General features: G+C 44.4%; 45 protein-coding genes and 1 pseudogene (1 of these 46 running past the window's edge). 28 read left to right on the forward strand and 18 right to left on the reverse strand.

Annotation, left to right across the window (positions count from 1 at the left end):
- Both ACYVRA_RS10785 and ACYVRA_RS10790 read left to right on the forward strand, forming a co-directional pair.
- On the forward strand, positions 1-811 hold an 811-nt coding region (locus tag ACYVRA_RS10785), incomplete at its 5' end, for an alpha-amylase family glycosyl hydrolase (protein ID WP_461252710.1).
- Positions 812-878: 67 nt separating this feature from the next.
- Positions 879-2,438: a hypothetical protein gene (locus ACYVRA_RS10790; RefSeq protein ID WP_461252711.1), complete on the forward strand. Its 1,560-nt coding sequence runs from the start codon at positions 879-881 to the stop codon at positions 2,436-2,438.
- Between the two features lie 30 nt (positions 2,439-2,468).
- On the opposite strand, the pseudogene ACYVRA_RS10795 reads toward ACYVRA_RS10790, so the two are convergent.
- The 5 genes and pseudogenes from ACYVRA_RS10795 to ACYVRA_RS10815 form a co-directional block, all read right to left on the reverse strand.
- Positions 2,469-3,035 (reverse strand): annotated as a pseudogene (locus ACYVRA_RS10795) (FumA C-terminus/TtdB family hydratase beta subunit); the annotation flags it as partial.
- A 13-nt stretch (positions 3,036-3,048) separates the two neighbouring features.
- Positions 3,049-3,939, reverse strand: coding sequence for a L(+)-tartrate dehydratase subunit alpha (gene ttdA / locus ACYVRA_RS10800; RefSeq protein ID WP_461252712.1), 891 nt, complete (start codon positions 3,937-3,939; stop codon positions 3,049-3,051).
- 17 nt (positions 3,940-3,956) lie between these two features.
- A complete protein-coding gene (gene argH, locus ACYVRA_RS10805; protein ID WP_461252713.1) occupies positions 3,957-5,390 on the reverse strand; it encodes an argininosuccinate lyase in 1,434 nt (477 codons plus the stop codon).
- Between the two features lie 44 nt (positions 5,391-5,434).
- Positions 5,435-5,674 carry a hypothetical protein gene (locus ACYVRA_RS10810; RefSeq protein ID WP_461252714.1) on the reverse strand — a complete coding sequence of 80 codons (240 nt, stop codon included), beginning with the start codon at positions 5,672-5,674 and terminating at the stop codon, positions 5,435-5,437.
- A 321-nt stretch (positions 5,675-5,995) separates the two neighbouring features.
- Positions 5,996-7,294 (reverse strand): argininosuccinate synthase, encoded by a 1,299-nt coding sequence (locus ACYVRA_RS10815; RefSeq protein WP_461252715.1) that lies wholly within the window; start codon positions 7,292-7,294, stop codon positions 5,996-5,998.
- 81 nt (positions 7,295-7,375) lie between these two features.
- Between ACYVRA_RS10815 and ACYVRA_RS10820 the strand changes: the two genes are divergently transcribed.
- From ACYVRA_RS10820 to ACYVRA_RS10840, 5 genes are all read left to right on the forward strand, one after another.
- Entirely contained in the window at positions 7,376-8,536 is a 1,161-nt protein-coding gene (locus tag ACYVRA_RS10820) for a divergent polysaccharide deacetylase family protein (protein WP_461252716.1), read from the forward strand.
- The gene (gene tsaD / locus ACYVRA_RS10825) at positions 8,533-9,552 is read left to right on the forward strand and encodes a tRNA (adenosine(37)-N6)-threonylcarbamoyltransferase complex transferase subunit TsaD (protein WP_461252717.1); all 1,020 of its coding nucleotides are present in this window, start codon (positions 8,533-8,535) and stop codon (positions 9,550-9,552) included. Before ACYVRA_RS10820 ends, tsaD begins: the two co-directional genes overlap by 4 nt.
- Positions 9,553-9,700: 148 nt before the next feature.
- Positions 9,701-9,967: a DUF3791 domain-containing protein gene (locus tag ACYVRA_RS10830; RefSeq protein WP_461252718.1), complete on the forward strand. Its 267-nt coding sequence runs from the start codon at positions 9,701-9,703 to the stop codon at positions 9,965-9,967.
- Between the two features lie 133 nt (positions 9,968-10,100).
- A complete protein-coding gene (locus ACYVRA_RS10835; protein ID WP_461252719.1) occupies positions 10,101-10,337 on the forward strand; it encodes a hypothetical protein in 237 nt (78 codons plus the stop codon).
- Positions 10,338-10,488: 151 nt separating this feature from the next.
- Positions 10,489-10,830: a type II toxin-antitoxin system HicB family antitoxin gene (locus ACYVRA_RS10840; RefSeq protein WP_461252720.1), complete on the forward strand. Its 342-nt coding sequence runs from the start codon at positions 10,489-10,491 to the stop codon at positions 10,828-10,830.
- A 323-nt stretch (positions 10,831-11,153) separates the two neighbouring features.
- Here ACYVRA_RS10840 and ACYVRA_RS10845 read toward each other — a convergent pair whose 3' ends face one another.
- Both ACYVRA_RS10845 and ACYVRA_RS10850 read right to left on the reverse strand, forming a co-directional pair.
- Positions 11,154-11,447 (reverse strand): HigA family addiction module antitoxin, encoded by a 294-nt coding sequence (locus tag ACYVRA_RS10845; RefSeq protein ID WP_461252721.1) that lies wholly within the window; start codon positions 11,445-11,447, stop codon positions 11,154-11,156.
- Between the two features lie 10 nt (positions 11,448-11,457).
- Positions 11,458-11,736, reverse strand: a complete 279-nt coding sequence (locus ACYVRA_RS10850; RefSeq protein ID WP_461252722.1) for a type II toxin-antitoxin system RelE/ParE family toxin — start codon at positions 11,734-11,736, stop codon at positions 11,458-11,460.
- 448 nt (positions 11,737-12,184) lie between these two features.
- On the opposite strand from ACYVRA_RS10850, the gene ACYVRA_RS10855 reads away from it, so the two are divergent.
- The 11 genes from ACYVRA_RS10855 (at position 12,185) to deoC (ending at position 25,728) form a co-directional block, all read left to right on the forward strand.
- Entirely contained in the window at positions 12,185-15,484 is a 3,300-nt protein-coding gene (locus tag ACYVRA_RS10855) for a beta-propeller domain-containing protein (RefSeq protein ID WP_461252723.1), read from the forward strand.
- Between the two features lie 18 nt (positions 15,485-15,502).
- Entirely contained in the window at positions 15,503-18,049 is a 2,547-nt protein-coding gene (locus tag ACYVRA_RS10860; RefSeq protein WP_461252724.1) for a CHAT domain-containing protein, read from the forward strand.
- 32 nt (positions 18,050-18,081) lie between these two features.
- Entirely contained in the window at positions 18,082-18,651 is a 570-nt protein-coding gene (locus ACYVRA_RS10865; RefSeq protein WP_461252725.1) for a hypothetical protein, read from the forward strand.
- A gap of 117 nt (positions 18,652-18,768) precedes the next feature.
- Positions 18,769-18,975 (forward strand): hypothetical protein, encoded by a 207-nt coding sequence (locus tag ACYVRA_RS10870; RefSeq protein WP_461252726.1) that lies wholly within the window; start codon positions 18,769-18,771, stop codon positions 18,973-18,975.
- A 311-nt stretch (positions 18,976-19,286) separates the two neighbouring features.
- On the forward strand, positions 19,287-19,769 hold the full coding sequence (locus tag ACYVRA_RS10875) for an NADH-quinone oxidoreductase subunit NuoE family protein (RefSeq protein WP_461252727.1): 483 nt from the start codon (positions 19,287-19,289) through the stop codon (positions 19,767-19,769).
- Positions 19,770-19,827: 58 nt separating this feature from the next.
- On the forward strand, positions 19,828-20,232 hold the full coding sequence (locus tag ACYVRA_RS10880) for a (2Fe-2S) ferredoxin domain-containing protein (RefSeq protein ID WP_461252728.1): 405 nt from the start codon (positions 19,828-19,830) through the stop codon (positions 20,230-20,232).
- Positions 20,233-20,237: 5 nt separating this feature from the next.
- A complete protein-coding gene (locus ACYVRA_RS10885) occupies positions 20,238-21,761 on the forward strand; it encodes an NADH-ubiquinone oxidoreductase-F iron-sulfur binding region domain-containing protein (protein WP_461252729.1) in 1,524 nt (507 codons plus the stop codon).
- Positions 21,762-21,771: 10 nt separating this feature from the next.
- The gene (locus ACYVRA_RS10890) at positions 21,772-23,523 is read left to right on the forward strand and encodes an NADH-dependent [FeFe] hydrogenase, group A6 (RefSeq protein ID WP_461252730.1); all 1,752 of its coding nucleotides are present in this window, start codon (positions 21,772-21,774) and stop codon (positions 23,521-23,523) included.
- Positions 23,520-23,654, forward strand: a complete 135-nt coding sequence (locus tag ACYVRA_RS10895) for a hypothetical protein (RefSeq protein WP_461252731.1) — start codon at positions 23,520-23,522, stop codon at positions 23,652-23,654. Before ACYVRA_RS10890 ends, ACYVRA_RS10895 begins: the two co-directional genes overlap by 4 nt.
- Positions 23,655-23,676: 22 nt before the next feature.
- Entirely contained in the window at positions 23,677-24,999 is a 1,323-nt protein-coding gene (locus ACYVRA_RS10900) for an NCS2 family permease (protein WP_461252732.1), read from the forward strand.
- A 66-nt stretch (positions 25,000-25,065) separates the two neighbouring features.
- Positions 25,066-25,728 (forward strand): deoxyribose-phosphate aldolase, encoded by a 663-nt coding sequence (deoC, locus tag ACYVRA_RS10905; protein WP_461252733.1) that lies wholly within the window; start codon positions 25,066-25,068, stop codon positions 25,726-25,728.
- Positions 25,729-25,975: 247 nt separating this feature from the next.
- On the opposite strand, the gene ACYVRA_RS10910 is transcribed toward deoC, so the two are convergent.
- A complete protein-coding gene (locus ACYVRA_RS10910) occupies positions 25,976-26,389 on the reverse strand; it encodes a hypothetical protein (protein WP_461252734.1) in 414 nt (137 codons plus the stop codon).
- 336 nt (positions 26,390-26,725) lie between these two features.
- Here ACYVRA_RS10910 and tenpIN point away from each other — a divergent pair, with 336 nt between their 5' ends.
- Positions 26,726-27,163 (forward strand): type III toxin-antitoxin system TenpIN family toxin, encoded by a 438-nt coding sequence (tenpIN, locus tag ACYVRA_RS10915; protein ID WP_461252735.1) that lies wholly within the window; start codon positions 26,726-26,728, stop codon positions 27,161-27,163.
- Positions 27,164-27,247: 84 nt separating this feature from the next.
- Here tenpIN and ACYVRA_RS10920 read toward each other — a convergent pair whose 3' ends face one another.
- Complete coding sequence (locus ACYVRA_RS10920; protein ID WP_461252736.1) at positions 27,248-27,955, reverse strand: hypothetical protein; 708 nt, start codon at positions 27,953-27,955, stop codon at positions 27,248-27,250.
- Between the two features lie 98 nt (positions 27,956-28,053).
- A complete protein-coding gene (locus tag ACYVRA_RS10925) occupies positions 28,054-30,126 on the reverse strand; it encodes a leucine-rich repeat domain-containing protein (RefSeq protein ID WP_461252737.1) in 2,073 nt (690 codons plus the stop codon).
- A 514-nt stretch (positions 30,127-30,640) separates the two neighbouring features.
- Between ACYVRA_RS10925 and ACYVRA_RS10930 the strand changes: the two genes are divergently transcribed.
- The 5 genes from ACYVRA_RS10930 to ACYVRA_RS10950 all read left to right on the forward strand — a co-directional run bounded on the left by ACYVRA_RS10930 (position 30,641) and on the right by ACYVRA_RS10950 (position 37,823).
- Positions 30,641-31,213, forward strand: coding sequence for an Hsp20/alpha crystallin family protein (locus tag ACYVRA_RS10930; RefSeq protein ID WP_461252738.1), 573 nt, complete (start codon positions 30,641-30,643; stop codon positions 31,211-31,213).
- A gap of 77 nt (positions 31,214-31,290) precedes the next feature.
- On the forward strand, positions 31,291-34,155 hold the full coding sequence (locus ACYVRA_RS10935; protein WP_461252739.1) for a M16 family metallopeptidase: 2,865 nt from the start codon (positions 31,291-31,293) through the stop codon (positions 34,153-34,155).
- 292 nt (positions 34,156-34,447) lie between these two features.
- Positions 34,448-35,752 (forward strand): 3-isopropylmalate dehydratase large subunit, encoded by a 1,305-nt coding sequence (locus tag ACYVRA_RS10940; protein ID WP_461252740.1) that lies wholly within the window; start codon positions 34,448-34,450, stop codon positions 35,750-35,752.
- Positions 35,749-36,273 carry a 3-isopropylmalate dehydratase small subunit gene (locus ACYVRA_RS10945; RefSeq protein ID WP_461252741.1) on the forward strand — a complete coding sequence of 175 codons (525 nt, stop codon included), beginning with the start codon at positions 35,749-35,751 and terminating at the stop codon, positions 36,271-36,273. The genes ACYVRA_RS10940 and ACYVRA_RS10945 overlap by 4 nt, the downstream gene beginning before the upstream one ends.
- Before the next feature lie 14 nt (positions 36,274-36,287).
- Positions 36,288-37,823 (forward strand): 2-isopropylmalate synthase, encoded by a 1,536-nt coding sequence (locus tag ACYVRA_RS10950; RefSeq protein ID WP_461252742.1) that lies wholly within the window; start codon positions 36,288-36,290, stop codon positions 37,821-37,823.
- A gap of 186 nt (positions 37,824-38,009) precedes the next feature.
- Here the strand turns inward: ACYVRA_RS10950 and ilvB are convergent, their stop codons facing one another.
- From ilvB to ACYVRA_RS10990, 8 genes are all read right to left on the reverse strand, one after another.
- Positions 38,010-39,737 carry a biosynthetic-type acetolactate synthase large subunit gene (ilvB, locus tag ACYVRA_RS10955; RefSeq protein WP_461252781.1) on the reverse strand — a complete coding sequence of 576 codons (1,728 nt, stop codon included), beginning with the start codon at positions 39,735-39,737 and terminating at the stop codon, positions 38,010-38,012.
- Between the two features lies 1 nt (position 39,738).
- Positions 39,739-41,412, reverse strand: a complete 1,674-nt coding sequence (gene ilvD / locus ACYVRA_RS10960) for a dihydroxy-acid dehydratase (RefSeq protein WP_461252743.1) — start codon at positions 41,410-41,412, stop codon at positions 39,739-39,741.
- The gene (gene leuB, locus ACYVRA_RS10965) at positions 41,409-42,569 is read right to left on the reverse strand and encodes a 3-isopropylmalate dehydrogenase (protein WP_461252744.1); all 1,161 of its coding nucleotides are present in this window, start codon (positions 42,567-42,569) and stop codon (positions 41,409-41,411) included. The genes ilvD and leuB overlap by 4 nt, the downstream gene beginning before the upstream one ends.
- A gap of 172 nt (positions 42,570-42,741) precedes the next feature.
- Entirely contained in the window at positions 42,742-44,373 is a 1,632-nt protein-coding gene (gene cimA / locus ACYVRA_RS10970) for a citramalate synthase (protein WP_461252745.1), read from the reverse strand.
- Between the two features lie 4 nt (positions 44,374-44,377).
- Positions 44,378-45,382 carry a ketol-acid reductoisomerase gene (gene ilvC / locus ACYVRA_RS10975; protein ID WP_461252746.1) on the reverse strand — a complete coding sequence of 335 codons (1,005 nt, stop codon included), beginning with the start codon at positions 45,380-45,382 and terminating at the stop codon, positions 44,378-44,380.
- A gap of 479 nt (positions 45,383-45,861) precedes the next feature.
- A complete protein-coding gene (locus ACYVRA_RS10980) occupies positions 45,862-46,734 on the reverse strand; it encodes a YitT family protein (protein ID WP_461252747.1) in 873 nt (290 codons plus the stop codon).
- 7 nt (positions 46,735-46,741) lie between these two features.
- Entirely contained in the window at positions 46,742-47,473 is a 732-nt protein-coding gene (locus tag ACYVRA_RS10985; protein WP_461252748.1) for a hypothetical protein, read from the reverse strand.
- A 41-nt stretch (positions 47,474-47,514) separates the two neighbouring features.
- Complete coding sequence (locus ACYVRA_RS10990) at positions 47,515-50,322, reverse strand: hypothetical protein (RefSeq protein WP_461252749.1); 2,808 nt, start codon at positions 50,320-50,322, stop codon at positions 47,515-47,517.
- 154 nt (positions 50,323-50,476) lie between these two features.
- Here ACYVRA_RS10990 and ACYVRA_RS10995 point away from each other — a divergent pair, with 154 nt between their 5' ends.
- The 4 genes from ACYVRA_RS10995 to recG all read left to right on the forward strand — a co-directional run.
- Positions 50,477-51,634, forward strand: coding sequence for a hypothetical protein (locus ACYVRA_RS10995; RefSeq protein ID WP_461252750.1), 1,158 nt, complete (start codon positions 50,477-50,479; stop codon positions 51,632-51,634).
- Positions 51,635-51,730: 96 nt separating this feature from the next.
- Positions 51,731-55,687 (forward strand): DNA polymerase III subunit alpha, encoded by a 3,957-nt coding sequence (dnaE, locus tag ACYVRA_RS11000; RefSeq protein WP_461252751.1) that lies wholly within the window; start codon positions 51,731-51,733, stop codon positions 55,685-55,687.
- Entirely contained in the window at positions 55,687-56,274 is a 588-nt protein-coding gene (locus tag ACYVRA_RS11005; RefSeq protein ID WP_461252752.1) for a YggT family protein, read from the forward strand. The genes dnaE and ACYVRA_RS11005 overlap by 1 nt, the downstream gene beginning before the upstream one ends.
- On the forward strand, positions 56,274-57,671 hold the 5' portion of the coding sequence (gene recG, locus ACYVRA_RS11010) for an ATP-dependent DNA helicase RecG (protein ID WP_461252753.1). Its footprint extends 675 nt past the window's final position; only the first 1,398 of its 2,073 coding nucleotides appear in the window; it begins with the start codon at positions 56,274-56,276; its stop codon lies beyond the right edge, outside the window. Before ACYVRA_RS11005 ends, recG begins: the two co-directional genes overlap by 1 nt.

A 57,671-nucleotide genomic window follows, 5' to 3' on the forward strand; every position in this document is an offset into this window, starting at 1 on the left:
AAAAGACGACGTTTATATAGTAGCTGAAAATTGGTCGGGGACAACCGCGATACAGAATTATTATGAGGCGGTTAATTGTTTTGATTTTTCTTTTGCCGGCACGTCGGGATATATTTATTACGCGGCGACTGGCGTTGACAGCGTTTCAGAATACGCCGCTAATCTTGAATCGTATCAAAAACAAGTATTGAAAAAATCTTCACTGGCAATCCTTGCCCCGTTTGTTTCCAATCACGATATGGACAGGGCCGCCGGCTTTCTTGCTCCTGAAAATTACGCGATGCAGACGGCGGCTAACATTTACCTGTTATCAAGCGGCTGCCCTTTTATTTACTACGGAGAAGAAATTGGCATGAAGGGAAGCAAAGGCAACGAACCGACCGACGCGAACAGAAGACTCGCGATGTTATGGGGAGATAACGACAAAGTTAAAGACCCTGTGGGCAGTACCTACGATAAGGCGAATCAGAAAAACGGAACGGTAAAAAGCCAACTGCCTAAAAAAACCAGCCTGTTGAATCACTATAAAAAACTTATTATGCTCCGCAGGGCAAATCCCGAAATCGCCAGAGGCGCGGTTACAGCTTTGGATTTTTCCGACTATGCCGTTTTCGGCGGCTTTGTCTATGATTACGGCGGCAGTAAAGCCGCGGTATTTCACAATACCGGCGAAGATGAAGTTACGGTTGATTTGAGCGAATATACAAGTGAGAATTTTACCGTTGTCAGAGGTTACGCTGGTAAGGGTAGTGCGGCGTTGAAGGGGAGTGTTCTTACGTTGGGTGGGTTTACAAGCGTTGTTTTAAAGTAAGAATATAATAGTGTTTTTTTTTAATAAAAATGATATAATAGCGTATATAATATTAAGGAGTTTTTATATGAAAAACGCGTTTAAATTTTTTATAATTATTGCCATTACGGTTATAATAGGGTTTTCTTTTGTTGGTTGTTTTTTTAATAGCGGAACAAACAATGATAATGATGATAACGGCGAAGACGGCAGCGGCAGCGGCGGCAGTGGCGGCAGCGGTGTAAATCCGACTATTACCATTAAGAATAACACAGGCTATTCAGTAAACGGCATTAACATTAAAAAATCAACATCAACAAGTTGGGGAGATAATTTATGCGGTTGGTATTCTTTGGATGACGGTACAACGCGGCAATTTACTCTTTCGCAGTCTTTATCCGCTAACAAAGAATATGATTTCATATTACAATCGTCATCAGGCGGATATTCTTTTAGAAAATATAAAGTCACCGTTTCAAACGGAATGACAATAGCCTTTACTGTCAGTGATATAAACGACGGAAGCGACTTGCCAAGAATCACCATTCAAAATAGGACAGGCGTAGCCTTTAATGGATGTTACATAAAACCGTCATCTTCATCAGATTGGGGAGGAAGCTTTGGAGAAATTTCAAATAATAGCGATAGGTCTGTAACAATACCTATTCCGCCGTCAAGTTATAAAAAGTTTGATATTCAAACGAGGTCATCAAACCCAACCAATACATACACCATGAGCGATATAACTGTTTCAGACGGTATGGTTTTAACATATACTAATGTAAATTCAGACACTTCGCTTATTGGTTCGCCGGTAATTGTTATTGAAAATAAAACAAGCTATTCTGTAAGCGGCATTTATATAAAAAAAACAACATCAACAAACTGGGGAGATAATTTATGCGGTTGGTATAATTTAGATGATGGTACATCACGAACATTCACTCTTTCGCAGGCTTTATCCGCTAACAGTGAATATGATTTCGTGTTACAATCGTCATCAGGCGGATATTCTTTTAGAAAATATAAAGTCACCGTTTCAAACGGAATGATTATCCCGTTTACCACTAATGATTTAAACGACGGAAGCGATCTGCCAGGTATTACTATTCAAAATAGAACCGGCGTAGCTTTTAATGGATGTTATATAAAACCGTCATCTTCATCAGATTGGGGAGAGAGCTTTGGAACAATTTCAAACAATGACGGAAGGTCTGTAACCATACCTATTCCGCCGTCCAGTTATACGGTGTTTGATCTTCAAATGAGATCATCAAATCCGACCAATACGTTCACAATGAGTAATATAACTGTTTCAGCCGGCATGGTCTTAACATACACAAGAGCTAATTCAGATACCCCGCTTATTGGTTCGCCTGTAATTGTTATTGAAAATAAAACAACTTATTCCATAAGCGGCATTTATATAAAACTGTCATCATCAGAAAGCTGGGGAGATAATTTATGCGGTTGGTATAATTTAGATGATGGTACATCACGGACATTCACTCTTTCGCAGTCTTTATCCGCAAATAGCATATATGATTTTAAATTGCAATCGTCATCAGGCGGATATGTATTTACGAAAATCAATGTCTCGGTATCAGATGGTATGATTGTGAGTTTTAGCGGCAGTGATTTGCAATAAGTTCGTGTGGTTCGCGGTAAAAATTATTTTTTACCGCTTCTTCCCAGCATAAAACAAAGAATTCTCCGCAAAGAGATTCCCCCCATGCGCGTCAATGCTGACAATCAGCGGACCAAACGCTTTAGTCTTCATTACCCAAAGACATTCCGCCATGCCAAATTCTTCCCAGTAGGGATTTTCAATGCTATCTATTTGAGTTGCACCTAACACAGCGCAGCCGCCTGGGTAAACGCAATGAATTGCGCGTAACTCTCGGCAGGCGGACGCTGTTTTCTCTCCCATGCCGCCCTTGCCGATCATCACTTTTATGCCTGTTTTTTTTATAAAATCAGCCGCCCATTTTTCCATACGCATGGAAGTAGTCGGCCCTATCGAAACAAGCTCATGATTTTGTTCGGTTTTTTTTACAATTGGTCCGGCGTGATAAATTGCCATTCCGTTTAAGTCCACAGGCGGCATAATATTTTCTTCTACAACTCTATGGTAAACCTCATCCCTTCCCGTTACGATTGTTCCGGCAAGATAAATTACATCTCCGATATGAAATTTGAGAATATCATCGTTATTCAAAGGCAAATTAATCGTATTCAAAAAAACCTCTTTTCTCTCATTAAAGTTTCGCTCCCTTAAAACCTGTCAGCTCATAAGAGAGATCGCTGTTAAGGCGGATTATTCCGCACCTTAATGTGTAACACGAAACATTTACAGCGCATGCCCTTGTCGCCGTGTGCCTTGCAGACGATTCAATATGCACTCCCATTACCGCCTGATTGCCTCTTAATCCTTGAGCGCCCATGCCAAGACTGTTAAGGCCGTCCGTTAGCTGTTTTTCAAGCTCCGCTCCTTTTGGGTGGGGGTGTTTTGTCCCTAACGGCCTTAAAATTGCCTTTTTTGAAAGTACCGATGCGTTTTCTATGTTATGCCCAAGTCCGACTCCCACAAGCAGGGGAGGGCAGGCGTTAATTCCCGGTCCTGAGACAATGTCGTACACAAAGGGAATAATCGCCTCTAGTCCGTCCGATGGCTTAAAAACTTTCGCTTGCGCGGGAAGACTGCATCCCGCTCCTGAAAAGTACAGCGTCATTTCCATTTCTTTAGATGCGGGAATAATTTCCCAGTCAATCCACGGAGTTCGCTCTCCCGTGTTGTCGCCTGTATTGTTTTCGTCAAAGTAGTTGACTGCGTTTGGTCTTAATGGGACGCTTATGGTCGCTCTGCGTACCGCCTCGATTATCGCTTCCGCCGTAATGTCCAAATGAGGAAAAGCAGTTCCGGCTTTTATAAAAAATTGAAGCATACCAGTATCCTGACAACATGGGCGGTTAAGTTTTTCAGCTAACGCCAAATTTTCAAAATAACTGTCGTAGATTGATTTTTGAAGGGGAGAGTCCTCGGCTTTACGCATTTCTTCCAGACGTGCCATAACATCATCGCTTAACCTGACCGCCGCAAGAGCAATAAATTTTTCTATAAGCGTTATAAATTTTTCTTTTTCGCTCATATAAAAAACCCACGCTCTTAATTTATTTTTTTGCGTAACAGCTTTATCTGCCTACGAACTTCTTTGGGTGATGGTCCCCCCGGTATCTCGCGCGCTTTTACGCAGGCTGACGGCGTTATCAGTTTGTAAATATCTTCCTCAAAAAGTTTGGAGCGTTTTTTTAATTGCGCGAGCGTTAAAGCGGAAATATGTTTATGTCCCGCCTCGATACAATCGCGCACCAAAGAAGCGGCGACTTCATGAGCGGCTCGGAAAGGAAGCCCCTTGCGGACAAGATATTCCGCCGCGTCTGTCGCTTCCAAAAAGCCGCCGGTACACGCCGCCTTCATTCGTTTAATGTTAAATTGAGTGGTTTTAATCATTCCCGTGAACATTCTAAGGCAGGCAATCAACGTGTCGATGCTGTCAAAAAGGGTTTCCTTATCTTCCTGTAAATCTTTGTTATACGCATAGGGCAGTCCCTTTAGCAGAGTAAAAAGAGCGACAAGGTTGCCGGTTGTTCTTCCTGTTTTTCCACGGATAAGTTCCGCAAAGTCGGGATTTTTTTTCTGAGGCATGATCGAAGAACCCGTGCTCCATGACTCGGCAAGCTCGATAAATTTAAATTCTTCGCTTGCCCACAAAACCACGTCTTCACAAAAACGTGATAAATGAACCATAGTGATGGCGCATGCGCTTGAAAGCTCCAAAGCAAAGTCCCTGTCCGCAACAGCGTCCATAGAATTGATACATGGCCTGCTAAAACCCAACTCCTGCGCGACAGCCTTGCGATCCAAGGGCAGGGTAGTGGCGGCTAACGCTCCGCTTCCCAAAGGACACTCGTCAAATCTTTTAAGGGCGTCGCTAAAGCGTGAATAATCCCTCTCCAGAGCGGCGCAACATGCCGTTAGATGATGTCCAAGCGTTACGGGCTGCGCTCTTTGAAGGTGCGTGTAACCGGGCATTATGCTGTTTACATGAGACTGCGCCGTATCCAGAAGCGTGTTAAGAAGCGTAGCCAATTCATTTTGTAATAGCGGCACCTCGCGTTTTAAATAAAGGCGGAAAGCGACCGCCACCTGATCGTTTCTGCTGCGTCCTGCGTGAACCATTTTGCCGGTATCACCAAGACGCTCCGTTAAAATCGCTTCTAAAAAAGAATGAATATCCTCATACGCCGTATCTATCTTCAATTTGCCCGCTTTAATTTCGCCTGCGATAGCGTTAAGTTCTTTTACAATTTTACTCGCGCTGTCCTTTGAGATAATTCCCTGTCTGCCGAGCATTTCTGCGTGGGCCTTGCTTGCGGCAATGTCGTCAAAGACAAGGCGGCTGTCAACATTGATTGACGACTGAAAAGCAAAAGCCTCCGCCTGCGGAACTTCCGCAAGCCGCCCCGCCCAAAGAGGTTTAGCCTTCGGCTTAGCCTTAGGCTTGGCTGTTTTTTTTACCGGATTGCGCTTAGTTTTCAAAATTTCTCCTAACATAGGTTACATGAAATAACCTGATATTTTTATTAGGTCGCCGCAGATGCAATAATCTTTTCTCGAACCATATCGCCAATAATTTGAGCAGGTAATTTTTGCATTTGAATAGCGCGGTTTACAATATAATCGGCGGCCTCTCTATCCAATACGTCCAGTAATTTTCGTTGATTGGTAAAATAGCCGCCTTTTCTGTTGGGATCGGCTTTTGGTGGATTTTTAGTAAAAAGATCATCCCAATAATCGGCTTCTTCGTCAGTCATTTCAGACATAAGTTCCTCCTACCCCTTAAGCAAGGGTAAATAAATAGCGCGGCACGGCTGGGCATGAAACACATTTAAAACGCCGTCTTCCATTTAATTATACATGATTTCAAGTAAATTTCCAACACGGTCTGTTCCAAGAACAATGTACTTGTTTTCATAACCTTCAAGCACCCCTTCATACCACGGCTAATCAAGGGCATGGCGGATATTATCCAATGTAATTTTATGCTTGAAAGCAGACGACTTGCAGATAATATTCCGCTTCATAAATAGATCATAGCGCATACTCCGTTAAGAAGCAACGCTTTTAAACTCCTCATGCACAATCTACTTTTTCCTAGCCGCCGCGCTTTTACTCGAGATTGATTTTGCCTTTCCCGAAGCCGCTCCCGCCGCCTTCGTCCCCGCCGCTTTAGTTCCCTCTTTTTTACCCTGCTCCATGAGCGAGCGTACAAGCACGGGAAGGCCGTAGAGTTTTATAAAGCCCTTTGCGTCGGCGTGATTGAAAAGCTCGCCCGTTGTAAAACTTGCGAGGCTTGTGTTGTATAGCGAGTAGGCTGACGTTACGCCGGCGGCGTTTATCGAGCCTTTGTAAAGTTTAAGCCTTACTTTGCCGGTTACGGTTTGCTGGGTGCTGTCAACAAAAGCGCATAACGCTTCGCGTAACGGAGTGAACCAGAGGCCGCCGTAGATAATCTCGCTTAGTTTTAGCGATACTTGCTGTTTAAACGAATAAGTCTGCCTGTCAAGACAGAGGTGCTCAAGTTCTTGATGGGCGTAGTAGAGGATAGTTCCGCCTGGGGTTTCGTATACGCCTCGGCTTTTCATTCCGACGACGCGGTTTTCTACAAGGTCTACAACGCCGATGCCGTTTGCGCCGCCTATTTTGTTGAGCGCGTTAATTAACGGTACGCCTTCCATTTTTTTTCCGTTAAGGGAGATGGGGACGCCTTTTTCAAATTCGATTTCCACATATTCAGGCTTATTAGGCGCTTTTTCAGGCGGTACGATCATGGCAAGCATTTTCTTTAACTGCGGTTCAGTCGCCGGGTCTTCAAGCTCAAGCCCCTCGTGGGAAATATGCCACAGGTTATCGTCCATGCTGTAGGATTTTTTCTTTGCCACAGGAACAGGAATTTTTCTCCTTGACAGATACCTCATCTCATCCTGCCTGCTTTTCAGCTTCCACGTTCTCCACGGGGCAATTATTTCGATATCGGGTGCAAGCGCCATGATTCCAAGATCGAACCTTACTTGATCGTTTCCCTTGCCTGTCGCGCCGTGGGCGATAGCGTCGGCTTTTTCTTTTCGCGCGTACTCAACAAGAACTTTCGCGATTAGCGGCCTTGCGGTTGACGTGCCCAGAAGATACTTATCTTCATAAACAGCGCCGGCTTTAAGCGCGGGCCAAATGTATTCCTCAACATATTCTTTTTTAACGTCGGCGATGTAACACGCGTTCGCGCCGGTAGCCATCGCGCGTTTTGTTATCGCCTTCCAGTCGGCTGCCTGCCCCACATCAACGCAGACGGCGATTACGTCGCAATCATGATTTTCTTTTAACCACGGAATGATAACTGTAGTGTCCAAACCGCCTGAATAAGCAAGAATAATTTTCTTTTTCATTAGAGCTCCTTTAAAAATATATAGTAGTATTTTTAATATTATCTATAAATAAAGACTTTTACACAAGATATTTTAACAATTATGCCGAAAATTATATGTATCAGTATGAAGAAATTGGCTAAAACGAAGAAAATAGTGAAAAAAACGTATAAAAGACGCAAAAAGAATGGATTTTCCGAACATATTCAGGCATTTTTGCTGGTTGGGGCTCTTGTCGCTGTTTCGGCTTTAATTTCCTGCGCCGTTATCGCCATTCATTCCAGTCTTAATAAAGAAAATGTTACTTTGCAGGAAAATGAATCTCGACAGCCGGAAGCTGTTGAAATGACCGAACAAACAATTCCCGAAAAACCGGAATCGCAGAGCGTTGAAGTTTCTCCTCCCGATACGGAAAAGAAAGAGATTGTTCTAACTTCAACTCCAACTAAAAAACAAGTTACGCCCAAGACACGCGCCGTAAAAAAAACGCCGGATGTGAAACATACGCCGGATGTGAGACAGACGCAGCCTGTTCAAAATAACGTTCCTGTCGCGACTACCGTTTCCGCCGTTATTAATCCAAAGGTTCCGGTTGAAAACAAGGGGACTTTGGTTTTTATTATTGACGACGCGGGAAATAATTTAAAGGAGCTTGAGCCTTTTTTGCGTATTCAATTTCCTTTTACAATCGCCGTATTGCCCGGCCTTCCGCATTCGGCTGAAGCGGCTAGGCGGATAAGGGAGAGCGGAAAAGAAGTGATTTTACACCAGCCAATGGAAGCGATAGGAGGGCAGAACCCCGGCCCAGGAGCGATTTATTCCGGCATGAGCGCGGAAGAAATAAGGTCGGTATTGTCACATAACATCGATGAAATCGGGCCGGTTGCCGGAATGAACAATCATCAGGGGTCAAAGATAACGATGGACAAAGAGGCGATGCGCGTGATATTGGCTTTTTGCGATGAAAGGGGAATTTGTTTTATTGATTCCAGAACGACCGCCGATACTGTTGTTCCCATAGTTGCGAACCAGATGGGGATAAGAATAGCTGAGAGAAATGTTTTTATTGATAATGAGCAAAATAGGGGCGCTATGCTCCGCTATATTTCAACCGGGCTTGCAAGGGCGCAAAAAAGCGGCAGCGCGGTGATGATCGGACACACATGGTCACCTGATTTGGCTCCCTTGCTCGCCGATCAATTTCCTGATTTTATTGAACAAGGTTACACTCTAAAGACTGCTTCTGATATAATAAAAAGATGAAAGTTCTTGGCATTGAAACTTCATGCGATGAGTGTTCCGCCGCGGTTGTGGAAGACGGCGAGAAAATTATTTCCAATGTTATCGCAACTCAGATACCTTTTCACGCGCCGTGGAACGGGGTTGTTCCCGAAATAGCGAGCAGAAAACACACCGAATGGATTTACGCCGTAACAAAAGAAGCTCTTGATAAAGCGCTCTTGAAAGTTGAGGACATCGATGCCGTCGCTGTGACAAACCGCCCCGGTCTTTTAGGCTCATTGTTAGTAGGGCTTTCATTCGCGAAGGCGTTCGCCTGGGCGCGTAAAATACCTTTTATAGCCGTTGATCACATGCTGGCGCACCTGTACGCGCCGCGTTTAGTTAGCGAAGCAAAATGCGATTACCCTTTTTTAGGGCTTCTTGTTTCAGGCGGCCACACGATCATCTGCCGAGCCGATGACTTTGACAATATTACAGTCCTCGGCACAACGATAGACGATGCCGTAGGAGAGGCTTTTGACAAAGTGGCTAAATATTACAACTTTGGCTATCCTGGGGGAGCCGTCATTGATAAAATGGCGCATAACGGTGACAGCTCTGCTTTTAATTTTCCGATGCCGTCTTTGCACAAGGGCGATCATCGCTATGACGTGTCATATTCCGGTTTAAAAAACGCCGCAATAAACCAGCTTGACATTTTTAAAAAGAAATCCGGCGCCCACACAAACGAAGACATAGCAGCCTCTTTTCAAAAAACCGCCGTTCAAATCCTGTTACGCGCCATGTTAAACGCCGCCGAAGACACCGGCATTACCACAATAGTTGCGGGCGGCGGCGTCGCGGCTAACAGTTGCCTTCGCTCCTGCCTTGCGCGACAATCTCATCTTAACTGCATTTTCCCCCCTGGGGACTTATGCGGCGATAACGCCGCTATGGTGGCTGGAATTGGGTATCAGTACCTTGCAAGAGGTGAACGCTCCCCGCTGAATATTACCGCAAGCGCTAGAGTTTCCGGTTTTAAGAAGAAATATCCTTAAGAATTTCACACAAAGGGCACAAAGGAAGAGAAGATCACAAAGAAGAGGAAGAAAGTGATTTTTGTCCGTCATCTTATCGTGAAATTAGAAAGCAAAGATGGATTACAAGGTGCTGGACAATTGGGTTGTTTTGTATTATAGTGAAAAAATGGTTGATGTTAGAGGAATATATCAGGGTGAAGATACGGTTAAGACGGACATTTTGTCAGACGAACACGATCAAAATCTTATGCTTGTATATGCTGTTGAAGGGTATTCCCAACGGCACAATCTGCCCGAAGAAGATGTCATTGCCCTATTCCAAAAATACGGAATTAATCATTTAATCCGTAAAAACTATAATACCCTCCATACACAGGATTTTGATGAAAGTATATCATTTGCCGAGGATGTTTTGTCATGGAAACAAAACTGATTCTGTATCATGGATCAAATTGCGATTTTGACGAGGTAGACATCTCAAAATCAAAAGACAAACGAAATAATCAGGTATCGCTGCATACGTCCGCTGCTCTTTCTCACCTTAAAATTATTAGGAAATATACTAAATGAAAGACAAATACATCTTTAAAGATCAGGATATTACTACAGACGTGTTATTTAAAATTGAACAGATCGTAAGCATTCTGGCGGAAAAAGAACATATTCATTTTGATGACGCTTATGCGATATTCATATCATCACAGACATACAAAACACTCAAGAGAACCAAAAATCTTTATTGGGCAGAAAGCGCCGAATTTATCGCGGATGAATACTACCGGGAAAAGAGCAATATTTTATGAAAAGACTTCAAATAAAGAATACGAAGATCACAAAGAGGAGAAAGTAATTTTTGCCTCTTTACAATAGTATCAGTTTATAGTACTATAAAAACCACGGATAAAGGAGCGGTAAATTCGGTTCGAAGATTTCTTGAAAATGCGGGGGTAAATTATGATGAATTATAAAGGTTATTTGGGTACTGTAGAATATGACGATCAGGCAAAAATTTTTCATGGGGATATTATCAACACAAGAGACGTTATTACTTTTCAGGGTACGACGGTAAAAGAAATAGAACGTGCTTTTAGGGAGTCTATTGACGATTATATCGCATGGTGCGAGAAAGACGGCGTTGAACCTGAAAAACCTTATTCCGGCAGATTCAACGTCCGGCTGTCTCCTGATCTTCACCGTCAAATAGCCGTTCTTGCTAAAAAAAAGCGGGTGTCGCTTAACAGTTTTGTGGAAAAAGCCATCACCGATGAAATTGTGCTTCTAAGTAATGGGGGCTAATACATATCTTGTCGTTTTTAGTGCGCTTTATGGTAGAAATTTTTCTAAAAATTTTCACACGAAGATCACAAAGATCACAAAGGAAGATCAGATGTTTTTGTCCGAGAGCTTAGCGTAAGGCTTCATGATAAGATAACGAACAACAACTTTTCCCAAATTTTCTCTCGCAAAGACGCAAAGGACGCAAAGTTGTTGTTCGTAGGATCATCGTTTTCCTTCAATATTTGTAGTCAAAATTATATATCTTGATCAACAATGAGCTATCGAACAACAACTTTGCAGGTCTTGTAGGTGTCACCTTCGAGAAGTAGTATCGCCTTTTTCTAAACCGCTATTTTTGGAAACGCGCGCAATGAAGCAAATTTGTTTTGACGCGCTTTCCAGAGATCGAGTTTTATCTGCATGGCAAGCCAGCTTTCTGCGCTGGTATTGGTAACCTGCGCTATTCTCAGCGCCATTCGCGGACTGCATGATGACTTTTCATTTACCAATTCTGAAAGCGTCTTTCGCGTTATGTTCATCATACGAGCCGCGTCGGTAACTGTTAATCCCAACGGAACTAAAACATCTTCAAAAAAAACCTTTCCGGGATGTACCGGTTTTCTTAATCGTTCCATAAAATTCTCCTTAGTGATAATCCTTATAATCTACTAAAATAGCATCCTGACCTTCAAATTCAAATGTTATGCGCCAGTTTGCGTTCACTGTAACAGACCATGTACCGACTTCTTTTCCTTTAAGCTCATGTAATTTATACCCAGGCAGATTCATATCATTTGGAGAAATACTGGCATCCAAACGATCAAGAATACGCCCAATCTTCGGCGCATGTTCTGGCAATATGCCCTTTTTTGAACCAGTAACAAAAAAAATCTCCAAACCTTTATGCTTAAAAGAACGAATCATAGTTTATTATTGTGTGTAACCTGATAGGTGTCAAGTAGTCTCTAAGACTTCACACGAAGATCACAAAGATACAAAGATCACAAAGGAAGATCAGAGGTCTTTGTCCGAGAGCTTAGCGTAAGGCTTCATGATAAGATAACGAACAACAACTTTTCCCAAATTTTCTCTCGCAGAGGCGCAAAGACGCAAAGGACGCAAAGTTGTTGTTTGCAGGATCGTCGTTTTTCCTTCAATATTTGTAGTCAAAATTATATATCTTGATCAACAATGAGCTATCGAACAACAACTTTGCGCCTCTGCGCCTTCGCGCCTTTGCGAGAGTTCTTTTTGTAGAAATTTCAAAATTTTATGTAACCTTATCGCCTACAATGTGGTTTATTACTATAAATACTTCCCAAAACGCGCTTAAACGCGTAAAATGGGATTTAACTAAAGAGGGTTACGGTGTATGAAAAAGTTTGTTTGCGTTATTGCGGTTTTGACGGCTTTACTGGCGATTTTTGCCTGCGTGAGCGGGGGCAGTTCTCAAAAGAAGCGTGAGCCTGATGTTAAGGTGGCGGTATTTCCGCAGGTGGGGCATACGGATGAAATAAATTCTGTCGCATTTAGCCCTGACGGGAAAACTATTGTCTCTTGTTCCAGTGATACAAGTCTTAAACTTTGGGATACTGAAACAGGTCGGGAAATTAAAACTTTTAACGGACATACATGGCAGGTTTTGGTTGCGGTATTCAGCCCTAGTGGAAAATATATTCTCTCAGGTTCTAATGATAAAACACTTAAACTCTGGGATGTGGAATCGGGACGAGATATTAAAACATTTTCAGGGCATTCACGACCTGTCACTTCTCTGGCAATTAGCCCTGATGAAAAATTTGTCCTCTCAAGCTCAGATGATGATACCATTAAGTTATGGGATGTAAAAACAGGAAAAGAGATAAAAACATTTTCTGGATATAAAGGTAAATCCTTAACATTCAGCCCGGATAGTCGGCATATACTCTTATGTTTAAATGATGGATATATTGAAATTTTGGATGCGGCGACAGGAAAGGAAAGAAAAACATTTAAAGTAACTGACAAAATAGCCAATTTCGCGGTATTCAGCCCTGATGGGAAATATATACTTTATGGTTCCTATATATTAGTTGAAAAGGGCAATGTACAAAATTTTCAAAGAAATGAAGGGAAACAGAATACAATGATGTATAATGTTGATTTAAAAGTACTATCTATAGAACAACCTATGTTAAAGCTTTTAGATACGGCAACAGGTCAGGAAGTTAAAACTTTCTTGGGACATACCGGCACCATTACATCAGCGGCATTTAGTTTTGATGGACAGTTTATCATTTCAGGCTCAGTAGATAAGACCGTCAAGCTTTGGAATGTTGAAACAGGAGAAGAAATTAAAACTTTTTCCGGGTATAACGCTTCAGTTACTTCAGTGGCGTTCAGCCCTGATGAAAAGACAATCTTTTCCAGTTCTGGAAGTAATACCATTAAATTTTGGAATGCGGTAACAGGAAATGAAATTAAAACTTCTACAGGATTTACAGGCTTTGCAGGTCCAACCTTTGCCATAGCGTACAGTCCTGATAACAGCATGATACTCTCTAATACAAATGATTTTACGCTCAGGCTATGGGACGCGAAAACAGGAATACCTATCAGAACTTTTTCGGGACATACGGCATTTATTCGATCTGCGGCCTTCAGCCCCGATGAGAAGACCATTGTCTCTTTGTCTAATGATGAAACTTTAAGGCTTTGGGATGTTGAAACAGGACAGGAGATTAAATGTATTTCAACCGGTAGGAGCGGAAATGTGAGATTCAGTCCTGATGGCAAACGTATTCTGGTACGTTCCATTGAAAATGATTTCTTACTTTTGGACACTGAAACGGGAAAAGTTATTAGAAAGTTTTTATTACTTAATTCCGGTTATATCTTTTCAACAGTGTTTAGCCCTGATGGTAAGTATATTCTTTCAGGATCTAGCAACAAAACAATCAAGCTATGGGAAGCCGAAACAGGGGAGGAAATTAGAAATTATTTAGGACATACGGGACAGGTCATGTCTGCGGTATTCAGTCCTGACGGGAAGCAGATACTATCCGGTTCTGATGACGGAACTGTGCGCCTTTGGAATACGGAAACGGGACAGGAAATTAACAGGTTTTCAGAGAATCTGGAGTATGTCCTTTCTGTAGCGTTTAGTCCCGATGGAAAATATATACTCTCAGATTCCGCGAGTAATACCCTTTACCTCCGTGACGTAAAAACAGGAAAAACGGTTAAAAGTTTTTCTGGGCATACCAGCATGGTTTTTTCAATTGTTTTTAGTTCCGACGGCAAACAAATTCTCTCCGGTTCCTATGACGGAACTGTCCGCCTCTGGGACGTTGCCACCGGTAAAGAAATAGCCCAATTTATCTCATTTATCGGCGGCGAGTGGATCGTCATCACCCCAGAAGGCTACTACAACGCTTCACCTAACGGCGACAATTACCTCAATGTCCGTATCAATAACAATGTCTACGGTATTGACCAGTTTCGGAAAATCTTCTACCGTCCTGAGATTGTAGCAACGGCGCTCTCAAGTAACGCCGCCGCTTATCAGGCAATGGTCAAGAAAGCGGGCGCTAACATTAAAAACGCAATGCCTCCGCCTAAGGTTACAATTGAACCTGTTAAGAGTACGGAGGCGATTAAAACAGAACAAACTAAAATTACAGTAACAATAAATGACGATAACCTTGAAATTAAAAACGTGTGGATCAATGTGAATGGAAGGCAAGTCGCGGGGAAAAGCGTTTCAAGGGCTATAGTCATGCCTGCGTCCGGTTTGAACGTAACAGGAAAAGATAAAAAAATGTATTTCACCATCCCGCTTGACGTGGAAGACGGAAACAATGTTGTGGAAGTATTCGCGTCTAACGGGTATGCCGAGGGCAGGGATACTATTTCATTTAACGCGGAAATACGCCAGGCGCTGCCTGATCTGTGGATGATCGCGATAGGGGTAAATGATTACAGTTCGCCTTTGGTATCGGATTTGGCTTACGCGGTCAACGACGCGAAAGAGCTTGCGGATGTTTTTAAGAGGCAGGAAGTCAAGCGTTACGCGAAAGTAAATACGCTGGTTATCGCTGACGGGGAGAGGCAAAAGCCAACGGCGGCTGTTATACGCGAAAGTTTTACGTGGTTTAAACAGGCTAAGGAGCGCGACTTGTGCATCCTCTTTATCGCGGGGCACGCGGTTAATGATTCGGGAGGCAATTATTTCTTTCTTCCGGCGGACGCGGCGTTTGACGAGTCGGGCAATATTGACACAAAGACGGCGATTTCACATATAGAAATTAATTCCGTGCTGGATATGCCGGGGCGCAAATTGTTCATCCTTGACACTTGCCATTCGGCTGGGGCGGGGAAGTCAGGCATCGCGGACACAAACAGTTTTATCAGGCAGGCGATGGAATATTATCCTGTAATTTTCAGCTCCAGCCGGGGGAGCGAACTGTCGCAGGAGAGGCCTGAGTATAAACACGGGATTTTTACCTACGGCATCATAAAGGGAATTGAAGGGGCGGCAGTCTCGGCCTCAAGCGGGACCGTCACCATGAAGTCCCTAGACAGCTATGTTTCGGAAGTAGTCAGCGAAATGTCTGGAGGCCGGCAGAATCCGACTACGATTACACCTAACGGGTATGTCAATTTTGTTCTTGCGGGGGCGCAGAAAAAATAATTAACTAGGAGTTAATAAATGAAAAGAATGTCGTTGTTGCTTTTTATCGCCTTTACTCTCGCGAACGCGGTTTTGCCGGCGCAGGAGACTTACGATGATTATCTTGAGCAGGGCAGGGAACATTACGATGAATACCGATTCGACGCGGCAATTTCAAGTTTTGAAGCTGCGAAAAGGCTTAAGCCGGAAAGGCCGACGGTTTGGAAAGAACTCGCGGACGCGTATTTCATGCAGGGCAATTATGACGAGGCTATTAAAAATTACAATAGGGCAATACAAATTTATATCGAAATAAAAATGGAAAACCCGGAAGTGTACAATCACCGCGGCGAAACATACCGCAGTAAGGGAAATTATGAATTGGCTATAAATGATTTTAAAAAAGCAATTTCTCTTGATAACGACGACGCTGACGCTTGGAATTATCTTGGTTACGCGTATTACGGAATGGGCGATTATGACGCGGCTATTGAAAATTTTAATAAAGCTATCATGATTGACGGGCAGCACGCGCAGGCGTGGAATAACCGCGCCGCCTCGTGGCTTGAGAAGGGCGATTATGATAAGGCTATAGACGGTTATACCCAGCTAATTAAATTTGAGGCAAATTATAATTACGCCATCGTTTACAGCAACCGAAGCCGCGCGTATAGGATGAAAAAAGAATATCAAAAAGCTTTGGATGACTGCGACGCGGCGTTGAGGATAGATCGCGATTACGCGCCAGCGTTGAATAACCGCGCGCTCGCTTACTTTGGAATGGGGCAATACAAAAAAGCGCTCGCCGCTTACAGGGAATGTCTTATCGCGGCGGAAAAATCCATCAATATAAATGACGTTCCTGTTTACGCGTGGTTTCTGGCTGGTCAGGTTTATCAAAAATATCCCTACTTAAAAGGCGGCATAAAAAAACACGCGTTTTGGTCTAAATACGCGGTAAATGTCGTTTTAGACGGCATCGGCAGAGGCATTAAAAAAGCCGAGGCTATCCGTCAGAACATGGGCGCTCAAGGCGCGGAGTTGATGGCGCAGATGATCTACCTTTACTACGCTGGAGTTGATTTTGAAGCGGTTTTTGGTTCCGCCCAAAAAGTTTTTTTCTACTCCGAGTCCCTTCGCAGCCGAGGTTTTTTGGAACAGGTAGGCACCGAAGCGGCGATACGGCTGCCAGGAGTAAGCAAAGAAGATTTTAATAAATTTTTAAAGTTACGCGCTACAATTGACGAACAGCAGGCTATTATCAACACCTATGACGGCGCGAAACTGGAAGACGAAGCCAGCAACAGATACGCTATGGCGATACGGGAACGCAAAAAGGCCGAAGAAGAACTCGCGGAATTGGATATAAAACTTGGCAAAAGCGTTCCCAAATATAACGAACTTAGAAACCCAAAACCTGTAACGCTCAGTCAGGCAAAAGCTTATTGCGGGAAGGATCGGGCGGTATTGGAGTATGTGCTGTGGGATAATTCCGCGTATAAACCTATAAAAGGCCCCGAATCATGGAGCATTAAAGATGAATCCATAGCCGTCAACTCTTATTGCCTTGTCATTACTAAAAACGGCCTAACGGCTGTTCCGTTAAATCCTGATTTTAATTATGCTGACGCGATACAAAAATTGCGGGATGGTTTTGAAAGTCCTAACGCTAGAAATACTTCGCAATCCTTTTATGAAGAACCGCGTAACGCTTTGTACAATCAGCTTATAAAGCCGGTTTTACCTTATCTTAAAAATATAAAAAATATTACTATAGTGCCGGATGGCGATCTTGCCCTGATTCCCTTTGATATTTTAAGAGCCGATTCCGGTTCCAAAAACTTTGGCGATAATTATGTCATAAGCCTTTCACCTTCAATCTCTGTAAGCGTATTGGCGCGGAAAGATGAAAAAATGCCCAATTCGCCCATACTTTTTTTTGCGAATAGCGTATACGCCGGCAGGAAAACGCCTAGAGGAACCCCATGGAAGGATCTTGGCGGGGTAGAAAATGAGGTCAATATATTACAGAAAGTCGCCGGCGCGAAAAAAAAAGATTTCCTTACTTATTTTGATGAAAAGGCGACAAAAAAAAATATACAATCGCTTTCCGCCGGTGAAGTGTTAAAAAAATACCCGATTATTCATTTTGCCTGTCACGGGTACTTTAATAGGGAAAAACCTTCCGAATCGGGATTGGTATTGTATCAAGTATCGGGCGACCCTGTGGCGGAGAACGGATATTTAACAATACCGGATGTGGCCGCGCTTGATTTAAACGCCCGGATGGTCGTATTATCGGCCTGTGAGACCGGGCTGGGAAAGGCAAAAATAGGCGAAGGGATGGTTGGACTGGTTCGCGCGTTCATGGTGGCTGGCGCTGGAAATGTCGGAGTCAGTTTATGGGAAATTGACGATGTGGCTACGCCCTCTTTTATGGAAAGGCTGTACGGGAAAACTCTGGGAGAGGGAAAACGCTTTAGCGAAGCGTATAAAGAGGTTAAAAAACTGTTCCAAGCGGGTGAAGAATTTGGGTCAACATATACAAAACCGTACTACTGGGCGGCCTTTACAATGTATGAATAAGTGATATAATATATATTAAATGGAGGCTTTTTATGTGCAGGAAATTATTTATTGTAGTTTTAATTAGCGTAATTTTCGCGTCGGGTAGCCTTTTCGCCCAGGAAGCGTTTACATGGCATCTTGCGGTGGTAAAAGACAATCAAGGGGTTCCGTTTGACAAGCCGGTAAACATGAATAATGGCGAACAATTCAGCATACAGCTTTATTCTGACAGGGATTTTTACGCGTATATTGTGGTAGAACAGGCAGACGGCTCTATGATGACGCTTATGAACAGCAAAATATACGCTGATGAAATTGGAAGCACTAAAACTTTATCTTTCGCGGCTAATACTCACGGGCAGGAAAAGATTTATGTGGTGGCAAGCGTCAGCGAGCAAAAATCCCTGCAAAGAGCCATTGACGCTTATAATAATGACGGCGGTTACAGAAATACCATTATGCTTCAAACGGCGTTATCTGAAAATAAAGGAAACAGGCCAGGAAAAAAGACAAACTTTGGCGGCTCTGTAAGAGGCGATTTACCGGGACAAGAGCCAATACAGGGAACAGAATTTTCAGGCTCCTCAACGTATAATAAGACAATTATTATTAGCCATTAATAGCCCAAGATTTCTCACAAAGAATATATTAGGGAGTGGGGAGTAGACGAAGCGAAATTTTAATTACTACCTACCTATTGACAATTAATAGTATCAATTATATGCTTTAAATAATATATGGATAATGTCGTTCAAAATTTGGACAATATAAATCGGACACTTGAAAAACAAAACGAGATTATTCAAAAAATTCTGGATGTTATACCAAGACCGGAGAATAAATTTACAAAGGTACTTGAAACACTTGTTTTAATTGCAGGCGTGTTGGGTATTCTCAATGCCGCTGATATTGTTAGAAATTGGATTATACGGGGAGGAAATTAATGATTTTTCAATTTGTTGTTTCAATTATTATCGCTGTACTTTGTTTTACGGTATTTTTTCTTTTAAGGTATATGAGAAAACACCAGACACAATAAAGTAGAGCCTGTTTTTCAGTATTCTTGAAATGCCAAATTTACCAGACACTGTCTGTCATATTTGCTATGAATTTACTCATATTGGACAAAAACCCTAATCCTCCTTCGTGATCTTTTCTTCCTTTGTGTTCTTAGTGTGAACTCTTATCCATATAACCACTTGCCAAAAGCCCCATAAATTGTTACAATCCCCATATAAATTGATTAGGGGGACAAATGGCAAAAACAGAAGGGGATATTACTTTTCCCCAGGAATTATTATCATTTATAGAAGAATGGAAGGTTAAACCGGGGAGTCTGATTATGATTCTCCATAAAACCCAGGAAACCTACGGGTATATTTCCCGCCCAGCCGCTGAACAATTAGCCCGTCTTACCGGGATTTCCCTTGCCAGAATATACGGGGTTATCACTTTTTATCACTTTTTTAAGACCACTATGCCGGGGAAACACAAGATTTCCGTATGTTTGGGAACAGCCTGCTACTTGAAGGGCAGCCAGGACATAATGGACGAGACTAGAAACCTGCTCGGGCTAGAGCCTGACGGGGTAACTCAGGACGGCAAGTTTTCGGTAGACCCTGTGCGCTGTGTCGGCTGTTGCGGCCTCGCGCCCGTGCTTACGGTCGGCAACGATACCTATGGCAAACTTACCAAAGATATGATTCCCGGAATCATAGCCAAATATCAAAATAAATAGGGTTAAAATTAGTAACCATAAGGTTGGCAATACTAACCGTAAAGAGGAGTAAAAATTTATGGCAAAATTGAGTCTTGAGGATTTAAGAAAATTAAGAGAAGAAAAAAAAGCCGAGTTTAACAAGCGCGACAAAGACGGCGTTGAAACGCGGGTTATTATCGGCATGGGAACCTGCGGGATAGCCGCCGGAGCGAAACAAACATGGGACGCTTTCACGGCGGGAATTAAAGATAATAAACTTAAAAATTGCAGCGTAAAGCAAACCGGCTGCATGGGGCTGTGCCATTCCGAGCCTACCGTAGAGGTAATTGTCCCCGGAATGCCGCCCGTTATTTACGGCATGGTAGATCCTGAATTGACAAAATCGATCATCGCGAAGCATATTATCGGCAGGGAATTGTTAGATGAAAGTATCCTTGAGCGTCCTGCCGCTGATATTTTAACAATTATAAGAGGGGAATAATAAATATGGCGAATAACATCAATACTGTAGAAAATATGCCCGCGGGGCAAAAACAATTCCGTGTCGTGCTTCGCAACTGCGGCGTAATTGATCCCGAAAAAATCGACGAATACATAGCGCGAGACGGGTATCTCGGTCTTGAAAAAGTTCTTTTTGAATGGACTCAGGAACAAATAATTGAGGAAATGAAAAAATCAGGCCTTCGCGGAAGAGGCGGCGCGGGCTTCCCGACATGGCTAAAGTGGGATTTAGCGCGCAAAGCGGTAGGGGACCAAAAGTTCGTTATCTGCAACGCCGACGAAGGCGACCCCGGCGCGTACATGGACCGCTCCACGATAGAAGGCGACCCTCATTCGGTAATTGAGGGCATGATAACGGCGGGTAAGGCAATCGGTTCCAGCCAGGGATTTGTTTACATCCGCGCCGAGTATCCGCTCGCGATTGAACGCCTAAAAATCGCGCTTGATCAGGCGCGCGATTACGGGCTGGTAGGGAAAAACATCCTCGGCTCCGGTTTTGATTTTGACATTGAAATCCGCCTGGGCGCGGGCGCGTTTGTCTGCGGAGAAGAAACCGCGCTTATTAAATCCGTAGAAGGCAATCGCGGAATGCCGGTCCCAAAACCGCCGTTCCCGGCTAACAAGGGCTTGTGGCAAAAACCCACTATTATTAACAACGTAGAATCATTTGCGAATGTTCCCGTCATCACCGCTAGGGGCGGCGACTGGCTTGCTAAAATCGGTACTGAAAAATCAAAGGGAACAAAAGTATTCGCGCTTACGGGAAAAGTCAAATTTTCAGGACTTGTCGAAGTTCCTATGGGGACTACGTTACGCGAAATTGTCTACGATGTCGGCGGCGGAATTAAAGACGATAAAAAATTTAAGGGAGTGCAGTCCGGCGGGCCGTCGGGCGGCATTCTTACCGAAAAATCGCTAGACGTCCCAATCGACTTTGAATCATTAATGGCTAACGGCTCCATGATGGGCTCGGGCGGCATGATAGTAATGGACGAGGACGACTGCGTAGTTGACGTGTCGCGCTTCTACATGGACTTCTGCGTTGATGAAAGCTGCGGCAAATGTTCTCCGTGCCGGATTGGAACTACGCAAATACTTAAAATCTTAGAAAAAATCGCGAGGGGCAACGGGGAAGACGAAGACCTTGTAAAATTAGAAGCTATCGGAAACGCGATGACAAAAGCGTCGCTTTGCATGCTCGGCTGTACCGCCGCGAATCCTACAATGTCCACCCTTAAAAATTTCCGCGAAGAATACATCGAACATATACACGATAAAAAGTGCCGCGCCGGAAAATGCAGAAGGCTTATCAGATTTACAATTGACGCTTCTAAGTGTATCGGCTGCGGAGCCTGCGCTAAAAAATGCCCGGGTAACTGCATTGTCGTGGAAGACGCGGAAAAGTACAAGGATAAAAAACGCCCGCCGTATATCATCAATCAGGATGAATGTGTTAAGTGCGGCGAGTGCGTGGTTTCATGTAAATTTAACGCGGTGATAAAGGCTTAAGGGGGAAAACATGATTAACTTGACAATAAACGGAAAAACGCTTGAAGTGGAACCGGGGACGACGATCCTTCAGGCTGCCGAAATGGTGAATATAAAAATTCCACGGCTGTGTTATAACCCCGATCTTTCGCCGTGGTCGTCATGCGGCATTTGCATTGTGCGTCTCGCGGGTTCCGCCAAAATGGTTCGCGCCTGCTGTACGGCGTGCGAGCCTAACATGAACATTGTTACCCACGACCCTGAAATTATCTCGGTCAGGCGCACTGTTTTGGAGCTTATCCTCTCCAATCACCCCAATGACTGCCTGCAATGCCCTCGCAACCAGTCCTGCGAGCTTCAAAATCTCGCCTCCGAATTCGGGCTTAGGGAAGCGCCTTTCTTAAAAATAAAGAACGATATTCCCGTGGACGATTCCAACCCCGCGATCGTGCTTTGCCCCGAAAAGTGCATCCGTTGCGGCAGATGCGTAAAGGTGTGCCAGGACGTGCAGAACGTATGGGCGCTGGAATTCCTAGGCCGGGGCATACACGGAAAAATCGCCAGCGCGGCGGACGCTCCGTTAGGTGAAAGCCCGTGCATCAAGTGCGGACAGTGCGCCGCGCATTGCCCCGTTGGCGCGATTTATGAAAGAGACGACACGGTAAAGGTGTGGAACGCCCTTCAAGACAAGGAAAAGCACCCGGTCGTGCAAATTGCCCCCGCCGTGCGCGTCGCGTTAGCTGAAGAATTCGGCCTTGAACCGGGTACGGTTTTTACAAAAAAGATATACGCCGCCCTGCGCCGCTTAGGGTTTAAAACGGTCTTTGACACAAACTTTTCAGCCGACCTTACCATCATGGAAGAAGGCTCCGAACTTGTAAAACGCCTGAGCGAAAAAAACAGCGTCATTCCTCTTATAACTTCCTGCTGCCCGGCTTGGGTAGATTATATGGAAAAGTATTACAACGACATGATTCCAAATTTTTCAACCGCGAAATCCCCCCAGCAGATGATGGGCGCGATGATTAAAGCTTACTGGGCGGAAAAAGCCGGAGTTGATCCCGATAAGGTGTATTCGGTATCGGTCATGCCGTGTACTGCGAAGAAGTGGGAAACAAAACGCAATGACGACATGAAGAGCGCAGGCCACGGTTACGATGTTGACATTGTAATTACGACAAGGGAACTCTCGCGGATGATCAAACAGGCGGGAATTGAAATACTGAAGCTTGACGAAGAAGAGGCTGACAATCCGTTAGGGCCGTACACCGGAGCCGGAACAATTTTTGGCGTAACGGGCGGAGTAATGGAAGCGGCGGTCCGCAGCGCTTACTACCTTGTTACAAAAAAGGAACTCCCCGACGTGGACTTTAAACCCGTCCGCGGGCTTGAGGGCGTGAAGGAAGGGGAAGTTGATTTTGGCAACGGGACAAAGATACGAATCGCGGTAGCCCATCAGATGGGAAATATCGCTGCTGTTTTGGACAAGCTCCGCGAGGCGAAAAAAGCCGGTAAAGAGCCGCCATACCACTTTATAGAAGTAATGGCGTGCAGAGGAGGATGTATCGCGGGCGGAGGGCAGCCTTATGGCTGTACGGATGATATTCGCAAACAGCGCACGGGCGGCCTTTACGCCGACGATCAAAAGTCCCAGTACCGCTGTTCGCATCAAAATCCATATATAGGCCAGGTTTACAAGGAATTCCTTGGAGAGCCCGGCGGTCACAAAGCGCATAAGCTGCTCCACACTAAATATGTGGAACGGCCATTGTATGTAAAATGAATGTATCTGCCATTAAAACGGCAGATACATTCACGCTAAACGACATTAAAACGTCGTTTAGCGTAGCGGTTTACGGGCGGCGTAGCCGCCCTACATTCTGCCTTCGGCAGAACGTCGTAAACCGCCATTAACACTATTGAGGAGGAGGAAAAGATGGAGAAACTTTTCAAGTTAAAGGAAAATGGTACAACGTACCAGCGGGAGATCGTAGCGGGTCTTACAACATTTTTAACTATGGCTTACATTCTTGCGGTTAATCCGGGGATATTAAGCGGAAGGTTCGCCGACGCTGAACTGTTTGTGGGCATGCCGTGGGGAGGCATCTTTACAGCGACGGCGCTTGCGGCGGCAATTGCCACTATAGTGATGGCGTTTACGGCTAACTTGCCTATCGCTCTTGCTCCGGGCATGGGGCTTAACGCTTTCTTTGTCTATACGGTAATATTGCACATGGGTTACACTTGGCAAATCGCGCTTACCGCGGTTTTCCTTGAAGGTATCCTGTTTATGGTTCTTTCCTTGTTTAACGTCCGCGAGGCTATTATAAAAGCTATTCCCTCGAATATGAAAAAAGCGGTCGCCGTGGGCATAGGTTTATTTATCGCGCTGATTGGATTCGCGAACGCTAATATTGTCGTCGGCAACTCCGGTACAATTGTAGGGTTAGGCAACATAACTTCAGGAGACGCGCTGTTGGCGCTTATCGGTCTCGCGATTATTATCGTACTGTATGTTTTAAAAGTTCCCGGCGCCATTCTTATCGGTATTCTCGCTACCACGATTATTGGAATACCAATGGGAATTACCCAGCCTTTCGGCGGTTGGTCAGGCTGGAAGCCGTTTGCCGCGCCCGACGCTCCGTTGCTTTTTAAATTTGATTTTACAAAAGTTTTAAGTTTTAATTTCTTTATAGTATTCTTTACATTCCTGTTTGTTGACATTTTTGATACTGTGGGAACATTGGTAGGAGTTACCACTCAGGCCGGCCTTATTGATAAAGACGGCAACATTCCCCGCGTAAAGCAGGCTCTTTTTTCTGACGCGCTTGGCACGTCAGTTGGCGCAGCGCTTGGCACTTCAACGGTTACAAGTTACATTGAAAGCAGCGCGGGTGTCGCCGCTGGAGGACGCACGGGACTTACAAGCCTTGTTACGGCGATTATGTTCCTGTTGGCATTGTTCCTATCGCCCCTGTTCCTCCTGATTCCAAACGCGGCTACGGCTCCGGCTTTGATTTTTGTCGGCTTCCTCATGGTACAGCCAGTAACAACAATTGATTTTAAGGATCCAACCGAAGGCATTCCCGCGTTCATCGCGATTGTGATGATGCCTTTCGCGTACAGCATCGCTGAAGGTATCGTATACGGAGTTCTCTCCTATGTGATTCTTAAAGTTGTGACCGGAAAATTAAAGGACATTACCGTAGTGACATGGGTACTTTTTGTAGTATTCATTTTAAGGTACTTCCTGCGTTAGAGAGTGTAATTGATGTTTGCCTGACCACTCTGGAGTGGTCAGGTCAAAACAAATAGGAGAAGTAAAATGACTAATGAAGAGATTTTATCTAAGATAGATCATACGCTCCTAAAGATGACTTCTTCATGGGAAGAAATAAAAGTACTGTGCGATGAGGCGGTTAAATTTAAAACCGCTTCCGTATGCGTTCCGCCTTCTTATGTAAACCCAATTCATAATGAATTTAAAAACTTGAATATCTGCACCGTCATCGGCTTTCCTCTTGGCTATTCAATAACCGCAGCGAAAGTTCTGGAAGCCGAACGCGCTATTCTAAGCGGCGCGAATGAAATCGACATGGTGATAAATGTCGGCGATGTAAAAAATAAGCGCTTTGATTTTACTCTTGAAGAAATCAAGCTTATTAAAAAAGCTTGCGGCGAAAAAATATTAAAAGTGATAATAGAAACCTGCTATTTAACGGAAGACGAAAAAATCCGCCTATGCGAAATTGTTACCGAAGCCGGCGCTGACTTTATCAAGACTTCTACCGGTTTTGGGACCGCAGGCGCGACTCTGGCGGACGTGCGGCTTTTTAAAAATCACATCGGCGCGAGAGTAAAAATAAAAGCCGCTGGCGGCGTAAAAACGCGCGAAGACTTGGAAGCCTTCATAAACGCTGGAGCCGCGCGGATAGGCACAAGCTCCGCCGTAAAACTTTTAGCGGGCGGAACCGCCGCTGGTTATTAGTACTACTCTGTAACAACTAAAACATTATTCACAAATTTTGATTTTTTCGAGAAGATTTCACACAAAGATCACTAAGGAAGAGAAGGACACAAAGAGGAATCAGGGGTTTTTGTCCGAAGCATAAGCTTGAGCCTCACTATAAGATTACGGACAATAACCCTAATCCCCTTTGTGATCTTTGTACCTTTGTGTCCTTTGTGTGAACTCTTCTAGAAAAATCCAAAAAGTGGCGTCAGACAAAACGCGTTTACTTGGCGGCTTCCAGCATACCAATTTCAGAAAAGATTTGTTCTACGCCGGGATGGTTACGAAAAAGCCGTACCTTGCCGTCGTCCAGCGACCATTCGCCGTATCCGGCTTTACCGTCCGGCGTCATAACTATTTGATATTCAAACGCCAACCGCCTTTCCGCTGGCGGCAAACTTTGCAGCTTTTCCAAAATGTACCCATCGTCCGGCATCGCGTAGGTTCGGGTATTGCCTTCGTAGTTGACTATGCCCTCCAACGTAAATTCCGCGGTCGTATCCGTCGCGTCTTTTGCCAATTTGTATTGAATGTCAATACGCAAAGCATCCGGAAACGTGGTAAACATCAATTTGCCCGTCTCCTTGTTGAAAATGTCTTTGACTGCCTTTTTCTCTGTTTGGTTATTTTCATCCATGTTTCGTACCAAAACTCCGCGGTTATTTTCTTATTAACTTAACATATACGGTGGCCGCCTGTCAAACGACAATATGAGAAAGCGGTGTGTCAGACACGCGGCGCGTACCAAGAAGTACGAGGGAAGATTTAGATATTACAGAGATTTTTCTTGACATTACATGGATAATAATGTATTTTTGTAATATGAAGTGATTGTAGAACGCAATCACGTTAATCAAAAGAAAGTTCGATCGGTGAAGTGATTGTAGGGCGCAATCACGTTAATCAAAAAAAAGCCCTATTTTTTACGCCCTTGCGGGCGTTTTTTTTAAGGATAATCATGGAATTTCACCGTTTGAGCGCCACTTTTTATTCACAATTCGGTCAGTTTGAAGAAATTCTAAAAAAAGAAGAACGACCATATTATGTGTTACTTCTTGAAATAGACGGGCTTACCTATGCTATCCCGCTTCGTTCCCATATTACGCACCCATATTGTTTCATTGCGGACAATTCTTCCGGTCAAAACAACGGTCTTGACTACTCTAAAGCCGTGGTAATTATCGATTCATCTAAATATATTGATCCTGCCCCTGTTACAATCCGTCAGCATGAATATAATATTTACAAACAGCGGGAACACCTTATCAGAAAACAATTTTCATCTTATGTGGCAATGTATAAAAAAGAAATCCGCCGCCGCTTAAAAAACCCGACCCTTCCGGTTTCCGCATTCTGCCGTTATGCTTCATTAAAATATTTTCACAGAGAACTTGGTCTTGATAAATCATAGGATGTATGTTTGCGTGTCCCCCTGTAGGGCAGAGTATATACGAGAATTCGGCAGCAGGCACTATTGCGTGACTCTCTGTCGCGTTTACTGCTTTCTCCAAAGGTACCCACTTGCGTCTTTAATGGTATTTGAATCTATAGTTACAAATTTATAATTATCGCTAGTGCTGTTGACAGGCATATAAGTCGCGTATACCATTCTTTCTGAAATTGTATATGACCATTTAAAGCGGTCTTTGCCGCTGTTTGCGCTTCCGTCAAGCGCGCAAGTGCCATCGCTGTCAAAAGTCCAGTAGAAGCGAGCGCCGCCAACGGTCGCGCTATATGTGCCTGAAACAGGATAATAACTGCCGTCTTTAAGAAACGTAATAGGAAAATTATTCGAATTGCCGATAGACGCGAGCGTAAGAGTATTTGAATCGTAAATATTAAAAGTGAAATTCTTAATAGTTACTTTATTGTCTGATACCGCGTATGCGCCTGTTTCTGTACCCAGGGAATTAGTTAATGTATAAGAACCGTCGCTGTTAAATTGAATTTGATATTCATTATATTCAAACTCGCGATAGTACATACCCGATAAAGCGTTACCTCCTGGGTTATTATTAGCGCCGCCGCCAGTGCCGTCAATATTGGAACCGGTGTCGGTTTTGTCAGGATTGCCGCCGTCTGAGGAACTGTCGCAAGCTGCCGTCAATAACCCGATTGCCAATGTTAGAACGATAAGCCCGAATAATTTACAAGACTTCATTTTTTTACTTTTGCTATCTACAGAAAAACTTGTACTTGTCATAATTTTAATCTCCTTTTAAAAAATATTATACTCCTCAAGACTTTACACTCTACAAAAACGCAATGCCGCTCATCTGCGACATTGCGCTTCACTCTTTCCTACTGTTTCGTCCACGTTCCAAAGTAGCCGGTGTTTGACCTCGTGTACGTTCCTATGCCTCCGGCAAGATACTTATCTCGCAAGTCACCAATGTTAAAAGCATCAGTGATAAAATTCGCCGAAGTAATCGTCCCTTGAAACGTTACGCTCGTCAGGCCGGTGCAACCGTAGAACGCAGAATTGCCGATGCTAGTCACGCTGTCGGGTATCGTTACGCTCGTCAGGCCGGTGCAACCGGTGAACGCAGAATTGCCGATGCTCGTCACGTTGTCCGGTATAACGCTGGTTTTAATGCCCAGTATTAAAATATTGTTGCTTATTTGTATTAAGCAGTTTCCTTCACTTCGGTATACCGAATTGTCGCTTGCTACAGTGATACTCGTCAGGCCGCTGCATCTGGAGAACGCTTCCCTGCGGATGATCGTCACGCTGTCGGGTATCGTTACGCTCGTCAGGCCGCTGCAACCGTAGAACGCAGAATCGCCGATGATCGTCACGCCGTTAGGTATCGTTACGCTCGTCAGGCCGCTGCAACCGAAGAACGCCTCATTGTCGATGCTAGTCACGCTGTCGGGTATAATGCTGGTTTTGATTCCTTGTATTAGCTTATTGTCGCTTATTTGTATTAGGCAGTTCCCTTCGCTCCGATATACCGTATTGCCGCTTGCTACAGTGATGCTCGTCAGGCCGGTGCAACCGGTGAACGCAGGATTGCCGATGCTCGTCACGTTGTTGGGTATCGTTATGCTCGTCAGGCCGGTGCAATCGGTGAACGCAGAATTGCCGATGCTCGTCACGCTGTTAGGTATCGTTATGCTCGTCAAGTCGTTGCAATATGCGAACGCCAAACCGCCGATGCTCGTCACGCTGTCAGGTATCGTTATGCTCGTCAGGCCGGTGCAACCGGTGAACGCAGAATTGCCGATGCTCGTCACGTTGTTGGGTATAATGCTGGTTTTTATACCAAGTATTAACTTGTTGTCGTTTATTTGTATTACGCAGTTTCCTTCGCTTCGGTATACCGTATTGCCGCTTGCTACAGTGATGCTCGTAAGGTCGTTGCAACCGGAGAACACAGTATAGCCGATGCTCGTCACGCTGTCGGGTATTGTTATACCTGTAAGCGTGGGAGTTCCTCTATAATATAATGAAATATAATCTGATGAATATGAATATGAATATGATGAGAAAACAGAATTTGGAATGTTGTTTATTGTACTGCCCGAAAGGTCAAGGTAGACGTATTTTGACGCTCTGTCAAGAGTTGTTTTTAATGTTGAAATATCGTTCACATTCAACACAACGATGTAGGGATTGTCGGCAGTGTTGGCAGGCTTGCTTTGTAAATATGTTTCCAAATCGGCAATGGTTGTAAAGGTTGGAAAAATGATGCTCAAATTATTGGTATTACACGTCAGACTGCCGTATTTTATCTTAATCGGCTTATCATTGTTCGTTACATAATACAATATATCACCTTGCTCAGGTTCGGTGGTTATGCTTTTAATTGGAAAATTTTCAGCAATAACTTCTACTCTCGTACCATTATCGTATGTCAGCGTTATTACAAGTCCCGCTAAATCAAGAGTGTCTTCGTGCGTATAGGTTAGTTTATTCGGCTGTGTTTTAATTTCGATACTGTTAACAAGTCTTGAGTCTGTTGCCGGAAAAATCGCTGTAATAACGCCGGAATTAGCGGCGTTACTTACCGATGTCGCTCCCACAACCGTAAAGAAGTTAGCGGCTACTCCTTCCAGGGTAAAGCCGTCTTTTGCTGTAAGCGTAATGATTGCCGTATATGAAGTTAAAGCGCCAAAAGTGGAGGGATTGTCGTTCCATGTTACGGCTCCTCTGTACTGCTCATTTTCGGTAATGGACGTAATAGGAGTTAAGCCATAAGCCGGAACTATAACGCCTTTTATGGCGGCTATGTTAATGACAGTACCGCTAGGTGGCGGAGTCTCAGGAGTTATAAGAGACACTTTAGTCTCTTCACAACCTGCCAGCGCGAAAATCAACATCGCTGCGAAAGCAATAATCCCGAATAATGAAATTATTCTTTTAACTGTCATAAATAAACCTCCGTTTTTTTTGAGCGTTATTAGTAGTTTTTTAGCTTTTTTTTCAACAAATCTTGTATAGTATTGATAAAAATTAACGGTTTTTATTATAAAACATTATATTATTTTATAATTTTACTTGACAAAGAATGAAATATTGTGATATTATTTTAAAATATTAATGATTATTTTAAATATATATAATGCTCAAAAAAAACGGACGTTTTTTCTATACAATTGCCTGATACCTATCACCCATATCAAAAAAACTAATAATATCGTTGTACCCTGACTAATCGTAAAATCCACGCATAGCTCTCGGACAAGAACCCCCTCTTCCCTCTTTGTGTTCTTTGTACCTTTGTGTCCTTTGTGTGAACTCTTCTCGAAAAAATTTGACTTTTTATAATATCTAATGTAAATTCTAATACAGAGGGCTAAAGCCCAAAAGAATCGCCCGTATGGGGGTTCTAAATTCACCTTGAAGGCCGGGGAAAGGCGAGAGCGTTCCCGGCGAGGAGATTGTATGAAAGGTACAAGAAATTACACGGATCTTGGCAGTATTTTTGACGAGATTTTCGACGCGGCTCAGGAATTTAAGGATCAATTCCACAGGAATTTTAACAACTGTAACGGGGACAATAGGTTCACCAACGGGCCATTTAACTTCGGCAAACAGTTCTTCGACGAAAACACCGATTTTTACCCAAACTATTCCTACCCGCCTATGAATGTTTTCATGACGGAAGACAGGTCGCTGGTCTTTGAATTCGCTTTGGCGGGTTTTGATGAAAAAGACATCAGCCTCTCTTTTCAGGGCGACTACATGGTCTTTTCGGCGCGGATTGACAGTTCCGTAAGCGCTCAAGCCGACAACCCCGCGAGACTTCAAGCGGAGGAAAATGTCCGCTACTTTAAACGCCGCCTTAAAATGAAAGACATCGAAAGACAGAAGTACTTTGCGCCTCTGGACAAATACGCCCAGGAAAAAGTAAAAGCCGTATACAAAAACGGAATCCTTCGCGTAACAATTCCGCCTAAAGACGAACTGGAGCAAACCGACGGAATTAAAATTGAGATAGTGAAAGAAGGCTCATAATTTTTTAGATATGTTTTTCTCAAAGATCAGGTTAGAATAACTCTGTTTTAATTCTCAATTTATTGTATAATATCGGCATGAAAACAAATAGAAAATTTAATCAATTACCGTTAATTTTATGTTCGGTATTACTGACATTCGTTATTCTGACCTGTATATCAATTTCCGCGGCGGATTACGGGAATTTGGGCAAGGGCGAGGATATTATCCCGCTTACAAGCCGTGCTATAACTGGAAAACTTCCAAACGGATTGCGTTATTATATATTGGAGAATTCCCTGCCTGAAAACATGGCGAAGCTCGCGCTTGTCGTAAACGCCGGTTCGGTTTTGGAAAGGGAAGATCAAAGGGGATTGGCGCATTTTGTCGAGCATCTGGCGTTTGACGGAACTAAACGTTTTCCAAATAAAGATATTATTGAATATTTTAGATCATTGGGAATGCGTTTTGGGGCGGACGCCAACGCGTATACGTCTTATGATGAAACGGTTTATCACTTTGATATACCGGTAGAGAATGTCGGGGGAGTAAAAAGCATACCTGACAAGGCGTTAGCTGTTCTTGACGACTGGACATATACGGTAAGTTTTTTAAGCGAAGACGTAACAAACGAAGGCAGAGTCGTTCTTGAGGAATTGCGGACAAGATCGGACGCGATGGACAGGGTGCGTAAAAGACTCTTTCCAATTCTTTTTGCCGGAAGCGCTTACGCCGAGCGCCAGCCAATCGGGCTTGCGGAAATTATCGAGAACGCGACATCAGGGCAGGTAAGGGAATTTTACGAGCGCTGGTATACAAGCGACAATATGGCTCTTGTTTTTATCGGTGATTTTGACGGAAAGAAACTGGAAGCGCAGTTAGCGCAAAAGTTTACAATGCCCCCCGCGAGCAAGCCTGTAAACCGACCGCTAATTGAACTGCCGCCGCCAAGAAACGGCAATTTTAACGTTGAAATTATTACGGACCCCGAGCTTACGTCTACTAACTTTATGATTTATTACAAAATGAAAAAAGGAGCGCGAAAAGGAACTATCGGCTATTATAGGGAAACCTTAATTGATTATTTAATTGATTATATGCTCTCGCTGCGTTTTGAGGAAGCTCACTCCGATCCCAAATCGGCGGCTAACGAATCGTGGGGCGGCGTTTGGAGTTGGGCGCATAACGCGCGTTTTTATTCAATGGGGACGGAGCCTAAAACGGGCATGGCGCGGGACGCGCTTAGGGAACTTTTATTGGAGAAAGAATCCATTAGAAGATTTGGATTTACGGAGAGCGAGCTTGAACTCGCTAAAATGAATACTGTTTCACGCATGGAAAAATTGTTATCTGAAAAGGACAGAACGGAATCGCGAAGGTATTTTAGGGACTTTACCAGTCATTTTTTATATGGCGAGGAAATGCCTGATATCGAATGGGAAGTGAACGCCGTAAACGCCCTGCTTCCAGGCATTGGCTTAAAGGATATTTTGCAAACTGTAAAGGGGTATTATTCCGCGAATGACATAACCGTCTTTTTAATTTCTCCGCAGGCGGAAGCGGAAAATCTTCCCACGCCGAAAGAAATAAAATCAATCTTTAAGGAAACCCAATCCGCTAAAATTACGCGCAAACAGGATAACATGGTTTCAGGAGATTTAATGGACAAAGCGCCAACCGCGGGGGATATAGTATCAGAGAATATTGATTCGGCGACAGGAGCGCATATCATCATTTTGTCAAACGGGGCAAAGGTAATTTTTAAAGAGACCGCGAATAAAAACAACGAAATTGTGTTATACGCGATGGCAAAGGGAGGGACGGCAAACGCGACCGAGAAAACGATTGTTTCCGTAAATCTTCTTTCCGAAATGATAACGGCGTCCGGTCTTGGTCCGTATTCAAGAAATGAGCTTTTAGTAAAACTCGCGGGGAAGCAAGTGTCGGCGTCTTTCTGGAATCATAATTTTATCCGCGGCTTTCAGGGGTCGTCTACAACGGCGGATTTAAAAACGCTTTTTCAGATGATACATCTTTTCTTTACGCAGCCCCGGCTTGATGAAAGGGCTATTTCCGCCATGCTTGATCAGTACAGAACAACGCTTAAACATCAAAATGACGATCCTGAAAGCGTATTCTGGCATGAATTGACAAAAACGCTTTACAATAACCATCCTCTTTTTAAGCCACTTGAGTATGACGATATCGCAAAAGTTTCCATAAAAGACGCGGATGATTTTTTAAGGCAGTGTATTAACCCAGGCGATTATACTTTTGTATTTACAGGCAATGTTAATATTAACGTCATACGTGAACTGTCGTCAGTCTATATCGGTTCTATACCTGTTTCTCAGCCGATGAACAAGTGGAATAATCCGGGGTTAAAACGGCCCGCCGAAGGCAGAAGGACAATTTATAAGGGAAAAGATGATAAGAGCATGGTTTATTTAAGGTGGACTGTGAATGGGCCGGCTGATTTCAGCGAACAGAGAAATCAAACGGCGGCGCTTTTATCCGAATACCTTGAAATAATTTTAAACGATGAAATCCGCGAAAAATTGGGCGGAGTATATTCAATTTCCGCCGGCGTGTCGGTCGATGTGATTCCATACGGCGAATACAGAATAAACGTGTATTTTGTGTGTAATCCTTCCCGCGCCGAAGAATTAATTAACGCGGTACGCGATATTTTAACCGGCCTTACAAAACAGCCCCTTAATCAAGATACGTTTAACAAATCAAAAGAAGCCCTGTTAAAAGAACATGAAAGATCTCTTCAAAGAAATTTGCACATAGCGCAGAGTTATACAAATTCATCTGTTCTTTACAACACGCCTCTTTCAAGGCTTAACTCAAGGGCGGACGCGATAAAAGCGGTTACCGTTCAAAGCGTTCAAACTTTATGCAGGGAGATTCTAGTCTCAGGGCCGGTGCAGGTTGTTTTGTTTCCGGAAAAGCAGTGAGCAGTGAGCAGTGAGCAGTGAGCAGTGAGCAGTGAGCAGTGAGCAGTGAGCAGTGTGCAGTGTGCAGTGAGCAGTGAGCAATTAGCAGTGAGCAATTAGCAGTGAGCAGTGAGCAATGAGTAATGAGTAATTAGCAATGAATAATTAGTAATTAGTGAGGTTCGTAGGTTTAGCGTGGGGCTATTACGATTAATTTACGAACAACAAAATTGCTCACTGCTCACTGCTCACTGCTCACTGTTAAGGCTTGCCGTTATTTGTAAAAATTCGTATAATGCGATTAGGGAAAATTATGGGAAAAACGCTTACTCAAAAAATATTTGAGACTCATACTGTTGATCAGCCGTTTGAAGACGTATTTGTGCTTAGGCTTGACAGGGTATTCTGTCATGAGATTACGACTCCGGCGGCGATAAACGATCTGGTTTCAAAGAAACTCGACAAGGTTTTTGATCCGGCAAAGATTAAGGCGGTGATAGATCATGTGACGCCGGCTAAGGATTCGCAAACCGCGTTGCAGGGAAAAACTCTGCGGGATTGGGCGCGGCGGCATAACATTAAGGACTTTTTTGACATTGGACGTAACGGCGTGTGCCATGCGATTTTTCCCGAAAAGGGATTTGTCCGTCCGGGCTTTACTATTATTATGGGCGACAGCCATACTTGCACGCACGGCGCGTTCGGGGCTTTTGCAGCAGGTGTCGGAACTACTGATCTTGAGGTGGGGATACTGAAAGGCGTTTGCGCTTTCAGAAAGCCGGAAACATTGCGGATCAATCTGCTTGGGGAATTACCGCTGGGCGTTTTTCCTAAGGATGTAATACTCGCCGTCATTTCTAAAATCAGCGTTTCGGGAGCGTCGGGAAAAGTTATGGAATTGCGCGGTCCTGTAATTTCTTCCATGAGCATGGAAGGCAGACTGACAATCTGCAATATGGCGATAGAAGCGGGTGCGACAAGCGGCGTATGTATGCCCGACATGACTACAGTGAATTATCTGTGGCCGTTTATTGGGCCTGGCGGCGATAAAACTTATTCAAGTAAAGAAGAAGCGCTTGCTGATTTCTCAAAATGGACAAGCGATGACGACGCTGAGTATTCCGGCGTTGTCGATATTGACTGCTCAAAGCTGGAGCCGCTTGCTACAGTCGGCTACAAGCCCGATGAGGTAAAACCGATACGGGAACTTGCCGGTATTAAAATTGATCAAGTCTACATCGGCTCTTGCACAAACGGAAGAATTGAAGACCTTCGCGCCGCGGCGAATGTATTGCGCGGAAAAAAAATCGCCGACTCTGTACGCGCGATCATTTCTCCCGCTACCACTGACATTTACGCGCGGGCGCTCAAAGAAGGACTGATACAGATTTTTATTGAGAGCGGCTGCTGCGTGACAAACGCCACTTGCGGAGCGTGTCTTGGAATGTCCAACGGAGTGCTTGCCGAAGGGGAGGTTTGCGCTTCCACTACAAACCGCAATTTTTACGGGCGCATGGGCAAGGGGGGCGCGGTTCATCTCGTTAGTCCCGCTGTCGCGGCGGCTTCCGCAATTGCGGGCGCGATTGCCGCGCCAAGTGATATTGGGAGGCAGTCATGAAAATATTTGGCGGAGAAGTTTTATTTCTTGACCGCGGCGATATTAACACCGATGAAATTATCCCCGCGAAATATTTAACCGCTGATACAAAGGAAGCGTTAAAGCCCCATCTTTTGGAAGACTTAAAAATAAAAAATTTTGATCCAGCAAAAGACATTGCGGGAAAGGGAGCCGTGATGGCGCGGGCAAACTTCGGCTGCGGCTCTTCGCGCGAGCATGCTCCGTGGGCGTTTGAGGTAAACGGGATTAACATCGTTATCGCTGAAAGTTTCGCCCGTATCTTCAGGCAGAATATGTACAACTGCGGCATGATCGCCTGTGAAGTTCCCGCGGACGAGTTGGATAAACTGTTTAAGGAATTCGCCGATGTCAAAACAACGCTGGCTGTTGATACGGACAAGGGCAGTTTGTGTTTTAAAGCGGGCGGAAAAGAAAAAACAGTTTCTTTTACCCTTAAAAATTTTGAAAAAGCTTTGGTAGAAGCCGGCGGCTGGGTCGAGTACGCGGCAAAACACTACTAATAAAGGAGACAAAAATGGCAGACAAAGATAAACGGCGCGTAAAAATTTTTGACACTACGCTCAGGGACGGAGAGCAGGCTCCAGGATGCAGCATGAATCTGACTGAAAAAATTGAAGTCGCGAGGCGGCTTGAAAAACTTGGAGTGGATATAATTGAAGCGGGTTTTCCCATATCAAGCCCGGGCGATCTTGAGTCCGTAAAGACAATCGCCGGCATCATTACCAACTGTTCCGTGGCGGGACTTTGCCGCAGCCGTGAAAGCGATATTGACGCGGCTAAAGAAGCGCTGGCAAAAGCTGTCAGCCCGCGCGTTCATGTGTTCCTTGCCACTTCGCCCGTGCATATGGAGTTTAAGCTCAAGATGACTCCCGATCAGGTGCTGGAACAGGCGGTCTCCGCCGTAAAGTACGCGAAAAAATTCTGCAATGACGTTGAGTTTTCCGCCGAAGACGCTTTCCGAAGCGATCCTGATTTTGTCTGCAAGGTTTTTGGCGCGGCAATTGAAGCCGGAGCGTTGACGGTAAATTTCCCCGACACTGTAGGATACGCGATGCCGGCGGAATTTGGCGAGCGCGTCCGTTATATTAAAGAACATACTCCGCATATGGAAAAAGCGGCCCTGTCCGTGCATTGCCACAACGATTTGGGGCTGGCTGTAGCGAACAGTATCGCTGCTGTCGCCAACGGAGCGGATCAGGTTGAGTGTACGATTAACGGAATAGGGGAGCGGGCGGGAAACGCGTCTCTGGAAGAATTAGTCATGAGTCTGCGCGTCCGTCATGACCTTTTTTCCGCTGATACGGGAATCGACAGCAGCCAGATATACGCGGCAAGCCGTCTTGTGTCACAAGTGACGGGCGTGAAGGTTCAGCCGAACAAGGCCATCGTTGGCGATAACGCGTTCGCGCATGAAGCGGGAATTCACCAGCACGGAGTGTTGGCGAAGAGGGAAACTTACGAGATAATGACGCCGCAGTCAATCGGCATCCCGCAAAACCGAATGGTTCTGGGCAAACATTCAGGCCGCCACGCTTTTGAAGAGCGTCTTAAAGATTTGGGACTGAATGTGAACCAGCAGGCGTTTGAGAAAATTTTTGCCGACTTTAAGGACCTTGCCGATAAAAAGAAAGTTGTCAGCGACCGCGACATTGAAGCCCTTGTAATGGACAGGGCTGTCTCCGTTCCCGAAACGTGGAAGCTGGATCATTGGGCTGTGAACACAGGTTCGGCTTTAGGCGCGGCGGGAGTAATCCGCTTGCAGCATAAAGACGGCGATTTAAAAAAATTGGTATGCCTGGGCGACGGCCCCATAGACTCAATCTTCAAAGCGATCAATCAAATTACGGAAAAAGAACCGGAGTTGGAACTTTATGAAATCGGCGCCGTAACAGGCGGCTCATCTTCACAAGGCGAAGCAATGGTAAAAATAGCGATGGACGGCCGCCGCTGGAACGGCCGCGGCGTATCCACCGACGTAATTGAAGCCTCAATAATGGCCTACCTATCCGCGATTAACGCCATGGAGTGGGACTTAGCGCAGAGAGAGTAGGGACAATGAGCAGTGAGCAGTGAGCAGTGAGCAATTAACAATTTCGTTGTTCGAAAATTAATCGTAATATCCCACGCTTAGCTTATAAACCTCACTAATTGCTCATTGCTCATTGCTCATTATTCATTCATTGCTCACTGCTCACTGCTCATTGCTCATTATTCACTGCTCATTGCTCATTGCTCATTAAAGAATCTGCTCATCAATTGGCTTGCCCGAAGGAACCATCGGTAAGACGTTTTCGTCACGGTCTATGTCGGCTTCGATTAGGGCGGCTCTTTCGGCGGATAGTTCAGCTGTCGCGGCGTGGAGCGCTTTCTTAAAGGATTCCCTGTCTCCGGCGCGGAAACCTTTAATGCCATAAGCGTCGCAGAGTTTTAGGAAGTCGGGGTATGCGCCAAGAATCGTTTGCGAGTAGCGGCTTTCGTAAAAGAAACTCTGCCATTGCCTTACCATGCCAAGGACTCCGTTGTTAAAGACTATTATTAATAGCGGGATTTTATTATTGGAGAGCGTCGCCATCTCAGCGCAGTTCATTCTGAAACTGCCGTCGCCTGTAAAAAGCGCTACAGGTTTATTAGGGTTAGCGACTTTTGCGCCGCAGGCAGCTCCTAGACCGAAGCCCATCGTTCCAAGCCCGCCTGAGCTGATAAATGTTCTTGGCTTCTCAGCTGGAAAAAACTGCGCCGTCCACATCTGATGTTGGCCTACGTCCGTAACGGCGATTGTTTGCGGACCAAGCGCCTTCGCGGTTTCTTCTATAATAAAGCGCGGGTGTAGCGCGTTTTTAGCGAATGTGACTTCGTGGGTGTAGGTTTGAGGCAGATGGGTTTTCCATTTTTCAATTTCGCCGTTCCATTCGGTTTCAAGACGAGTTGGAAGATTTGACAATAGGCTTTTAAGAGTGTCTTTTAAATTTCCCACCACGCAGGCGTGGGTTTCAATGTTTTTGCCTATCTCGGCAGGATCAATGTCAAAGTGAATCACCTTCGCGGTCTTCGCGAAAATATCCGCCTTGCTTGTAACGCGATCTGAAAAACGCGCTCCAATCGCCATGAGCAAATCCGCTTTCTGCGTCGCTTTATTGCTAGCCACGGTTCCGTGCATTCCGATAAGTCCCGTGCAAAGACGGTGATCTTTTGTAACAGCGCCTATTCCCATGAGGCTCAACGCCACGGGAGCGTTAAGCTTCTCGGCAAGAGCGATAAGTTCCCCCTCCGCTCCAGAGCTGATGACGCCTCCGCCGGCGTAAAGCAAAGGACGTTTTGCTTCCTTAATCATTTCCGCGGCTGCTTTTATTTCTTCTTCTGAAAATCTGCTCCTTGATACGCGCTCGTCAAGGCGCTTCGCGCGATCTGAAAGAGAATTGTTTCTTAATTCGCCTTTCTTTAAAGGAGTCCATTCGGCGGTGCGCTCGGTAATATCTTTCGGTATGTCGATGAGTACTGGCCCTGGTCGGCCTGAGGCTGCAAGCAAAAACGCTTCGCGAATCACTTCCGCGAGGTCATCAACATTTTTTACAATCCAGTTGTGCTTCACTATGGGCATTGAGATGCCCGTGATGTCAACTTCCTGAAAACTGTCTTTGCCTAGAATGCCTGTGGGGACGTTGCCTGTAATCGCCACCAGCGGAGTTGAGTCCATGTACGCCGTCGCGATTCCCGTGATAAGGTTTGTCGCTCCCGGCCCTGAAGTGGCGATGCACACTCCGGTCTTCCCTGTAGAACGCGCATAACCGTCCGCGGCGTGGGCCGCGTGCTGTTCGTGGCTGACAAGGATGTGGCGAATTTTGTCGCTGTGTTTGTAGAGTTCGTCATAAATATTTAGGACAGCGCCGCCGGGATAGCCGAAAATAGTATCCACTCCCTGCTCAATTAGAGATTCAATTAATATACGAGCGCCTGAGTACTGCATTTTAATTTCCTTCACGCGGCCGCGGATTAAAAACCGCGCCTTGCGCGGCGGAACCGACTTGCGCGGCATAGCGGGCAAGGTAACCTGTATTTGTTTTTGATAGAGGCTTCCAGTCTTTACGCCGCCGCGCGATCTCTTCATCGCTTATCTTCACGTTTATAGAAAGCCCGTCAATGTCAATCGCGATTATGTCTCCTTCATTGATGATTCCGATGTTTCCGCCGGTTGCCGCCTCAGGCGATACGTGTCCGATAGACGCGCCCTTGGATGCGCCGGAGAAACGCCCGTCCGTAATCAGGGCGACTTTGTCGTCAAGACCCATGCCGGCAAGCGCAGCCGTGGGCGCGAGCATCTCTTTCATGCCGGGACCGCCTTTTGGCCCCTCGTAACGGATAACGACGACATCCCCCGCGTTAATTTTTTTCCCCATGATCGCGTCGAACGCCGTTTCCTCGGAATCGAAGACTCTTGCCGGGCCTTCGTGTTTTAACATGGAAACCGCTACCGCGCTTCGCTTTACAACGCAGCCGTCCTTAGCGATATTTCCCTTCAGCGCGGCAAGCCCTCCTGTCGCGGAGTAGGGATTTTCAATCGGCCTTATGACTTCGGGATTTTTATTTTCCGCCTTGATCAACGCGTCTCCAAGACAGCCGTATACTGTGGCGGCTTTAAGATCGACAAGGTTCTTTTTAGAGAGTTCTTTTAAGACTGCGGGAATTCCACCGGCTGAGTGCAAGTCTTCTATTACGTCTTTTCCCGCGGGGGCAAGGCGGCAAAGGTTAGGGGTTACCGCGCTTACCTTGTTAAGAAGCTCCAGATCGAGTTTAACGCCGGCCTCCCCCGCGACGGCGGGAAGATGGAGAGCGGTATTTGTAGAACAGCCAAGCGCCATGTCGAGGGCGAGGGCGTTCATAAATGTCGCTTGCGTAAGTATGGCTTTGGGACGCAGATCTTTTTTAAGAACGTCCATGATTAGCATACCGGTTTTTTTTGCGAGGCGGATACGCTCCGCCATTACTGCGGGAATAGTGCCGTTACCAGGCAGAGCCATACCAAGCGCTTCGGTTACGCAGTTCATCGAGTTTGCGGTGAACATTCCTGAGCACGAACCGCATCCCGGACAGGCGAGGTTTTCAAGTTCTTCAAGTTCCTGTTCGCTGATTTTTCCAGCGGCGACAGCGCCTACCGCTTCAAACATGGTGGTAAGCGTCAGTGGTTTTCCGTCCTTGCGCCCGGCAAGCATCGGTCCGCCTGAAACAAAAACGGAAGGAAGGTTAAGACGGGCAGATGCCATCAGCATACCGGGAATTATTTTGTCACAGTTTGGGATAAAGACAAGGGCGTCAAAAGCGTGGGCTATCGCCATACACTCAACCGAGTCGGCGATTAGCTCCCGTGTCGGCAGGGAGTACTTCATTCCCTCATGCCCCATCGCTATCCCGTCGCACACTCCGATTACAGGAAAAATGACTGGCGCTCCGCCTGCCATGCGAATTCCATCCGCAACTGCGCGAGAAATGTTGTCAAGGTGCAGATGACCGGGAACTATTTCGCTCTTAGCGCAGGCAACCCCGATGAGCGGCCTTTTAAATTCTTCGTCGATGAATCCCAACGCCTTAAATAACGCGCGATGTGGGGAACGGGCAATGCCCTTGTTTACAGAATCGCTTTTCATAATTTCTCCAATGCTTTGAGTACAGCCCCGCCCATTTCTTTAGTACCCACTATTTTTTCCACGTTTAAAGCCGCGGTACTGTTTGCTGTTCCGCTTCGACTAGCAATGTCCCCCGTCCGCAGTCCATGATCAAGCACATGATTAACCGCTGTTTCAATAGCCGCCGCTTCCTTCTCAAGACCGAATGAGTAGCGGAGCATCATCGCCGCAGAAAGAATAGTCGCAAGCGGATTGGCGATGTCTTTGCCGGCGATGTCGGGTGCGGAGCCGTGAATAGGCTCGTACATTCCCGGCCTTGTTCCGGTTAGCGTTTTTTCGCCGAGGCTTGCCGAGGCCAACATTCCGATTGAGCCTGTAAGCACTGATGCCTCGTCGGAAAGTATGTCTCCAAAAAGATTTGACGTTACGATTACGTCGAATTGCCCAGGAGCGCGTATCAACTGCATGGCGGCGTTGTCAACGTAGAGATAACTTGTCTCTATGTTAGGATAGTCCTTTGAAACAACAGCCGCGACTTCGCGCCAAAGACGGGATGACTCAAGCACGTTTGCCTTGTCCACTACGCAGAGTTTTTTCCGCCGCGCAGCCGCCGCTTCATAACCCGCTCGGAGTACCCGTTCAATCTCCATCCAAGAATATGTTTCAGTGTCAAAAGCCGCGCCGGGACTGTGGCCGTTTGAAGGCTCATCCAACCGACCGCGCTTGCCAAAGTAAAGCCCTCCCGTCAGTTCCCTAACAATCAATAAATCGAAAGCGGCCTTTCCTTCGCTATTACTCGCTATTAGCACTTCGTCTTTAATAGGGCAGGCTGATTTTAACTGGGGTAGTAAAGCCGCTGGACGAAGATTAGCGAAAACTCCAAGCCCTGCGCGAAGCCCTAACAACGCTCTTTCAGGACGCAAATGCCCTGGAAGCGAATCCCACTTAGGGCCGCCGACCGCTCCCAAAAGAAGCGCGTCACACTGCTTCGCAGCCTCAAGCGTTTCCTGTGGAAGCGGCTCCCCGCTGTGATCAATGGCAAGCCCGCCCGCCTCAAGTTCGACATAGTTGAATATATGGCCGTACTTGTCCCCCACCGCGTCAAGCGCTTCAAGAGTCGGCGCTATCACTTCCGGCCCTATCCCGTCTCCTGGAATAACCGCAACTGAAAATTTCATTTTCTCTCCTTTTCCTTCCTTATCTAAGGAAGTGGTTAGTATTTAGTGGATAGTAATTAGTGTTATTGTTAGTAAAATGAGCTTGTTGCCAATACTCTTAGCTTACTAACAACACAAACTATCTGCTAACCACTAACTACTATTCACTGGACCTCCCCCATGTCATAAACGCCTAAAGATACGCCTTGAAACGGCGTTCTATATCGTCAATTAATTTGTATTCAATAGAATCCACAAGCGCAGCGCGGCTCGCGTCAATGATGTCTTCCGAAACTCCTACCGTTGTCCAGCTTTGTTTGCCGTCTGAAGACGAAATAAGCACGCGTACCTTTGCAGCGGTCGCGGCGCTGCCGTCAATTACCCTGACCTTGTAATCGGTAAGGCGAACTTCTTTCAGTTCCGGGTAAAAATGTTTCAACGCCCTACGCAGAGCGCCGTCCATCGCGTTGACAGGCCCGTCTCCTTCGGCGGCGGCTATCTCTTCCTGACCGTCAACAAGCACTTTAACCCACGCGTGGGAACAGGCGATTGTTTCCCCCGTTGGATGTTCACTGACGACGCGGTAAGCTTCGATGTTAAACAGCGGCTTGTAACGGCCAAGTTCTCTGCGAACCAAAAGATCGAAACTGCCGTCCGCTCCTTCAAACTGCCAGCCCTCCGCCTCGAGAGTTTTTAGTTTTTGTGCAAGAGCGATTGTAACAGGATGATCCCTTGTAATGGAAGCGTCGATCTTTTTCGCCCTCTGCGCTATTGCGGAGCGTCCGCCGACTTCGCTCATCACAATATGACGGTCATTCCCGACAAGGGAAGGGTCGATATGTTCAAAGGACTTGCTCACCTTTAAAATTCCATCCGCGTGCATTCCCGCCTTATGCGTAAACGCATGGCTTCCCACATAGGGCATATTGCCGGGAACCGCGACATTGGCAGTCTCCGCGACAATCTGCGTTATCTCGGAAAGACGTTCCATCTTTCCCTCAGGCAGACAGCGGAAACCAAGTTTAAGTTCAAGGCTCGGCATAACCGCCGCAAGGCTTGTGTTGCCGCATCGCTCTCCGAAGCCGACTAATGTTCCCTGAACATGGCGGCATCCTGCAAGGACGGCGGTAATAGTGTTCGCGCTCGCCATGTCAGCGTCGTTATGCGCGTGAATGCCTAGAATACAAGAAGAACCGCCTGTGCTATCGAAAATTTTTAACGCTTCCTTAACAGCCTTCTCTATTGTGTCGGGAAACGCGCCACCGTTTGTATCGCACAGTATGACGCGTTCCGCTCCCGCTGTCATCGCTGTCTTTAGAGTAGTAAGGGCGTATTCGGGATTTGTTTTCCAGCCGTCAAAAAAATGTTCCGCGTCGAAAAAAACCTGCCGACCTTTTTCTTTAAGGAACGTAATTGTTTCCGCAATCATGGCAAGATTTTCTTCAGGACTGACGCGCAGCACTTCAGAAACATGAAAGTCCCAACTCTTGCCGAAGATCGTCACCGCCTGGGTCTGCGCGTCAAGCAGGCTAAGCAAGCCTGAATCTTCACTTGCCTTGGCTCCCTTTTTTCGGGTAGGGCCAAAGGCGCAGAGTTTTGCGTGTTTAAGGTTGAGACTCGCGGCAAGACGGAAAAATTCCATATCTTTTGGATTGCTTCCCGGATTCCCCGCCTCGATCCATGTGATTCCCAAATCGTCCAAAGCGCGAACCACGTCGAGTTTGTCCTGCGCTGAAAAAGTTATGCCTTCCCCCTGAGCGCCGTCCCTAAGGGTAGTGTCCAGAATTTCCAGCGGTATTAAATTTGACCGCTCCTCATTACTCATTTATTTATTTTTCCTCGTTTTTCTTTAACCAAGGCATCATGGCGCGAAGCTCGTTTCCTGTTTTCTCAATTGGGTGCTCAGCCTCAATCGCCCTCATGCGGTTAAAGAATGGGCGGTTCACCTGATTTTCAAGTATCCAGTCCCGCGCGAAACTTCCGTTCTGAATATTCTTTAACACCTGCCGCATCGTGTTCTTTGTATCCTCGGTAATGATCTTCGGCCCGATAACATAGTCGCCGTATTCCGCAGTGTCCGAGATTGAATAGCGCATAAAGGAAAGCCCACCCCTGTTTACAAGATCGATGATAAGCTTCATCTCGTGCATTACTTCAAAATAGGCGCTCTCAGGCTGATAGCCCGCTTCCACAAGCACCTCGTAACCCGCTTTCATCAGCGCGGAAACTCCGCCGCATAGGACGGCCTGCTCTCCAAAAAGGTCAGTCTCTGTTTCTTCCTTAAAAGTTGTTTCCAAAACTCCCGCTCTCGCGCCGCCAATTCCCGCCGCATAAGCCAATGCCAATTTCTTAGCGTTTCCGTCCGCGTCCTGATGAATCGCTATAAGGCAGGGAACGCCCGCGCCGTTCTTGTACTGCTCGCGCACGGTGTGGCCAGGCCCCTTAGGGGCAATCATCACAACGTTGACATCGGGCGGCGGTACAATCTGCCCGAAGTGAATGTTAAACCCGTGGGCGAAGGAAAGAGTTTTTCCCTTTTTAAGAGCGGGCGCGATTGATTCCCTGTAAAGAGCGGCCTGCTTTTCATCGTTAATCAAGATCATAATAAAATCCGCCGCCTGCGCCGCGTCTTTAGCGGTCATCACCTTAAAGCCAGCCTCTTCCGCCTTCTTCCATGATTTTGACCCCTCGTAAAGGCCGACAATCACATTTAGCCCGGACTCCTTCATGTTCAGGGCATGGGCGTGTCCCTGCGAACCGTAACCAATTACCGCGATGGTTTTGCTTTTAAGCGCTCCTAGATCGCAGTCCTTTTCGTAATACATACGTGCCATAAAAACCTCCTATATACCAATCCCGTAATGGGTCTTACCCACTCCAGAACTTGAGAAACCCGGTAAAGGCTGCGGATTTTCCTAAAAAGGAACCCCGTGCCCTTACCGGCTAATAATTACTACGAGAATTACTACAAATATGACGGGAATAGAGGAAAATACGCGCCCTAAAGCCGCGCTAAAATTTGAGTTATAAAGCCTGTTAAGCTGTCCCACCTTTTTCAACATTTATCCTCTGCTTAAATAGATATTACAATTCTAGCAAAAATGTAAAATTAATGCAATAGGGAAATTAAATTTTTTCGCAAGAAATTTATCAAGATTCTAGGGAGTGGGGAGTAGGGAGTAGGGAGTGGGGTTTTTGTCCGCTATCTTATCTAAAGCCCAAGCTAAGATTTCGAACAAAAACATTGCTCACTGCTCACTGCTCACTTCTTTTCACTCCTTCCTTTGTGTTCTTTGTGAGAGATCTTGGCGAATTAATCAAAAGGTTTTTGATAAAATCTCCCGTTAAGTTGATCTGTTTTTAGCACGTTGATAAAGGCTTTTTCGTCAATTTGCCTTATCGCTGGGATTAGGGATTTTACCTGGCTGGCGGTTACTACGGAATAAAGCAAAGTACGGCTTTTCTTTTCATAACTGCCAAAGCCTTCAAAACAAGTGGCGCCGTGATGGGTTTTTTCGTTGATAACGGAGAAAATTACATCCGGCTTGTTGGTAATAATAAGAAGAGTTCTTTGCTGATAATTACGGTAAAGGGTTTCCAGCGCGACTGTGGTCGTGAACTGAAAAATTATGGAGTACAAAGCCTTGTCCAGACCGAAAAGGGCGCCTGCCACCGCCAGAATAACGCAATTCGCTATAAAGATGTAATTCCACGCGTCCTTGCGGTATCTTTCGGAAATAAAAATCGCGATAAAATCGCTGCCGCCGGATGTGGCGTCGGCATAAAGGCACAGGGCGATGCCAAGCCCGTTTAAAGCCCCGCCAAATACCGCCGAAAGCAGGGTGTCATGCACTTTAATCGCTTCAATGAACATTGAAGGCATAGAGTCGGCAAGCACGCCCGTAATAATAATGGTAATCAAAGAATAAATGGTAAATTTTTTCCCGATGAATTTAAAACTAATAATCGCGGGTACGGAGTTTAAAATATAGTACGGCAGGCTAAAGGGCAGATTGAAGTTTCCAAATCGCAGGCATATTTTTTGAAGCAGAAGGGAAAGCCCGGTAAACCCGCCGGGAATAAGCTCTCCGGCATGGACGAATGTTTTAATATTAATCGACATTAATACGCCCGCGAGAGTTACCAAAAACAGGCGCCTAAAAACAGATAAAAATTTATTATTCATGGATATATTATAGTTGATTATTCAGATTCTGACTATTACGTAATTGTTTGCGCCTCCATATAAAAGCATTGCACAACACATATAAGGCGCTTAATCGTATAATTATCCATACTACGAAACTGCTTCCAGTGGAAGTTACGCTTGCGGGTATTCCTATTATATAATCAATCATTTCCAATGCAGTTAAAATAACGCCTGAAATTATCGCGAGCGTCGTCCATGTTTTATATTTTATTGTTAATATTAAAACATATATAAACGGAATAAAATATATCGAGCTTGATATTATTGAAACAATATGGTATTCATAATTTTTATAGGAAGAGTAATATGTCCAAGCGGACTTTATGATTAAAAAAAACAAAAGAATGTAAAGGCCTGATCTCCCGATATTAATATGAGTTTCAGGGTCGCTCACCGTATTTTGAACAGGACGCCCGTCAACTTCAATTCCAATGCCTTTTACTTTCCCTAAAAATGAGGCAAGCGATAACTTATTGTCTATCCACGCCGTAATTTTTACCGGTTTTGTTTCAGAATTTACCGTATATTCTGATTTTGCTTTTGGATTATCTATTGTTCCAAGCGAAGAGCCATTATGCGAAATTTCCAATGTGGATTTTTTTCCTGGAAAATAATAAGCCTTAAAAGCGTCATTATTAACTTCAAATGAGTAAATTATTTTTTTACTCGCCTTTTCTTTGCTGATTTCAGCTTTTATTGAATTCATTGTTACCATTACCTAAAAATATTATAAATCATTTTTGATAAAGAGTCAATCTAAAATGACGCGTTTATCCCAATATTAATGAAAAAAGGATATTCTTTTCCGGTAATAGTGTTGGAAAATTTCCACGCGCTAAAAATAAACGGTTCAATGGACAGGGGAATTTTTATTATCGGGAAAAAAGATATTTTCATGCCGACTTTAAATCCTAAAGACTGTATAAGACGCAGGTCGTTTATCTCAATTCCTTCCGCGTCAGGATGGCCGCCGCAGTCATAAATTTGGTTTCTTAACGAGAGACTGCCGGAAACTTTATTAAAGTAAAGATGGGAAAGATTTTTTTGAATATCAAAAGAAAATAAACCAACCGCTATCTCGGCGCCGCCAAGCCAGAAAAGCTCAAGACCTGAGTAGTTGAGGTATTCTTTTAAAACAACATCGTCAATTGCCGTCGCGCCAAAAACGCTTGACACGCCGTGCAGATCCATTCCGCTCGCGTCATAAGCGCCAAAAAAAGTAAAAGAAATGGGAAATCTGGTTTTTGTGTTTGCGCGAAAAATCATGTCAACGCGCGGATCAAAACTGTCTACGGGGGTTTCGCCGCTAAATTGCAAACTTAACGCGCGGTACGAAAATGTAAAGCCTGTTTGTATAAAGAAACCGCTTCCCGCTTCTTCCCACTCATAAGCGCTTTTTCCTTCTTCAAAACCCGCGGTACGGTAATAACCGCAGCCCAGCGTTACTTGATTGTCCCACTGATCTCTTATCCAGTTTATGCCGACAGACAGGCTTGCGTTGGTATAACGGTATATATTATCTTTTGACTCCTCCATTACTTGATCAAAAAGGTTTACCGTAAGAGGAAAACCCATGCTTGTATTTTGCCAGGAAAACTGCTCTATCATCGCCATTTGATAGTAAAGATCGGCATAAGCCATTAAAAAAACCATGTTTGTATCCATGGGATCCGCTATTACCGAAAAGATTCCGGCGCCGTCAAATCTTACATACCCTTCTTCATCCGCCCTGATCAAAGGCAAAGGCAACCATAACCTGAACGGATTCAAATAAGACAATCCTGAGTATGGTTTAGGCTGGCCCGTATACGGCGGATTAGAAGCAGTCTCGTAATTTTCATTGTCCAGTTTTGTCAGTTGCAAATTAATGATATCGCCGGAAAGGGAATCGGCAGGTTCAGGAAAGCGCATAAGGCTGTTACGTGAAACAAATTCCGCAAGATAGTAAACTGCGCCGTCTGCGGAAACAGGGTTAAAAATGCCGCCTGAAAAGTCCCTGCCGCTAAAAACCGCCCGCATTGTTTCAAGATCGATCATCCCAAGTTTATACATACGGTCATCAGAATTAAAAATAAAAAATATTTTCCCTTGTGAAACGTTTAAATCCCGCATATATGCCCAATTATCATTATTCTCCTGAGAGTTTTCAATTTTAAAAAGTTCCCGCGAAACATAATTGAAGAGCCATAATTCCCTTTTGCCATCACGCGAAGCGATAAAGACAATCCGCTCATCGTCAAGGGCTTGAGGGCCTGAAAACATAAGTTTTTCGTTACCCATAAAAAGAACTTCGCTTTTGCCGCCAAATTTTTCAAAAACGACGCAATTATTGTGCAATACGGAACGAATCCCTATAACTCCATCCCTGAAATAACGCGCCTTGTAAAGTCCTTTAACAGTCCTGCCGGTTATCAATCCGTTATTTGTTTTATGTTCCGTAACAACCGCTAAAGCCCTGTCCTCAATATAACGGTATCCTGACAACAGCATATTTTTTCCGTCTGCGGAAACGTCAATATCATAGACGCCAGAAGCCGCGTTAAAAGTTTTTGTCTTTCCGGTCAAAGCGTCATAAACGCCTATTTTCGCTTCTGAGCTTTCAATAAAGTAAAGGTTGTTTCCTCTTGCCGTTAAGCAGTTGATAAAATATTCTCTTTCAGAATAATAAGCGTACTTCTTTGAAGAAAGCTCGTCTTCGTTGATTTCCAGTCCGTCCAATTTAAGCGAAGCGCCAAATTTTTTCCATTCATCCGTAAAATCAATGCCGTACACCTTTTTAAAAATCCGATAAAAACCGGAGCGGTATACAATGAAAGAAAATCCAGAGCTGTTTCCCATTTCTTTCCATAGCTCGGAGTATTTTTCCATTCCATAATTTTGCTGAAGCCACGCGGAAAAAAGCCCGCCATATTCATACCAGTATCCGCTGGGACGGATTTGGCGATCATAAACGCCGGAAGCCTGAAAAGGAGTTAGGAATTTATCTTCATGTACCGCTTGCCTAAGATATTGTCTAGTGCGGGGATCGTTTGCCCTGCCTGAACCGTCAAGGCTTTCAAAACTGACGGTTACTCCTTCCACCATAAATAACGGCGCGTTTATGTAAGCGGGAATATCCCATCCAAAAATACGGTACATGGTTTCGTGAAACGGCGATTTTGTGTTCATAGAAACCGCGTGGGTCAATTCATGGAGAAAAAGGCTCTCAAGGTTATTTTTAAAATTGGTCCATTCAACGTCCATCGGCGTATCAAAAAGCATAATATGATTAAAGAAAATATTATAATAACCGTTGAACGAATCCGTATGGGGAGTAAGAGTTACTGGAATTCGCCTGTAAACTTCTATGCCAAGCAAAGAGCTTACATGCTCGTACACGCGGTCGGCGAAAGAGGCTAAAAGGCGGGCGGATGGCTCAGATTCTTTTGGAAAGATAATATCGAAATGCTCCGTTTGGATATGGCGAAAAAATGTAAATGGTTTGAAAAGAGAGCTTTGCGCGAAAGCGGAAGCCGAAATAAAAACAAGCAATATCGGTAATATATAGAAAAATTTGCGTTTCATATTATTTATTGTATTTTTGTCGTTATTATTGGGATTTGTCAAGTAAGAATGTGCCAAATAACAAATTTGAATTGTCATCTTATGCGCTAAAACAATTTATAATGTTGATTTTTTCCTTTCTTTGTGATATATTATCAACTAAGGAAGTCTATTTATGAAAAATATGTTCAAATTTTTTGGAATTGTCACCTTAACTGTGATAATCGGATTTTCTTTATCGGCTTGTTATATATCAAACAACGATCGGACGGACCTAAATAATTCGGAAAATACATTTAAAAAGTTTATTGCGGTTCCCGGCATACCATCCGCCTATAAAGGCAAGTATGCGTCATTATATTTAACATCATTAAGCGATAGAAATTATGCCGCGTATTGTTCTACGGCTATAACCGGCGCTTCAACTACATTCCCTTTGTCAGATTGGGAAACTGACACTCCGTGGAATGGAATCGGAAATTATATAATTGAGATTATTATATCTGAAGATGAATCAATGGCCTATTCATTGTATTATGGAACAACAGCTTTAACTGCCGTAACTGTGACAACTACCGTTATAGAATGGGATTCATTCAATAGCGCGGGAAATATTCCCGCTAAGTCAGTAACAATTAAAAATATACCTTCCGCCTACAATGGCAAGTACGCGTCGTTACTTTTAAAATCATCATTAAACGATAGAAATTATGCCGCACATTGTATTAAAACTATAAGCGGCGCTTCAACAACATTCTTTTTATTAGATTTTTCAACTGAAAATCCGTGGAATGGAAGCGGGAATTATATAATTAATATTCTTATATCTGAAAACGCGCTATCAATAAGCGATCCATTGTATATTGGAAATACGGCTTCAACCGTGTCCATACCCGCGGCTCAGATAAATGTTAATTTAACATGGCTTCAATTTAAAAGTAATGCGCCTGCGGACACAACGCCCATCCCTTTAACTGTAGGTGCATGGTCCGCTGAAGGCAATATTGCCGGCGCTTACAGCGAAACATGGTATACGTTCAAAGTAACTTCCGGAACAACATACTACGTTTGGGTAAAGGATAATGATTCTCCTTCGGTGGTGGGTGGCAGCGGATATGCGGATATAATGTTAGACGCAAGATATGGAAGCAAAACAGGAACGGTTATCTTTGAGGAAAGCGATGACGGCTCCGGTATATTTACCTCAGAATCGTTTATTGCCAGTCAAAGCGGCACAGTGTATCTTAGAGTATGTCCATATCTGGGGTTAGATTATTATGGCGCTTATAAAGTGGCAGTTACAACCGCTAATAAAAGACCGGATGGCGAATAATAGCTTGCCTGATATTCAACCGTAAAAACCGCGCGTCCTCAGTGGTTAATGAATTTACCCTTGTTTATCTTCCAATTTTAGGCTATCATCTTACAAATGACCGAATTCATACATCTCCACGTTCATTCTGACTATTCGCTGGCGGACGCGTCAGTCTCCGTAAAGTCGTTGGCGGACAAGGCGGAAAAACTGGGGATGACTCATCTAGCGCTTACTGATCACGGGAATATGTTTGGCGCGATGGATTTTATCGCCGCCTGCGGTAAAAAACGGGAAAGGCCCGTAAAACCGATAATCGGCTGCGAAGTCTATGTTTCTCCCGGCTCGCGCCATGAAAAAAAAGGTTCTGAAAACGAAAATAAATATTACCATCTTGTGCTTCTTGCCTATAACCGCGAAGGTTATTTTAACCTTGTAAAATTATGCTCTTACGCGTACACGGAAGGTTTTTATTACAGGCCGAGGATAGACGAGGAGCTTTTATCAAAATACCACGAAGGGCTTATCGCGCTCTCCGCCTGCGCTTCTGGTGAAATTCCGCGCCTCATTCAGGCGGGTAAAATTGATGAGGCTGAAAAAAAAGCCGTTTATTACAGAGATCTTTTTGGCAAAGATAAAGACGGAAACCCCAATTTTTATCTTGAGATACAGGATCACGGCATTCCGTCCGGCAGCTTAAGGGGCGGCAATCTGTCTCAAAAAGAAATTAACGAAATTGTTATTGATATTTCCAAAAAGACCGATATTCCCCTTGTCGCCACAAACGACGTTCATTATCTTGAAAAGGACGATTATATTTCGCATGACGTTCTTCTTTGCATTGGAACGGGAAAAGTACGCACTGAAGAAAAACGGAAAAAATATTACGGGGATCAGTTTTATTTTAAAACAGGCGATGAAATGGCGGAAATTTTTGCCGATTATCCTCAGGCTATTGAGAATACGGTAAAAATCGCGCGGAGATGCGACGCGGATGTGCCGAAAATAGAAACTAAAGATTTGCCGCAGTACCTTCCAGAATTTAAAATCCCAGAAGATTTTAAAGAACCGAGCGAGTTTTTAAGGCACCTAACGGAAGAAGGACTACAGAAGCGTTATGCGAAAGTAAAAGAAAGTGATTTAAATAAATGGGAAAAAATAAAAGAAAGGGCGGAGTATGAGCTTGATACGATAATTAAGATGGGGTATACGGGTTATTTCTTAATTGTCTGGGATTTTATAAAATACGCGAAAGAGCAGAATATTCCCGTAGGGCCTGGGCGCGGTTCGGGAGCGGGTTCGATTGTCGCTTATTCCCTGCGAATTACCGACATTGATCCTTTAAAATACGGGCTTTTATTTGAACGCTTTTTAAACCCCGAGCGTATTTCCATGCCCGATTTTGACATTGATTTCGCCAATGAAGGGCGCGAAGAAGTAATAAATTATGTTACGCGCAAATACGGAAAGGAAAGGGTGGCGCAGATAATCACATTCGGGACATTGGGCGCGAAAGCGGTAATCAAGGACGTGGCGAGAGTATTGGGAATATCAATATCAGAATCGGAAATGATTACAAAACTTATCTCTTCCGACCCAAAAATCACATTGGACAAAGCGAAAGAAAAAGAGCCGCGCCTTAGTGAGATGGAAAGCGATCCCCGCTTTACGGAACTATTTTCCATTGCCCGTAAATTGGAAGGCCTTAACCGCCATTCAAGCATACACGCCGCCGGTATCGTCATCGGAAAGAAACCGCTGATTGAATTGGTGCCTCTCTATCAGGAACGGGAAGAAAAGGGCGGCAATATCGCCACGCAGTACAGCATGAACTTTCTTGAAGGATGCGGCCTTGTAAAAATGGATTTTCTCGGCCTAAAAAACCTTGATATTCTTAAACACTCACAAGAGTTAATCAGGCGGCGCGGAGGCAAATATTCAAATTTTAACGTAGAAGATATTCCCGAAGATGACAAAAAAACTTTTAAAATGTTAGGTGAAGGAAAAAGCCACTCCGTTTTTCAGTTTGCCTCAGACGGTATGCAGAAAATGCTGAAGCAGGCAAACCCTACGTCAATAGAAGACCTAACGGCCTTAAACGCGATGTTCCGTCCGGGGCCTATGCAGTTTATGCAGCGCTTTGTGGATTGTAAAAACGGCAAAGCGCCAATTTCATATCCCGATCCGAGCCTTGAAGGAATTCTTAAAGATACTTACGGCGTTATTGTCTATCAGGAACAAGTTATGGCGGTGGCAAGGATAATAGCGGGTTACAGCATGGGAAAAGCGGATATTCTTCGCCGCGCCATGGGTAAAAAGAAAAAGGAAGTTATTGATAAAGAAAAAATTCCGTTTTTGGAAGGCGCGGCGAAACAAGGATACTCCGCTCAGAGGGCGGGGGCGATTTACGACATGCTTGTCCCGTTCGCCGATTACGGTTTTAATAAGAGCCACGCCGCCGCGTATTCGGTTTTAGCGTATCAAACCGCCTACCTTAAAGCAAATTTCCCGGCGGAATACATGGCGGCTACGTTAATAGTAGAAATAAAAAGCGCCGACAGTCTCTTAGACAGCATAGTCGAAACCCGTAAAATGGGAATAAGCGTCGATCCTCCAAATATAAATTATTCCGATAAATTTTTTACGGTAGTGGACGGAAGGATTGTATACGGTTTTTTGGGAATTAAAGGCGTAGGCGACGCTCCGGCGGATGAAATTATACGCGGAAGAAAAAACGGCCATTATAAAAATTTTATGGATTTCTTGGACAGGGTAGATATAAAAGCCGTAAGCAAAAAAGTTATAGAACTGTTAATACAAACAGGAGCGTTTGATGATTTTAAAATTTCGCGCGAGACTCTTGCAGGCAATATGGAAAAAGCGATTGAATACGCGCAAAAAAGAAAAGAGGACAAACAGCTTGGACAGTCTAACCTATTTGAAAATTCAAACGATGCCGATATGCCCGATTTTAAGTTTACGGAATTTCCTCCCGTAAGCCGCGCCGAAAGACTGAATCTTGAAAAACAACGGATTGGTTTTTATTTTTCTGGCCATCCGTTAGACGAATATAAAGAAATTTGGCAGGATGTTGTCAGCGTAAATCTTGGGCAAATTGAAACTTACAAAACAGGAAACTGCGTTCTTGTAGGAATAATTAAAAATATAAAACAAATAAATACCGCGAAAGGCGGCAAGATGGCTTTCGCTGTTCTTGAAGATTACAACGGCGAGATTGAAGTCACGTTTTTTTCGGGTCCGTGGGAAAGGTGTCAGAATATTGTAAAGGACGATTCTGTCGTCATATTAAAAGGAAAAATTGATTATCAAAAAGATAAAGACAAGTACAGTTTCTTGGCGGACAGCGTTATAAGCAAACAGGAAGTCGCGTCAGTCGTAAATGAAGCTAAAGAATTAGACGAAAAAAATAAATTGCATAAAATCACATGGCTTTATATGGCAGATTTAAAAAGTTCTTATATTACACAGTCAAAAAAAGGCAATTATACTGTTATCGGTTTATTAAAATCAATAAGGGATTATAAAGATAGAAAAGGAAACGACATGGCGTTCGGGACATTGCAGGATTTTGAAGGCGAAATTGACCTTGTGTTTTTTTCCAAAGTGTACGACGAGTGCCGCGATCTGCTTAAACTTGATGAGATGATCGCCTTAAAAGGAAGCATAGACCCGGAAAATGAACAAAAACCCGGAAAGGTAAGTTTTAAAGTTTCAAGTCTGGCAAATTTGGCTTTTTTAAGCCGTACCGCCGCGAAAAAAGCCGCTGCCAACGAAAAACCGCCCGAGCCCAATCTTGTAAAAATTACCGAAAAACATATTGACGAGGTGCATATAAGACTGAATAAAGGAGCGTCGGGAAACAGCGTCGAAATGTTGGAGTTACGCGATTATCTTGCGGAGAATTCAGGTTCAAATACCATTTTTATTCATATTCCAGTTGACAACGAAGAAAAAATTGTAAAGGCGGCGACAGGATTGGATATGTCAGGTAACGGATATGTAATGGAAGGCTTAAAACAGTGTAAGTGCGTCGCTGAAGCGTGGAGGAAATAATGCGTTTTATTTTTGGATTCTTGGCGGCAATAACCGGTATTTATTCAGTAATTATTTTTATACGAATAATATTTTCATGGTTTGGAAGCATGGTTGGCGGAAAACCTGTAGAAATTCTTAATAAAATTACAGACCCGTATCTTGACTGGTGGAGGCAAAAATTACGTTTAAACATTGGCGCTTTTGATTTTTCGGTAATTCCAGCGATAGTATTTCTTTCTTTTATTCAAAATATATTTCGTATTCTATCAATAGCGGAAAGAATAACTTTAGGATTTATACTTGCCCAATTACTATTGTCAATATGGAATATTTTTTCTATTATTATAGGATTTTTTATTGTCGTAATTATCATACGCCTTATAGGTTATTTTATTAACAGCAATATCTACAGCCCTTTCTGGAGCATTATTGATTCCATCACGCAGCCGCTCTTATATAGAATGAACAGAATCTTTTTTGGCAAAAAAATAGGAGGTTATTTAAAAGGAATAATATTATCGTTATTACTTTTAATTGTAATACTTGCCGGCGGAAAGTTTATAGTGTTTTTACTTTCCGGTATTCTTTATAAGCTGCCGATATAATGTTTCTTCGTTCTTTGTCAGTACCCGTAAGCGCGATAAACGGCGTAGGCTCTTCCTTCGCGCAAAAACTCGCGCGGCTTGGAATACGCGCCGTCAGGGATCTTCTTCTTCACTATCCACGCGACTGGGAAGATCGCGTGAAAATTGTCCCGTTAAAAGCGTATAAAAGCGGCAAAGTGTGTACCGTCGTTACAGTTTTCGCGCGCGAATGGATAGGTTTCGGCGGAATGAGAACGCTAAAAATTTATATAGAAGACGAAAATACTCAGGCGGTGCTTTTATGTTTTAAACGCCCAAAGCTTGACAAACTGTTTATTACAGGGCAAAAATATATGATTTGCGGCAGTTTTAAATATAAAGATAAATACGGCGAATTGCAGTCAAGCTCTTTTGAAGTAGAGCCTGCGTCTAAGGGCGCGAATTTTGGAAAAATACTGCCTGTTTATCCGCTGACGGCGGGCATTATTCAAAAGAAAATGCGAAGTTTTATTCTTTGCGCCATAAATAAATATGTTAAAGATTTGGAAAACGAACTTCCAAGAGCGATAATGGAGAAAGAAAATCTTTTATCAAAGTCGCAGGCGGTAAAAGAGATACATTTTCCATCTTCCGCCGATATGCTTGAAAGGGCGAAAAAGACGCTCATTTATGAAGAGCTTTTTTACATGGAAGTTATGGTTGTCCGCAGGGCGATAGACAGGAAGAGCAGAATTAAAATTGAGCGGGCGAACGATAAAAACAAAAATGAAAATATTTCGCTTTTACAACAGCGCCTTATAGAACGGCTTCCTTTTTCTTTAACGGCGGGGCAAAAAAACGCCGTTACGGAAATAAACGGTGATATGTCATCTAACATTCCAATGGCGCGTCTTTTACAGGGCGATGTCGGATGCGGCAAAACTTTAGTGTCTTTTTTAGCCGCGTTATGCGCCGTTGAAGACAATGGGCAGGCGGCGATTATGGCTCCTACGGAATTGCTTGCCCGCCAGCACGCTGAAAACGCGGCGCGTCTTTTGGAACCGCTTGGAATAAGAATAGCTTTTCTTACCGGAAATGTTAAGTCGAAGGGGCGCAAAGAATTGCTAAAAAACCTCGCCGCCGGAAACATTGATATTATAGCCGGGACTCACGCTCTTTTTTCCAAAGATGTCGAATACAAAAATTTAAAACTTGTCGTTATAGACGAACAGCATCGTTTTGGCGTAACGCAGCGTTCCCTTATCATGGCGAAGGGGGAGCAGCCCGGCCTATTGATGATGAGCGCGACTCCCATTCCGCGCACTTTGGCGTTAACGGTTTTTGGCGATATGGACGTTACTGTGATAAAAGACATGCCTGTTGGAAGAAAACCCGTTATTACACATCTTGCTAAAGAGTCAAACGAACAAAAGGTTTAT

Source organism: Treponema sp. R8-4-B8 (genome assembly GCF_054786175.1).

Excerpts from the sequence above, each read along its gene's own strand:
- leuB (WP_461252744.1), bottom strand. The coding sequence starts at position 42,569 with ATGAAATTTTCAGTTGCGGTTATTCCAGGAGACGGGATAGGGCCGGAA.
- ACYVRA_RS10980 (WP_461252747.1), bottom strand. The coding sequence starts at position 46,734 with ATGAATAATAAATTTTTATCTGTTTTTAGGCGCCTGTTTTTGGTAACT.
- ACYVRA_RS10835 (WP_461252719.1), top strand. The coding sequence starts at position 10,101 with ATGAAAGACAAATACATCTTTAAAGATCAGGATATTACTACAGACGTG.
- ACYVRA_RS10950 (WP_461252742.1), top strand. The coding sequence starts at position 36,288 with ATGGCAGACAAAGATAAACGGCGCGTAAAAATTTTTGACACTACGCTC.
- ilvD (WP_461252743.1), bottom strand. The coding sequence starts at position 41,412 with ATGAAAAGCGATTCTGTAAACAAGGGCATTGCCCGTTCCCCACATCGC.
- ACYVRA_RS10925 (WP_461252737.1), bottom strand. The coding sequence starts at position 30,126 with ATGACAGTTAAAAGAATAATTTCATTATTCGGGATTATTGCTTTCGCA.
- ACYVRA_RS10985 (WP_461252748.1), bottom strand. The coding sequence starts at position 47,473 with ATGGTAACAATGAATTCAATAAAAGCTGAAATCAGCAAAGAAAAGGCG.
- ACYVRA_RS10810 (WP_461252714.1), bottom strand. The coding sequence starts at position 5,674 with ATGTCTGAAATGACTGACGAAGAAGCCGATTATTGGGATGATCTTTTT.
- ACYVRA_RS10865 (WP_461252725.1), top strand. The coding sequence starts at position 18,082 with ATGTGCAGGAAATTATTTATTGTAGTTTTAATTAGCGTAATTTTCGCG.
- ACYVRA_RS10945 (WP_461252741.1), top strand. The coding sequence starts at position 35,749 with ATGAAAATATTTGGCGGAGAAGTTTTATTTCTTGACCGCGGCGATATT.
- ACYVRA_RS10940 (WP_461252740.1), top strand. The coding sequence starts at position 34,448 with ATGGGAAAAACGCTTACTCAAAAAATATTTGAGACTCATACTGTTGAT.
- ACYVRA_RS10995 (WP_461252750.1), top strand. The coding sequence starts at position 50,477 with ATGAAAAATATGTTCAAATTTTTTGGAATTGTCACCTTAACTGTGATA.
- ACYVRA_RS10840 (WP_461252720.1), top strand. The coding sequence starts at position 10,489 with ATGATGAATTATAAAGGTTATTTGGGTACTGTAGAATATGACGATCAG.
- ACYVRA_RS10990 (WP_461252749.1), bottom strand. The coding sequence starts at position 50,322 with ATGAAACGCAAATTTTTCTATATATTACCGATATTGCTTGTTTTTATT.
- deoC (WP_461252733.1), top strand. The coding sequence starts at position 25,066 with ATGACTAATGAAGAGATTTTATCTAAGATAGATCATACGCTCCTAAAG.
- ACYVRA_RS10830 (WP_461252718.1), top strand. The coding sequence starts at position 9,701 with ATGGTTGATGTTAGAGGAATATATCAGGGTGAAGATACGGTTAAGACG.
- ACYVRA_RS10930 (WP_461252738.1), top strand. The coding sequence starts at position 30,641 with ATGAAAGGTACAAGAAATTACACGGATCTTGGCAGTATTTTTGACGAG.
- ttdA (WP_461252712.1), bottom strand. The coding sequence starts at position 3,939 with ATGAGCGAAAAAGAAAAATTTATAACGCTTATAGAAAAATTTATTGCT.
- ACYVRA_RS10875 (WP_461252727.1), top strand. The coding sequence starts at position 19,287 with ATGGCAAAAACAGAAGGGGATATTACTTTTCCCCAGGAATTATTATCA.
- ACYVRA_RS10790 (WP_461252711.1), top strand. The coding sequence starts at position 879 with ATGAAAAACGCGTTTAAATTTTTTATAATTATTGCCATTACGGTTATA.
- dnaE (WP_461252751.1), top strand. The coding sequence starts at position 51,731 with ATGACCGAATTCATACATCTCCACGTTCATTCTGACTATTCGCTGGCG.
- ACYVRA_RS10895 (WP_461252731.1), top strand. The coding sequence starts at position 23,520 with ATGAATGTATCTGCCATTAAAACGGCAGATACATTCACGCTAAACGAC.
- ACYVRA_RS10860 (WP_461252724.1), top strand. The coding sequence starts at position 15,503 with ATGAAAAGAATGTCGTTGTTGCTTTTTATCGCCTTTACTCTCGCGAAC.
- ACYVRA_RS10815 (WP_461252715.1), bottom strand. The coding sequence starts at position 7,294 with ATGAAAAAGAAAATTATTCTTGCTTATTCAGGCGGTTTGGACACTACA.
- ACYVRA_RS10890 (WP_461252730.1), top strand. The coding sequence starts at position 21,772 with ATGATTAACTTGACAATAAACGGAAAAACGCTTGAAGTGGAACCGGGG.
- ACYVRA_RS10850 (WP_461252722.1), bottom strand. The coding sequence starts at position 11,736 with ATGATTCGTTCTTTTAAGCATAAAGGTTTGGAGATTTTTTTTGTTACT.
- ACYVRA_RS10880 (WP_461252728.1), top strand. The coding sequence starts at position 19,828 with ATGGCAAAATTGAGTCTTGAGGATTTAAGAAAATTAAGAGAAGAAAAA.
- ACYVRA_RS10885 (WP_461252729.1), top strand. The coding sequence starts at position 20,238 with ATGGCGAATAACATCAATACTGTAGAAAATATGCCCGCGGGGCAAAAA.
- ACYVRA_RS10910 (WP_461252734.1), bottom strand. The coding sequence starts at position 26,389 with ATGGATGAAAATAACCAAACAGAGAAAAAGGCAGTCAAAGACATTTTC.
- ACYVRA_RS10845 (WP_461252721.1), bottom strand. The coding sequence starts at position 11,447 with ATGGAACGATTAAGAAAACCGGTACATCCCGGAAAGGTTTTTTTTGAA.
- ACYVRA_RS10870 (WP_461252726.1), top strand. The coding sequence starts at position 18,769 with ATGGATAATGTCGTTCAAAATTTGGACAATATAAATCGGACACTTGAA.
- ACYVRA_RS10900 (WP_461252732.1), top strand. The coding sequence starts at position 23,677 with ATGGAGAAACTTTTCAAGTTAAAGGAAAATGGTACAACGTACCAGCGG.
- ilvB (WP_461252781.1), bottom strand. The coding sequence starts at position 39,737 with ATGCAGTACTCAGGCGCTCGTATATTAATTGAATCTCTAATTGAGCAG.
- ACYVRA_RS10920 (WP_461252736.1), bottom strand. The coding sequence starts at position 27,955 with ATGACAAGTACAAGTTTTTCTGTAGATAGCAAAAGTAAAAAAATGAAG.
- tsaD (WP_461252717.1), top strand. The coding sequence starts at position 8,533 with ATGAAAGTTCTTGGCATTGAAACTTCATGCGATGAGTGTTCCGCCGCG.
- ACYVRA_RS10855 (WP_461252723.1), top strand. The coding sequence starts at position 12,185 with ATGAAAAAGTTTGTTTGCGTTATTGCGGTTTTGACGGCTTTACTGGCG.
- ACYVRA_RS10935 (WP_461252739.1), top strand. The coding sequence starts at position 31,291 with ATGAAAACAAATAGAAAATTTAATCAATTACCGTTAATTTTATGTTCG.
- ilvC (WP_461252746.1), bottom strand. The coding sequence starts at position 45,382 with ATGGCACGTATGTATTACGAAAAGGACTGCGATCTAGGAGCGCTTAAA.
- ACYVRA_RS10820 (WP_461252716.1), top strand. The coding sequence starts at position 7,376 with ATGCCGAAAATTATATGTATCAGTATGAAGAAATTGGCTAAAACGAAG.
- ACYVRA_RS11005 (WP_461252752.1), top strand. The coding sequence starts at position 55,687 with ATGCGTTTTATTTTTGGATTCTTGGCGGCAATAACCGGTATTTATTCA.
- cimA (WP_461252745.1), bottom strand. The coding sequence starts at position 44,373 with ATGAGTAATGAGGAGCGGTCAAATTTAATACCGCTGGAAATTCTGGAC.